We start from the raw sequence: 57,671 nt of genomic DNA on the forward strand, positions 1-57,671 counted from the left end.
CTTCAGCGGCTGCGCGGCGCCGAACTCCTCGCGCAGCGCCATGAGTCCGGGCATCTCGTTCTCGGCGAGGCGGAGCTGGTGGCGACCCGCCTCGGCGAGCGCGAGGTCGGCGACCTCGAACTCGAGGACGGTGGCGGATGCGGGGGCGACGGCGGCTTCGGTCGGCATCCCGCCATTGTCCCACCCGCCCGCCGCGCGCGGGGAATCGAGCGCGTCAGACCCGGAGGGTCTCATGGCGCACGACCACCCAGCCGCGCGGCACCGACAGTCGATCGGTGTGGATCGCGCACAGGTCGTGGGCGTGGGGATCGCCCTCGCGGCCGAGCGGGCCGAGAGCGGCCATCTGGTCGCCATAGTCGTACGTGAGGGTCGACACCGCCTCGCGGGCGCACCCGACCTTGGAGCAGAGTCTCTCGCGCATCGCCCCCACCGTACCGATGCCGGAACGCCGATCCGGGATGCCGCGCCGCGGCGCGTCCCGCCATGTCCGGCATCGCCCTCGGCGCACGCGCCTAGGATGGTGCGCATGGCGTGGCGCAAGACCAGGAGCACCGATCGGGGACGGGCGCCACGACGACCGGCGCGGCACGGCCGCCACGGCAGAGAAGGCCGCAGCCCCGTGGTGCGGCCCCCGCTGCCGCCGCTGGAGACCCGCATGGAGCGCTTCGACATCGCCGTGGGGACGACCGCCGAGTTCCTGCGGTCGGCGTGGCCCGAGCTGCGCGAGGTGAGCTTCGAGATCGCCGAGATGCCCGGAGCCGCCGATGCCGACGGCATCCCCCGGTGGAGCGTGCACGCCGACGCGAAGCGGATCGTGCTGTACCGCATGCCCATCGAGCGGCTCAGCCACCTGCACCGCAACGACGACTTCCACCGCCGCATGATGATCGAGAGCTGCGTGTTCCGTGCGGCCGCCGAATACCTGGACCGCGACCCATGGGACCTCGGCCCCGAGCGCTTCCGGTTCTTCTGAGGCCGCCCCGTCGCATCCCGGCCGCGACCGCACGGCGCGCGGGCCGCCCCTACGGATAGACCGTGATGGGGGGCGCCGCCGCATCGACCGGCCACACCGGGAATCCCGACAGTGCGCCGTCCGCGGCGAGCGACACCGATGCGCGCACGCCCTCGCCGGAGGGCTGGAGGCGGTACACCGTGCGCGGCGACAGCCGCGCCGTCGTGGTGCCGCCGGCAGCCACCGTCAGCTCGGTCGAGAAGGCACCCGACTCGATCGAGAGGGCGACGGTCTGCACCTCGTCGGTCGGATTGACCAGCGACAGGGTGGCTGACGGCCCCACCGGCACCGCGAACAGCGCGGCGCGCTCGATGAGCGGGGCCGGGGCGTACCAGGCGAAGTCGTCGCCCTTCTCGAAGCCGGTGGTGTGCCATACGCCCGCCACGACCGGATCCTCGCCGCTCACCTCGACCGTGTAGGTGCCCGCGGAGAGATCTCCCACCGACACCTCGGTGGGAACCCCCGCCGACAGTGGCACGGTGATCGGGTCGGGCTGCGTGCCGCCGCGGCCGACCGAGCGGACCACGATCGTCGCGGTGGTGTCGGCATCGGGAGCCAGCACGCGCACCCGCGTGGCCGCGCCCGCGGAGCCTTCCCGGGGCGAGCGCAGCACGGTGATGCCCGTGATCACCTGCCGGGTCTCGGGCCCGACCGCCGGCCCCACCTGATCGGCGCCGATCGGCGTGAGCACCTGCGTCGCGCTCGTCTGCAGCGAGGCCTGCACCGGCGCGCCGACGGCGCTCACCCGCACGACCGGGCTCTCCTCTCCGAGCACCAGGCCCGCCAGCGGTACCGCCAGCTGCTCCCCCGCACGCACGATGACGTCTCCTCCGCCCGGGGGTACGAGCCCGCCATCGGCGCTGTAGACGGTGAGCTGGACGGTCGCCGCGACCTGACCCGGGTTCGAGATGAGCACGAGGTCGGCGGCGCCCGTGGATGCCGACCCGCCCACCAGCCAGGACTCCAGCAGCGGCGGGCGGCAGGCGGAGGCCGAGTAGCCCGAGATGTCGTCCGCGGTGATCGTCGAGGATCCGGATGCGGCCAGATCGACGCGCTGGCGGCCGGTGGGGGGTGCGGTGAAGACGGCCGCACCCTCGTCGGCGTCCTCGGCCGGCGAGACGAGCCGGGTCTCGACCGGCTCGGGCGCGCCGGCCTCGGTCCCCATGGTCACCACCTGGCGGGTGGCCGAGATCGGCACCTGCGCGTCCTCGACGTCGCGCCCGATCACCATCAGGCCCCCCGTGCAGGCGAGCACCGTGGCCGCCGGGGCCGGAACGGCCGACACCGCGACCGGATCGCGCGAGACCGTCGGCCACGGGATCGAGACGCCCGTGACCACGCCCACCACAGCGACGGTGGCCACGACAGTGCCCGCCATCATGCGCGTGCCGTTGGTCGCCCACCGGAAGGTGCGCTCCGGTCTGCTCATCGGCCCTCCTCCCAGTGCGGGCCCACCACGCGCGGGCTTCGGCGCGCGGCGCGGCGGGCCGCCGCGGTGGGGATGGCCAGCAGCAGCGCGACCCCCACCACGATCAGCTGGGTCAGCGCGATGACCTGCGCGGTGCGCTCCACCTCCGCCGAGGCGGCGGGGCGCGGCGCGGGGGCCCGCGCCACGCGCCACAGCGATCCCTTGGCGGTATCGCCCACGGCATCCAGCCCCTCCCGCTGGTCCAGGGCGGTCGAGGCGCTCAGGCGCAGGGCGCGCGCCGCGGAGGTCTCCTCGCCCGGCGCCGGGGCCAGCACGACGAAGCCGATGCCGTACGCGCGGAGGTCGGCGACGACGTCGTCGGCGGCCAGGGTGATGAGGTCGGCCGCGAGCACCGCCACCCGACGATCGTCGGCGTCGGCCGAGGTGCGCGTGGAGACGATGGTCGCCTGCGAACCCAGCGTCTCGCTTCCGCCCCAGACCACCCGGGCGGCGACGCCGCCGGTCGGCTGCGGGGTGAGCACGATCGTGCCGATGTCGGGATCGTCTCGGCCCTCGGCGGCGATGTAGGCCGGCAGCGTGCTCGCGGGCCCGTTGGTGAGGAAGCTCGTCCCCCGCGCCATCGAGGTGAACGCCGGCACCGCCAAGGTCGCGACCGCGGCGCACACCAGCACCGCCGCGAGGCCCCGCAGGGCGCCCACGCGAGGGGCGAGGCCGGCATCGAGCGAGACCAGCGCGCCCGACACGAGCCCGAGCCAGGCGAGGCTGAGGCCGGCCCCCGGCCACAGGGCGACGGAGGTCGACTCGACGAACGACACCGAGACGCCGGCCGCGAAGAAGGCGGTCGCCACCCCGAGCACCGTCAGGCCGAGCATCGTGATGCCGGCGGCCCAGCGCTGCGTGATGGGAGCGGCCAGGGCGAGCAGGAACAGGGGCGCGGTCAGCAGCGGCACCCACCAGGTCGGGCCCTCCGGCAGGAGCTCGGCCCAGCCCGCGAAGTCGGGAGTCGGGATGCCGGCGGCGAGCAGCGAGCGCCCGGCGGCGTCTGCGGCCACCTGCGGTCCCGCCCACACGACGCCCGGATCGGCGACGAGACTCCACGGATCGGCGCCGGCGAGCGCATGCCACACCAGCGGCGCGCCGAGGACGGCGGCCGGCACGAGCATCCAGACGACGCGCGCGAGCCCGCGGCCCGCCCGAAGCGAGAGCGTGAGCACGATCGCGGTCGCGACGAGCACCACCAGGGCGGGCGCGAGGGAGGGCGTGCAGGCGACCACGGCGGCCAGCAGGAGCGAGGCGCTCCCCGCCGCGACCCAGGAGCGATGCGCGACGACGCCGGCGTAGAACAGCCACGGCAGCAGCAGGTGGGTGAGCACCGCCGTGGGGCGCCCGTCGGTGAGGGCCGTGAGGAACGTCGGCGACAGCGCCCACAGCGTGCCCCCGACGAGGCGGAGCACGGCGCGATCGGTGACGCGGGTGCTCACGACCCAGCCTCCGAGGGCTGCCAGCGGCAGGGCGAGCACCCAGAGCACGACGAGGGCAAGCGAGGGCGCGAGGGGCGACAGCGATCCGACCGCGGCGACCACCGCCGCGAACGGATCGGCGGGGCCTACCGTGTCGAGGCCCAGGGCGCGCACACCGTACGCCGCATCGGCCCACAGCTGCGCGACCGTCGCGCGCATGGGCGCAAGGGCGCCGCCGCCGAGCACCGGCCAGGCCAGCAGCGCCGGGAAGGCGATGACCGAGAGCACGAGCATGCCCAGCACCAGCCACGCGCCGCCACCCGAGAAGAAGTTCAGCTCGCTGCGCCGGTAGGCGCCGGCCGGGCTGTCGTCGGGCTCGTCCTCGCGCCGCTCGCGCACGAGCGCCCAGCTCACGCGCAGCGGGGCGAGCTGACCCCACGAGGCTTCGCGATGGGTCGCGATGCGCCGGCGCGCCCGGGCGACCGCGAACGGCCGGACGGCCACCACCGCCGCCGCGCCCCACTCCGGCAGGATCGCCCCCGGCTCCTTCGCGAGCAGCTGCAGCACGGTGCGCCACAGCGCGAGAGGAAGCAGCGACAGCCAGTGCAGCACGACCACCGGCAGCGGCGCGTAGACCAGACGCCGATGCAGCTGCGCCACCCGCCCCGCGAACACGAGACGACGGCGGCGCTCGGGGCTCACCGGGGCGGCGGGACCGGCGACGCCGTCGCCGGCCACCGCGACCAGCGCCGTGGGCACCAGCCCGACCCGCTTGCCCGCAAGGCGTGCGCGCACGCCCAGGTCGAGCCCCTCGTCGGCGCCGGCCAGCGCGGGATCGAGCCCGCGCAGCGTGCTCCATGCGTCGGCGCGCACCAGGATGCCGCGCACGTCGGCGCCGAGCACGTCCTCCGCGGCGTCGTGCTGCCCCTGGTCGAACTCCCCGGCGGCGAGTTCGACAGCGGCGCCGAAGCGGGTCATGCCGACGCCGAGGGACACGATCTGGCTGCGATCGTCCCAGCGCACGAGCTTGGGCGCAGCGAAAGCCAGCGACGGGGAGAGCTCCAGCGCACCGGCCAGGCGGGCCAGCGCATCGGGCTCGGGCGCCGTGTCCTGCGAGAGGAGCCACACGGTGTCCCCTGCCAACCGCGGCGTGGCCAGCGACAGCGCGGCGGCGAAGCGCGTCGTGGCGGGGGCGGCGATGACCGCCTCGGCCGGGGCGGCCGCCGCGAGCTCTTCGGCAGCCGGGTGCTCCCCGCAGAAGACGATCGTCAGGTCGTCGACCGGGCGGGTCTGCGCCGCGACGGCGGCGAGGGTGCGGCGCAGGTGGAAGGCGACGGGTGCGCGACCGTCTGGGCGGACGACGAGCAGAGCGTGGACACGGGCGGGCATGACGTGGTCAGCCTAAGCGGTCGGCACGGACGACTCCGCCGCACGCGCCGCGCGCGGTGGATCACCGCGCGGACGCGACGGGGCGGATCAGCCCGCGCGCCGCTTCAGCTTGCGGCGCTCGCGCTCGCTGAGGCCTCCCCAGATCCCGAAGCGCTCGTCGTTCTGCAGCGCGTACTCGAGGCACTCCCCGCGCACGTCGCACGAACTGCAGATGCGCTTCGCGTCGCGCGTGGAGCCGCCCTTCTCTGGGAAGAACGCCTCCGGATCGGTTTGCGCGCACAGCGCGTCGGTCTGCCATGCCAGCGCGTTGTCCTCGACAGCTTCGCTGACCCGACGGACCCCCGGCACTCCGAGATGAACCGGGTCGACGAACCAGTCCTCGGGAACGCCGGAACGGTACTCTGCTCCCGCCATTTCGTAACCCCCCGTGCTACTCACGCCGGTTCGCGTGTACGGATAATTACACCGGTGTAGTTCCCCAGGGTCAAGTCGCAGATCGTAAATGCTCAACCGGGCGTTTAACCTTCACGACGCGCCGACGGCGTGTCGCACTGTGATAACAGTCCGGCGTCGCTCAGCCCGGGAGGGCGATGTAGACCCGTCCCTCGCCCCCCACGGCAACGGTCTGCTCGTCCGCCGTGACCAGCGCCGCCTGGCCCGGTACGAGGGAGATCGACTCGGCGCCGGCCGACACTGTGGGCGCGCCGGCCGTGGCCACGACGATCGCGGGGCCGCCGAGCCAGACCGGTGCAGGGAACGGGCCCGGCGCCACCGTGAGCATCGCGAAGTCCGTCACCGGCACCGGGAACCGCCCGACGCCGGGGCCGATCGCCTCGGCGCGCACCACCGCCGGCTCGCCCGGCACCGGGTCGAGCACGGTGAGCAGCTCGGCCACATCGATGTGCTTGGGGGTGAGTCCCCCGCGCAGCACGTTGTCGCTGGCTGCCATCAGCTCGACGCCGAGGCCCTCCAGATACGCATGGAGCACACCCGCCGGCACGAACAGGCCCTCACCGCGCCGCAGGACGACGAGGTTCATGAGCAGGGCGACGACGATGCCCGGGTCGCCCGGGTAGGCCGCCTCGAGCTCCCGCACCAGCGACAGCTCGCTCGCGAACTCCGCGGACTGCACCGCCAGTGCCGCGCCGATGATCGCGTGCACGTCGGGCCCGGCATCCTCCGACAGCACCCAGCCGACGACCTCACCCAGATCGGCGTCGCCCTCGAGCCGCCGCGCGAGCGGCGCGGCGGCCGACCCGAGCGCTGCCACGAGGGCGCGCGTGCGCTCGAGCGGCCGCAGGCCCGCGAGCGCACGGAACGTGTCGCTGACCGCCACGATCAGCTCGGGCTTGTGGTTCTCGTCACGGTAGGTGCGCTCGCCCGCGTCGCGGGGGATGCCGGCCGCCTCCTCGCGGGCGAAGCCCTCCTGCGCCTGCGCGATAGAGGGGTGCGCCTGGATCGACAGCGGCGAGCCGGCCGCGAGCACCTTGAGCAGGTAGGGCAGTCGGGTGGTGCCGCCGTGGGCGCGCCCCTCCTCGGCGAGCCACACGTCGAGGGTGCGACCGTCGGGAGTGATCGCCGGCGCCCCGGCGTGATCGCCGTACCAGACCTCGGCCTCGGGCGATCCCGAAGGCGCGCGCCCCTCCAGTTCGGCGAGAAGGGTCGTGGAGCCCCACGCGTAGTCGCGCGGCGTGTTGGTCAACGGCAGCAGCATGCGCTCAGCCTATGCGGGGCCAGCGGGACGGTACCCTTTCAGACGATGGCCGTCCACACCCAGCACCCGGTCGCGGGGCCCCCGCTCCCCCGGTCCGCGAGAAGACGGGGCACCTCATGCTGCGCGGGTGGTGCATCTTCGTGATCTTCTCGGCGCTGGCCGGCACCGCCTGGGTGAACGCTCTCGGCACTCTCGGCGCCGCCGCGGTGGCGATCGGCGGCGGGCTCGTGACCGTCATCGTCTGGGCGCTGGTGCGCCCACCGCTGCAGGTGAGTCGTCTGCCCTGGTATGCGCTGGGCTATGTGGCGTGGGCGCTGGCGTCGCTGGCGTGGTCGGCGTGGCCGCAGACGAGCGCCCTCACCCTGCTGCTGCTGGTCATCACCACGATCCAGGCGCTGTTCGTCGCGGTGTCGCTCACGTGGCGTGAACTGGTCCGCTCGATCGCCTCGGCGCTGAAGTGGGCACTGAGCCTTTCGCTCGTGTTCGAGCTGTGGGTCTCGATCTTCGTGCAGGCACCGGTGCTCCCGGGCTTCGTCGTCGGCACCGCCGACGACCCCATCGAGTACTGGTCGCGCGACAACCTCTTCGACGGCGGGCGCATCCAGGGCATCTGGGGAAACGCCAACCTCCTCGCGCCGGTCGCCCTGCTCGCGATCATCGTGTTCGCGATCCGGTTCGCCGCGCGGTCGCCGCGCCGACCGGTTCTGGTGGCATGGATGGTGCTCGCGGCGTACCTGTTCGTGCGGGCGTCGTCGGCCACGGCCTACATCGCCGCGGCGGGGGTGGCGATCGTGCTGGTGACGGTGCTGCTCATGCGCACCGCGCGCCGACCCGGCGAACGCACCCGGTACTACGTCGGGTACGCCGTCGTGGGACTCGGCGGCGCGCTGGCCCTGTGGCTTCTGCGCGACACCGTGTTCACCGCGCTCGGCCGCGGCGCCGACCTCACCGGTCGGGAGGGCATCTGGGAGGACGTGCTCGCGCGCGCGAACGAGCGCCCGTGGGCGGGCTGGGGCTTCGCGACACCCTGGGCGCCCTGGGATCCGGCGTTCGACGGCTGGATCATCGACCACGGACAGACGGTGCTCCAGGCCCACAGCATGTGGATCGACGTCTACCTTCAGCTGGGCATCGTGGGCCTGGTGCTGATCAGCCTGACCTTCCTCGCGTTCGTCTGGCGCGCCTGGTTCTTCGCCGTCGATCGGCCCCGCTGGGATCTGCGCGACGACCGCCCCTACTCCCCCCTGACGCTGCTGCCCACCCTCGTCGGAGCGATCCTGCTCGTGCAGGGCCTCGCCGAGTCGTCGCCGCTGCTGCTGTGGGGGTGGATGTTCCTGGTCATGCTCGGGGCCAAGATCAAGCAGTCCCCCCACGTCGGCGTCGGGCCCGCCGAGCAGCGCGTGGCGATCGAGCGCGGCGAGAATCTGAAGCGGCTGCCGTGACCGGCTCCGCCCACGACCACGACCATCGGCGTGGGGGCGCGGTCCCGGCCCTGCTGGGCTCCGCCGCCTTCGCACGCGCCTACACGCTCACCGTGCTGGGCGCGGTGTTCTCGTCGTTCCTCATCGAGCGCACCGCGGGGCTGGTGACCTACGCGACCGTGATCGCGGGGTTGTGCGTGCTGGGCGCGGCGATGCTCGTGGTCCGCCGCCGGGAGATCTCCCTGGTGCGGCTCGTCCCGATGACGCTGGTCGTCTACCTCGTGTGGCTGCTGTCCAGCGTCGTCTGGAGCACCGACCAGGCCATGTCGATGGCGAGCTGGGTCTCCACCGCGGCGATCGCGTTCCTCGCCGTGACGATCGGCCACGTGCGCGACACGCTCCAGACCGTCCGCGCCCTCGGCGACGTGCTGCGAGTTCTGCTGAGCGTGTCTCTGGCGGTCGAGGTGCTCTCCGGCATCCTGCTGGACACGCCGTTCGGATTCCTGGCCGTTCAAGGGCGCCTGGCGGAGCTCGGCCCGATCCAGGGCATCTTCGGCTCGCGGAACCTGCTCGGCTTCGTCGCGGTGCTCGCGCTCATCACCTTCCTCATCGAATACCGCACGCAGTCCGTGGGCCCCGGCGTCTCGTTCGCGTCCGTCGTGCTCGCGGGCGGGCTCGCCGCGCTCAGCGACTCCCCCACCGTGCTCGTGCTCGCCGTCGCGGTGGGGCTCGCCGTGGGCGCCCTCGCCCTCGTGCGGCACACCCGCCCCGAGCGCCGCACGGCCCTGCAATGGACCCTCGGCGTGATCGTGATCCTCGGCGTGATCGTGGGCTACGTGGCGCGGCACCCCATCATCCGCCTCCTCGACGCCGGCACCGACTTCTCGATGCGGGTCGACCTGTGGAACATCATGGTCGACTACATGCGCGGTCGCCCCGTGCAGGGATGGGGCTGGTTCGGGCCGTGGTCGCCCGGCGACCTGCCCTTCAACGCGATCAACTTCCAACTGGATGCCGCGCACGCGACCGGTCTGAACGCCTACTTCGACGTGCTGATGCAGACGGGGCTCGTCGGCCTCGCCCTGTTCCTCGGATTCGTGGGGATCGCCATGGTGCGCGCCTGGCTGGCCGCCAGCGAGCGTCGGTCGGTGATCTACGCGTGGACGCCGCTGATGCTGGTGGCGCTGCTGGTCGACTCGATGTTCGAGAGCTTCACGCTCTCGGGCCTGGGCTGGCTGATGCTCGTGGTGTGCGCGGTCCGCGCCGGCCAGTCCCGATCGTGGCGCGAGCGCATCGACCGCGTCCCCGACCTGCCCCATGAGGGCGAGACCATCCCGCCCGTTCGGTGATGTCAGAGGAGACGCCCGCCCGCGCAGGGTAGGCTTCTCACTTGGCTCACGCCTCGGTTGCCCTATCTCCTGGGAGATCCCACGTGCCCCACCTGCTCCACAAGGTCGTATTCCCCCTCGATCGAGACCCCGACCTCCTGCCGCTTTACGTCGACCCCGAGACCTGGTCGGTGATCGACGAGGAGCCGGTGCGGGTGTCCAGCCGCGGCCAGCTCGGCAACGTGCTCGACCGCACGCGCGCACGCATCAACGCCGGGCGCCGCGTGTCGTTCGGCACCTACTTCAACGCGTTCCCCGCTTCGTACTGGCAGCACTGGACCGCGGTGCGCGATGTCACCCTGACGGTGCGCACCAACGGACCGGCGACGATCCTGCTGTACCGCTCCAACGGCTCCGGGGTGAAGCAGCGGATCGAGACGCGCGAGGTCGACGGCACCGCCGTGTCGCAGTTCGACGTCGTGCTCGATCAGTACAGCGACGGCGGGTTCATCTGGTTCGACATCGTCGCCGACGAGAAGAACGCGACCTTCGAGGGCGCGGAGTGGACGACCGAGCAGGAGCCCGCCCGCGCCGGCAAGGCCTCGCTCGGGATCACGACCTACAACAAACCCGACTACTGCGTCTGGACGCTGCTGAGCCTCGCCGATGCGCCCGAGGTGCTCGAGGTCGTCGACCGCATCTTCCTCATCGATCAGGGCGATCGCCGCGTCGACGCGCAGCCGGAGTACGGCGAGGTCGCCGAGCGGCTGGGCGAGACGCTGCAGGTGATCACCCAGCCGAACCTGGGCGGCTCGGGCGGCTTCGCGCGCGCCATGGCCGAGACGCTCGCGCGGCCCGACAGTGACTTCGTGCAGCTTCTCGATGACGATGTGCGCATCGAGCCCGAGTCGGTGCGGCGCTCCATCGTGTTCGGACGGTACGCGACGGTGCCGACCATCGTCGGGGCCCACATGTTCGACCTGCTGGACCGACCCAAGCTCCACGCCTGGGCGGAGGTCGTCGACGATGCCCCGTTCATGTGGCGCGCGCTGTACCAGGAGAAGCTCCCCCACGACTTCAGCGTGGCCAATCTCCGGCAGTCGCCGATGCTGCACATGCGGCTCGATGCCGACTACAACGGCTGGTGGATGTGCCTGATCCCCGTCGAGGTGATCCGCGAGGTCGGGTTGGCCCTGCCGGCCTTCATCAAGTGGGATGACGCGGAGTTCTGCCTGCGCGCCCGCGAGAGCGGGTACCCGACGGTGTCGGTGCCCGGCGTCGCCCTGTGGCACGTGTCGTGGGTCGGCAAAGACGACTCCATCGACTGGCAGGCCTACTTCCACGCCCGCAACCGGATCGTCTCCGGTCTGATCCACTCGCCCGTCCCCGCCGGCGGCACGCTGCTGAGGCACAGCCGGCGCATGGACCTCAAGCACCTCATGATGATGCAGTACTACCCGGTGGCGCTGCGGCACCGGGCCATCCGGGACATCCTCTCCGGCCCCGCGCACATGCGCGCGAACCTCGCCACCGCGATGCCCGAGGCCCGGGCGCTGGCGGCATCGTTCCCGGAGACGACCGTGCACCGCGACTCCGGGGTGCCGCTGCGGGCGCGCCGCGGGCGGGCCGTGTTCACGAAGCTCAAGCTGAATGAGTTCGACTCCCCCACCGGCCTGCGCCTGCGCTGGTTCACCCTTTCAACGCTCGTGTCGCACTGGCTGCACGCGCCGCGGCCCGAGAACGTCCAGCAGCCGGAGATCGAGTTCGGCAAGGGCGACGCGCACTGGTGGCGCCTGCCCCTGTACGACAGCGCGCTGGTCAGTGCCGCCGACGGCTCGGGCAAGAACATCTACACCCGCGACCGCGGAAAGTTCCGTCGGATGCTGGTGGACAGCGTGCGCCTGCACCGGCGCCTGCGCCGCGAGTGGCCGCGACTGTCCAAGCAGTACCGCGACGCAGCCCCCGAGCTGACCTCGCTCGAGTCCTGGAAGAAGACCTTCGGAGACGACGCATGACCGCCCCTGCCCCGAAGGCCCCGTTCGATCCCGCGTCGGCGACGATCGCCATCGTGACCTACAACCGGTCCGGACTGCTCACGCGGCTGCTCACCAGCATCGCCGGCATGGAGCCGAAGCCCGGACACGTCGTCGTCGTGGACAACGCCTCGGCCGACGACACGACGCAGGTCGTCGAGTCGTTCCGCGATCGCCTCGGCACCGAACTGGTCTACCTCCGCCTCGACACCAACACCGGCGGCTCGGGCGGATTCAGCGAGGGCATGCGCGTGGCGTACGAGCTGGGCTCGGAGTGGATCTGGCTCATGGATGACGACGTCGAGGTGATCCCCGACGGCCTCGCCAAGATGGGCGCGTGGGCGCCCCGGTTCAAGAGCATCCAGGGCCGGCGCTACGACTACGACGGCAGCGAGTTCTACTGGCAGTACCGCGTGGCCGAGCCGCTCGGCATCCCGATCCCGTTCGCCCCGGCGGGCTTCGACGCGTCGAACTACAAGGAGATGAACTCGGGCTGCTTCGAGGGCATGTTCATCCATCGCGACATCGTCGGACAGATCGGGCTGCCCGACCCGCGGTTCTTCATCTACTGGGACGACCAGGTGTACGGGTGGCTCGCCTCGCGGCTGACCACGTCGGTGATCGTGAACGAGTTCGTGCTGCGGCGCACCCGCGAGATCAAGCAGTGGGACATGGGCGTGCGCCACATGAACGCCTCGAGCAACGCGTACCGGTACTACATCATGCGCAATCGCGCATACATCAAGCACTACTACCGCTCGCTCGGCGTCTACCGCCGCATCCCGTTCGCCGCCGGCACCGCGCTCACCTTCGTCAAGGAGCTGATCCGCCTGGTGTTCGTCGAGCGCACGGTGCGCGGCACGAGCAACCTCTTCCGCGGCCTCCGCGACGGCGGACGGATCGCGCGCGACGCATCGTGGCGGCCGATGCCGCCGCTGGCGACCTCGGACGCGCCTCAGACCGCGTAATCGGCGTTGTACCGGTCGACGACCTCGGCGATCGGCCCGTCCATCACGAGGCGGCCCTTGTCGAGGTAGATGCCCCGGGTGCAGAACCGCAGCAGATCGCGCTCGCTGTGGCTGACGAAGAAGAGCGTGCGCCCGTCGGCGAGGAGCTCGTCGATGCGCGTGTAGCACTTCTCGCGGAACGCCTTGTCCCCCACGGCGAGCACCTCGTCGACCAGCAGGACGGGCTCTTCGAGCTGCGACACGACGGCGAACGCGAGGCGCACCTTCATGCCGTTCGACAGGTGCTTGTAGGGGGTGTCCTGGAAGTCCTCGAGCTCGGCGAAAGCGATGATCCCGTCGTACCGGGAGGCGACCTCGGCGCGCGACATCCCGTGCAGGCCCGCCGTGAGGCGTACATTCTCGCGGACCGTCAGATCTCCGACGAACCCGCCCGTGATCTCGATGAGGGGGGCGACGCCGCCGTTGACCCGCACCTCGCCCTCGTCGGGGATCAGCACGCCGGCGACGAGCTTGAGCAGCGTCGACTTGCCCTGGCCGTTGCGACCCACGACGCCGATGGACTCGCCCGGCTGCACGTCGAAGCTCACCTCGCGCAGCGCCCAGAATTCGCCGGGCTTGGAGCGGCGGGACGAGTCCGAGAAGAGGTCCTTGATGCTGCGCCGGCCCCGCCGATTGCGGCGGAAGCGCACGCCGAGTCCGTCGACCTGGATGGCAAGACCCGATGCCGTCATCACAGCTCCTTCAGCATCGGTCGCTCCAGACGCCGGAAGGCCAGCATCCCGATCCCCAGGAAGGCGAAGCTCATGACGGCGCCGATCGCGACCACCCACGGATCCCACTCGCTCGGGAAGAACCCCATGCGGTAGAGCGCGAAGATGCCGGCGAGAGGGTTGAAGGCCGCGAGGGTCTCGAACACTCCGGGGAGGTCGGAGACCCCGTAGATCACCGGCGACGCATAGAACAGTGCGCGCAGGATGAGCTTGGTGGTGCGCTCCAGGTCGCTCCACAGCACGCACAGCGGCGCGACCAGCAGCCCGAGTCCGACCAGCAGCACGGTCTGCAGCAGCACTGCCACGGGCAGCAGCAGCAGTCCCCAGCCGACCTGCGCGGGCGTGTCGGTGAACCAGGAGGCGACGACGAAGATGGCGAGCACGGGCAGGGAGAAGAGGAACTCGACGCCCTTGGAGAGCACGATGCGATTCACCCAGATCGAACGCGGGATCGCCGTCGAGCGGACGAGCCGCGCGTCCTTGCTGAAAGCGCGCGTGAAATCGCCCACCGAGGCGTTGAACCACACCCAGGGCAGGAGCGCCGTGATGAGGAAGACGATGTACGGGTCGTGTCCCACCGACCGCTCGAAGATCTGCGTGAACACGAACCAGTAGATCGCGCTCATCACGAGCGGGTCGAGGACCGACCAGAGGTACCCGAGGGCGCTGGTCGAGTACCTCACTTTGAGGTCGCGCGCCGACAGCAGCCACAGCGAGTGCAGATAGCGCTGCGGCGAGCCGGGAGCGCCGACGGCGGCGATGGTCACGATGCGAGTCTAGGGTCGCCGGCTCAGGCGAGCTGGTTGTGCCACATCGACAGCGCCGCGCCGATCGCCATGTGCATGTCGAGGTACTGATAGGTGCCCAGGCGCCCGCCGAACAGCACGTCCTTCTCGCCCTTGGCCAGCTCGCGGTAGGCCAGCAGCCGGGCGCGGTCGTCGGGCGTGTTCACCGGATAGTACGGCTCGTCCTCGTGCGAGGCGAAGCGCGAGAACTCGCGCATGATGACCGTCTTGTCGGTCGGGTAGCGATCGGCCCGCTCGGGGTGGAAGTGCTTGAACTCGTGGATGCGGGTGTACGGCACATCGGCGTCGGCGTAGTTCATCACGCTCGTGCCCTGGAAGTCGCCGACCTCGAGCACCTCCTCCTCGAAGTCGAGGGTGCGCCAGGAGAGGGATCCTTCGGCGTCGTCGAAGTAGCGGTCGACGGGCCCGGTGTAGACGACGGGCACCTGGCCCACCGTCGCCTGCTTGTGCAGCGGCTGGGTCGTGTCGAAGAAGTCGGTGTCGAGCGCGACCTCGATGTTCGGGTGGTCGGCCATTCGCTCGAGCCACGCCGTGTAGCCGTCGGTCGGCAGACCCTCCCAGGTGTCGTTGAAGTACCGGTTGTCGTACGTGTAGCGCACGGGGAGACGGCTGATGACCTCGGCAGGCAGATCCTTCGGATCGGTCTGCCACTGCTTGGCGGTGTAGTCGCGGATGAAGGCCTCGTACAGGGGGCGGCCGATCAGGGCGATGCCCTTCTCCTCGAGGTTCGCCGCCTCCTTGGCGTCGAACTCCCCGGCGAGTTCGTGCACGAGCGCCCTCGCCTGGTCGGGCGTGTAGGCGGCCTGGAAGAACTGGTTGATCGTGCCCAGGTTGATCGGCAGGGGGAAGACGACGCCCTTGTGGTTCGTGTATACCCGGTGCACGTAGTCGGTGAACGTCGTGAAGCGGTTCGCGTACTCCCACACCGTCGCGTTCGAGGTGTGGAACAGGTGCGCGCCGTAGCGGTGCACTTCGATGCCGGTGGTCGGCTCGTTCTCGCTGTAGGCGTTGCCGCCGATGTGGTGGCGGCGATCGATGACCGTGACCTTGCGACCGGATGCCGCGGCGCGCTCCGCGATCGTGAGGCCGAAGAACCCGGAGCCGACGACGAGCAGATCCATAGAGTGCAGTGCTTTCCTGAGGCGGTCACCGCGATCACGGTGACGCGGCGGGCAGATGCGCCGCCGCGGCTTCCGATCCTACCGGCCGGGTCGCCCCGAGCACGTCGAACCCCCGCCTATCCGGACGACGCGGCCGATCTGAGGACGGTCACCTCGAAGAGCCTGTCACCCGCGTCGACGGGGGCGATCGCGACGAGGTGGCCCGCCCACACCTGCAGCTCCCCTGCGGGGGACGTGGACCAGGATTCCGCGCCCGTGTCGAGGTCGTAGGCGCTCAGCCTGCCGTCGCCGGGATCGAGGACGAGCACCCGGTCGTCGTCATAGGCGAACAGCCGGCGGCCGTCGAGGGCGATGTCGACCGTCTCCTCGCCCGCGAGGGCGTGGATGCGGGCCAGCGAGGTGTCGGCGGTGAACTCGAGGAGACGTCCCGCCACCACGTCGTAGAACAGCTCGGGGTCGACCGTGCCGGCCGTGGCGACCTGCTCCCCCGCGGCGTCGTAGCGGCGCACGATGTCGTCGTCGGAGATCTGCAGCCAGCCGCCGTCGACGGTGACCGCGTACCTCAACGGCTGCGGTTCGCCGCACGCCGACCCGGTCGCGGGGTCCACCCGCACGATCGTGGAGCCGTCGCCCGTGTCGACGAGGAAGCCGCCCACCTGCAGGAGCCCTCCCGCCTCTTCGCGCGGCACGGACCCTTCCCAGCCGAGCGGGGTGCCGTCGCCGCGGGCGAGCGCCCGGCCGTCGGCGAGCACGATGTCGGCCAAGGCGACCGCCGAGCCGAAGGACGCGTTCTCGGTCTGCCACAGCGGCGTCTCCAGTCGCCTGGGATCGAGGGCCCAGGTGGATCCGATCCCGCCGAGCACGATCACCCCGTCGCGCCCGGTCGCCGTGAACGACTGCGAGAAGCTGCCGTTGTAGGTCGCGATCCGGCGGCCGACGGGCAGCGCAGCGTCATCGACCTCGACCGAGGAGACGATCGAGCCGTCGTCGAGCGCGTAGGAGGTGAGCGTCGTGACGGGCAGATCGGTCGCGTTCTGGCCCTGCCAGGCGATGACGATCTCGCCGCCGCCGGTGTCGTGGGGTGTCCCCACCACGACCGGCTGGGTCGGCGATGCCGGAGGCCCCGGCAGGGCGATCTCCCACCGCACCTCAGCGGAGGGCATCTCGACGAGCATCAGTCGCTCCGGGCCGCTGCCCGGGCTGACGAAGTCCTGATGCACCAGCACGAGGCCGTCGTCGACGGTCGTGCCGGTGACGACGTAGTCGGCGGGATCCGCCGTCGCGGGCCCGGCCAGGGTCAGTCGCGCGCCGCTCGGCTCCGGCGCGGTCGGAACGGCCACGAGCGTGTGCGCGGCATCCTGCCAGGAGACCGCGAGCGGCTGCACGCAGCCTGGTGGGGCGCCGGCGGCCGTCGGGGTCGAGGCCGACGCAGACGCAGACGCCGAGGGCTGGGGCGCACGATCTGTGCCGGGCGTCGTGGCGATGACGACGCCCGCGATCAGCGCCGCGCCGGCCATGCCACCGGCGATCGCCCACGGAATCCACCGCCGTCGGGGTGCCGAGGCCGCCGGGGCCGAGGACTGGTCGGACATGCGCTCCTCCTCGACCTCACGCTATCCGCCCGGCCCGGTGGGTCCCGGCCGCGCCGGAGCCCACCGTTGCCGAAGCGTTACGGAACCAGGTACTGCGCGAGGATCTCGCGCACCGACTCAGGCGGTGCCGACGACGATGCGGGGCGTGCCCGCCCACGTCGCAGCGTCGGTGGCGTTGCGGCCGTCGACGATGAGACGGATGCCGGGGAGCTGCCCGGGGGAGAGCTCGCGGTAGTCGGCGTGATCGGTCTGCAGGATCGCGAGGTCGGTCTCGTCGCCCAGGGCGAACGGCTCGAAGCCGAGCGAGCGCAGCTCGTCGTCGGAGTAGAGCGGGTCGTGCACCCGCACCTGCGCGCCGCGGCTCTTGAGCGCCTCGACGGTCGGGAAGACCCCCGAGAACGCGGTCTCCTTCACCCCGCCGCGGTACGCGGCGCCGAGCACGACGGCCCGGGTGCCCTCCAGCGAGCCGAGCAGGCCCTCCGCCTGAGCGACGAGCCGCTCGGGCATCGAGGCGTTCAGCAGGCGCGCGGTGCGCACGATGTCGGCGTCGGGATCGGTGGACAGGTACAGGCGGGGGTAGACCGGGATGCAGTGCCCGCCGACGGCGATGCCGGGACGGTGGATGTGGCTGTAGGGCTGCGAGTTGCAGGCCTCGATCACCTGGTAGACGTCGATGCCGTTGTCGGCCGCGAAGAGGGCGAACTGGTTGGCGAGCCCGATGTTGACGTCGCGATAGGTCGTCTCGGCGAGCTTGGCCATCTCCGCGGCCTCGGCCGTGCCGAGGTCCCACACGCCGTTCGGGCGGGCGAGGTCGGCGCGCTCATCGAACTGGAGCACGGCCTCGTAGAACTCGCGGGCGCGCTGGGCGCCGGCTTCCGAGAGCCCGCCGATGAGCTTCGGGTACTTGCGCAGGTCGGCGAACACCCGGCCGGTGAGCACGCGCTCGGGAGAGAACACGAGGTGGAAGTCGGTGCCTTCGACCAGGCCCGAGCCCTCCTCCAGCATGGGCTTCCAGCGGCCGCGCGTGGTGCCGACCGGCAGGGTCGTCTCGTAGGAGACCAGAGTGCCGGGGGTCAGATGCTCCGCGAGCGAGCGGGTCGCGGCATCCATCCAGGCGAAGTCGGGCTCCCAGGTGGCGTCGTTGACGAACAGCGGGACGACGAGCACGACAGCGTCGGCGCCGGGGATGGCCTCGGCGTAGTCGGTGGTGGCGCGCAGGCGGCCCGCGGGCACCAGGTCGGAGAGCTTCTCCTGCAGGTGCGCCTCGCCGGGGAAGGGCTCGATGCCCGCGTTGATCGACTCGACCGTCTTCGGGTTGACGTCGACGCCGATCACCTCGTGACCGGAATCTGCGAACTGGACGGCGAGGGGAAGGCCGATCTTTCCGAGGGCCACGACGGCGATGCGCATGGGTTCCAGTCTAGGCGGCGGCGTCTGGCACCGACGTCGGCGACCGCCTATGCTGGCGGGCACCGACCAACGCGCGGAGGTGACATGCGCCGCTTTCGGCGAGGTGTGCTCGCAACTCTCACGGCGACCGCGATGACCGTTGCAGCGCTCCCCGCGCTGGCTGCCGAGCGCCCGGCCACTTCGTTCGCGTCGATCTCCGAGCCGGCGAACGTGGAACGACTAGCAGGGGCGGATCGATACCAGACGAGCCTCGAGGTGTCGCGCCGGTTCCCGCCGCAGGTCAGCGCCGTGTTCGTCGCGACCGGGCTCGACTTCCCGGACGGGCTCGCGGCCTCGGCAGCGGCGGCCACCCTGGGCGGCCCGCTCATCCTGACGCGCCCGGGCTCCCTCCCCCCGGGTGTTGCGGACGAGATCGCACGACTCCAGCCGGAGCACATCTACGTGCTCGGCGGCCCGAGCGTCATATCCGAAGCCGTCCGCACGGCGCTCGGGAGGATCGCGCCCACCGAACGACTCGCGGGCGTGGACCGCTACGCCACGGCGGAGCGCATCATCGATGTGACATTCGTCAGGGCACCGCGCATCCTGCTCGCCACCGGCAGGCTCTTCCCCGATGCCCTCGCCGCCGGTGCGGCAGCGGGCAATATCGGATCACCGCTCCTGCTCGTCGATGGAACCCGGGCGACGTTGCCCTCCGCCACGCTCGCCGCGCTGCGCCGCTGGGGCGTGTCGGAGGTGATGATCGCGGGTGGCCATGGCGCGGTCGATCTGCGCATCGAACAGCAGTTGCGGGCCAACGGATACACCGTGGCACGTGCTTCAGGGATCTCCCGCTACGAGACCGCTGTCGCGATTGCGGACACGGTTGGGCTCGTCGGGACCGAGAACGTGCTTCTCGCAACCGGAAGCGACTTCCCCGATGCCCTGTCGGGGGCGGCCCTTGCCGGCGAACGCGGCGCGCCGTTGCTTCTCACGCGGCCCACATGCACGCCGTGGAAGGTGCACGATACGATTCTGCGCAGCGGGGCGACGACCCGCACGATCCTCGGCGGCACCGGCGTCGTGTCGGAGAGCGCGGCAGCCAATACCGCGTGCAGTCCCGCGCCGCAGCGCGAGGCCGACTTCGCGACGACCGGCTGGGAACTGCGATCAGGCGTACCCGTCCCGTACTCGGATCGGGCTCCGGTCGACGTGCGGGACCCCTCGATCGCGATCGACTCGAGCGGACTCCGGGTGTATCTCCGTCGGGATACCGGCCAGAGAGCGGACCATCCGGTGGCGTATGCCCAGTACGGCATCTCGGCGCTGATGGAGTGGCAGCGCACCGGAGAGCGAGTGTGGCTCGACCGCGCTGTGCGACATGCGCAACGGCTCTCGGAGATCCGCACGGAGCGGGACGGCGCCTGGTGGTTTCCCTATCTGTTCCCGTGGACCTACTACGAGCGGACGATGACCGTTCCGTGGTGGTCGGGAATGGCGCAAGGGCAGGCGTTGTCGCTGTTCGTGAGGCTTCACGCCGCCACGGCCGATCAACGGTGGGCGGACGCAGCCCACTCGACGTGGCGGAGCTTCCTCCAGCCGCGTGAGGACGGCATCCCCTGGTCGACGTTCGTCGAGGACGGGTTGCTCTTCTTCGAGGAGTACGCCGGGAATCAGCCCCCGCTCAAGGTCCTCAACGGACAGATCTTCGCCGCATTCGGCGCGTACGATTACTGGCGGTCGACCGACGATCCCGAGGCCCGCCGGTACGTGGACGGCGCTGCGACGACCGTTCTCGCGATCATGCCGGCTGTCAGGGTGCCGGGAGGGATCTCGTACTACTGCGTCCAGCGTGGGTACTGTCAGAGCCCGCTGTGGCAGAACGCTACATACCACTCCATCCATTCCTGGCAGCTCGACACTCTGGCCCGCCTGACGGGCGATACGCAGTTCGCCTCGTGGGCCGGCCTGCTCCGATCCGACTGGGTCCCGATGGCCCGTCTCGGGACTCCCCCGGAGGTGCTCGGCTGGCCGGACGGACCGCCGCAGTGACCCTCCGGTGGGTCCCGCGAGAGGCTGAGCACCGCGGTCGGCTGATGCCCGGTCAGTAGGTGGGGGCGGCGGGCTGCCCCAGGTACTCCTCGAGGGTCGCGAACCCGCCCGACCGGTAGTCCCACGAGAGCGTCGTGCCGACGTAGCGCAGATGCCACGGCTCGCTCAGGTAGCCGGTGATCGCCGTCATGCCGTCCCGGTAGCGCACGATGAAGCCGTATCGGTGGGCGTTCTGGGCGACCCACCTCCCCTGCGCGGTGGCCGCGAACCCGTCGAGGCTGCCGCACCCGCTACCGCACGCCACGACGTCGACGGCCCAGCCGGTCTGGTGCTCGCTGTAGCCCGGTCGTGCGGAGGCCTGCAGGGCCCGCTCCAGCCCGAGGTCGCGGATCAGGCGCTCGTGCGTGGCCTTCTGCGTCGCGTAGGAGCGGTACGCGCTGGCGTTGCCGATGACGCCCGCGCCGGCTGCCGCCGAGGCGGCAGCGAGCTGCTCGAGGGCGGCGGCGGCCTGCGCCCGCAGGGGCCCGCCTCCCGCCCCGCGGATGTTCGGCGTGCGCAGATCGGCGGGCGCGTAGGTGAGCGGCGAGATCGGGTTGCGCTTGTTGACCAGCACCCACGGACTCGTCGCTGCCGTGATGCTCTGGCACGGCGTCGCCGATCCCACCAGCCCGCGCAGCACACGCGGGCCGCCCAGAAGCACGCGGGACGTGACCGCGGCGCGCGTCAGCATCGCCCGTGTGGATGCCGGCGCGCAGAGCGCGGGCGACAGCAGCACGGGCGCGCGATCGCGTGCGGCCAGCGGCACCACGGCGGTCGCATCGGCGAAGCCCGCGCCGGTCGACACGTACACCCGCGTCGGCGAGCCGAACTCCTTGGCGATCTGGACCGCGGTGTCGTAGCGGTCGGTGCCCGCGATGCGCCGCCAGGTGGCGCCGGATGCGGCGGCGACCTGACGAGCCACCGCATCGCGGACGACTGCGGCGCCGCCCAGCACGATGGCCTCGCCGGCCCCGAGCACGCGCACCGCCTCGGTGGTGGGGACGTCGATCCCGGCGGCGGTCCCGTCCACCAGCACGAGGGGGGCCTGGCGGACGGCCGCCAGCGCGGAACCCGCGAGGGCGTCGGGGTAGTCGCGCCCCGTCGCCACGACGACCCGCGCCGCGCCGTCGGGGAATCCGTAGGCGGCGATCAGACGCGAGGTCTCGTAGCGGTCTGCGCCGGCGATCCGCTCGACGACGGGTGCGAAGTCGCGCAGCGCGGTCGCCACCTGCGTGCTGATGGCTCCCGTACCGCCCACGACGACGATCTTCTGGGGGGCGAGGCGACGCAGCTCCTCCCGAGCGGACGCCGGGAGCGAGGCGGTGGCGCTCAGCAGGACGGGCCCGCCGAGGCGCGCCGCGACGGGCCCGACCGACAGGCTGTCCGCGTAGACGGTGCCGCTCGCGACGAACGCGACCGGCACGCCCGCCTGCGGGAAGGCGGTGCGCGAGATCAGGGCGGCGGTCGCGTACCGGTCGTCCCCGAAGATGCGGCTGACGGCGACGGCCGCCGAGGCGGCTGGGGCGACGAACACGGCCCCCGCGACGACCGTCGTGACGGCGAGGGCGACCGCCAGGGAGCGACGGAGACCGCGCGCCGACCGCATCGTCAGGCCCCGGCGAGGAGTGCGTCGATGACGCGGCGCGCGGCGAAGCCGTCGCCGTACGGAGCCGCATCGGTGTCGGCGGGCCGAGGACGGGTGACGCCCGCGGCGATCTCCTCCGCCGTATTGGCGAGCACGTTCCAGCCGAGCTCGATCGTCTCCACCCATTCCGTCTCGGTGCGCACGGTCGTGCACGGCACGCGCAGCAGGAACGCCTCCTTCTGGAGGCCCCCGGAGTCGGTCACGACGCCCGCGCTCGACAGGGCGGCGGCGATGAGGTCGGGGTAGGCCAGCGGCGCGTGGGCGATGAGGGAGCCCTGGGTGAGAGAGATGCCGTGAGCCGCCGCCTTGGCGACCACCCGCGGATGGGCCAGGAGCACGACGGGCTTGTCGAGCCCCGCGAGTCCGGCCGCGACCTCGGCGAGGCGGGCGGGATCGTCGGTGTTCTCGGCCCGGTGGATCGTGGCGACGTAGTATCCGCCCGGCTCGAGGGAGAGCTCCTCCAGCAGCGCAGACGCGGTCTGGCCGACCTGGTCGCGCACCTCGAAGAGCACGTCGGTCATGACGTCGCCGACCAGCACGGTGCGCCCGGTCAGACCCTCGTGGGCCAGGTGGTCGACCGCCACCTGCGTCGGCGCGAGCAGGAGGTCGGCGGCGTGGTCGGTCATGACCCGATTGTGCTCCTCGGGCATGCGGCGGTTGAAGCTGCGAAGCCCCGCCTCCAGGTGCGCCACCGGCAGGTGCATCTTGACGGCGCTGAGGGCGGCGGCGACCGTCGAGTTGGTGTCGCCGTACACGAGCACCCAGTCGGGCCGGTGCTCGTCGAAGACGGCGTCCAGCGCCGCGAGCATGGCTCCGGTCTGCACGCCGTGCGAGCCGCTGCCCACCCCGAGGTGCACGTCGGGCTTGCCGATCCCGAGGTCGTCGAAGAACACATCGGACAGCATCGGATCGTAGTGCTGGCCGGTGTGCACGATGACGTGGTCGACCCCGGCCGCGCGGGCGGCCTTGGCGATGGGGGCGAGCTTGACGAACTGCGGGCGCGCGCCGACGACGCTGACGATCTTCACGACAGATCAGTCTAGGCGGCCCGGTCAGAACACCCGGCGGACGAACGGCACGCGGCGGGCGGCGATCGCGATCGCGAAGGAGATCACGACGACGAGGATCCACAGGAGGAGCGCGATCGGCAGCGACCGGTCGGCGGGGACGAAGGCCGGAATCAGGAGCCGCAGACCGACGAGAACGACGAAGTGCACGAGGAAGACGCCGAACGACGCGTCTGACAGAGTCACCAGCGCGCGCCGCACGGCCGGCTTCGGTCTCCATGCCGCCGCCAGCCCGACGACCGCGAGGAACAGGCAGACCGTGGCGATCATCGTCGGCAGCGAGGTGTAGCCGACCGGGAGGATCGCCCGCAATGCCGTGCCCGGCTCGGCGGCCCCGTACTCCCAGACGATGCCGGCGAGCACGATCGCCGCGACCGCCAGTGCGATCAGCGCCCGGGAGCGGCGGAGCACGATCCCGCTCAGGGCGAATCCCGCGACGAAGTAGCCGACGTACGGGAGCCACTGCGTGAACGCGCTGAGCTGAAGGGTGCGTGTCACGCCGCCCCATGTCAGGACCGCTGCGGTGGTGTACGCGAGCGCCGTGACCAGCAGCAGCACGCCGGCGAGGGCCAGGCCGCGACGCCGGTCGCCATCGCGCAGGAAGGGCCAGATCACGGGCGCGACCGCGTAGAGCCCGACGATGAGCCAGAGGAAGTAGAGGTGCGTGTACGGTGTGCCGTCCGCGAGCAGCTGCACCACGGTGCCGAGCGGGAGCTCCTGCCCGCTCATGCCCGCACGCACCACCCAGAGGTAGAAGACCTGCCAGAACACGAACGCCGGTCCGAGCCGGAGCAGGCGCTTGCGGTAGAAGTGACCGGGTCCGCTGTCCTGGGCGCGTGACGTGAGCAGCAGGGCACCGCTGACGAGCACGAACATCGGGACCACCCAGACGAATCCGAGGTCGATCGCGACGGCCGCCCACCACGTCGCGCTCCCCCGGACATCGGGGTTCCCCACGATCGCGCCGAACACGTGGATCGCGATCACCCCGATAATCGCGATCACGCGCAGGAGGTCGAGTGCCGGCTGCCGTTCCACGATGTCCGAGTCTATGGTCGCCGTCCGCCACCGCCGACCCCGGTTGATAGCGTGTGCTGGTGCGCATCCTCATCGTCACACCGTGGTTCCCCACGGCCGGAGCGCCGCAGACGGGCCTGTTCGTGGCGCGGGAGGCGGAGGCCCTCGCCGAGGCGCACGACGTGCGCGTGCTGCACCTCGACTGGACGGGACCGGCCGGATCGCCGTCGGCACCGGCTCCCACGCCGTACACGGTGGAACGCGTCCGGCTGCGCCGCTTCTCGCCGCTGGACGACCGGCGCGCGCGGCACCTCGTGCGCACTGCCGCGCGCGACGCCGACGTCGTCCACACGCACGCGCTCACGCTGCTGCTCCCCTGGCTCGCGACGGGCCGCCCGGCCGACCTGCCCTGGATCCACTCCGAGCACTGGTCCGCTCTCACGGCGCCGGAGACGGTGCGCGGCGCGCTCGCGGTCGCGCTGCGCCTGCTGCGGCCGATGCTGCGCCGACCCGACGTCGTCGTCGCCGAGAGCAGCCGGCTGGCCGCTGCCGTCGACGCGATCCGCACCGGACCCACCGCGATCGTGCCGTGCGTCGTGCCCGAGGTCCCGGTGCTCGAGCCTCCCGGCGGGGAGCCGGTGCGCCTCATCGGCATCGGCGGGCTCATCCCGCGCAAGGGACCGCTGCTGGCGGTGCGCACCCTCCGTGAACTCGTCGCGGACGGCATGCCCGCGGAGCTCGTGTGGGTCGGCGACGGCCCGGAGCGGGCGGCCGTGATCGCCGAGGCCGCGCGGCTCGGTCTCGCCGATCGGGTCGATCTCACCGGCGTGCTCGACAGCGCCGGCGTCGGCGCGCAGCTCGACGCGGCCCATGCGCTGCTGCTGCCGACGCAGGGCGACAACTTCTGCGTGGTCGCCGCCGAGGCGCTCGTCCACGGCCGGCCGATCGTCAGCGGGTCCGCGACCGGTGCCGTGGACTACGCGCAGCCGCGCGTGAGCCGGTTCGTATCGGACCAGCGGCCGGCGGCGTATGCCGCAGCGGTCCGCGAGCTGCTCGCCGACACGGCCGCGCTGTCGGCGGCGGATGTCGCCGCGACGGTCGCCGATCGCTTCACGCCCCGCGCCGTTCGCACCGCGCTCGAGGACGTCTATCGTCGGGCGGGCACGTCGTGAGCGCGCAGGTCGACGTCGTCGTCGCGGTGCACGACCCCGCGCGCCCGGTCGACCGGGCCGTGCGGTCCGCGCTGTCAGCCGCGGCTCCCGGCGTCGTGCGTGCGATCGTCGTCGCGCACAACACCGACCCCGCAGGCATCGGCGAGCGCCTCGGCGTCCTCGCGCGGCATCCCGATGTGCGACTCCTCGACCTGCAGGACGGCATCCGCAGCCCGGCGGGACCCTTCAACGCCGGGCTGGATGCCGTCACCGCACGGTTCTCGTCGGTGCTCGGCTCGGATGACGAGCTGGCGCCCGGGGCCGTCGCCTCGTGGCTGCGACGCGCGGACTGCACCGGTGCGGACGCGGTGATGACACGTCTCCGGCACGCGGGCGGCGCGGTCGTGCCGACGCCGCCGGTCCGGGCACTGCGGATCGGTGCGCTGGATCCGGTGCGCGATCGGCTGAGCTACCGCTCGGCGCCCCTCGGCCTCGTCTCGACGGCGCGCTTCGGCGACCTGCGGTTCGCGACCGGCCTCCCGGTCGGCGAAGACGTGCCCTACGTCACGCGCCTGTGGTTCTCGGGCGCCCGCATCGCATACGACCGCCGCGGCCCCGCGTACCTGATCCACACCGACGTCGGCGGCCGGACGACGGTGGCGCCGCGCCCGATCGCCGACGAGCTCGCATACGTTCCGGTCGTGCTCGACGACCCCTGGTTCACCTCGCTCGCCGCGGACGCGCGTGCGGCCATCGCCGTGAAGCTCGTGCGCATCCACGTGTTCGGCGCGGTGACCAATCGACCCGACCCGGCCGCGTGGAGCACCGCTGACCGCGAGGCGCTGCGCGAGCGGGCCGCGCGCATCCTCGCGTCCGGCGCCGGCATCGAGCGAGTGCTCTCGCGACGAGATCGGGCGGTGCTGGATGCCGCGCTCGATCCGTCGACCGACACGGCGATCCTCATCGAGCGCGCGCGGCTGCGGCGGCAGCGCGCGCACCCCGATGCACTGCTGCCGCGCGACCTGCGTCACACGCTGCATCGCGAAGCGCCGCTGCGGCTCAGCGCCGCTTCCGCGCTCCAGCTGCTCTGAGGGCGGGGCGCGTCATCCGGCGAGCGCGTCGATCGCGCGCTTCCACACGAGCACCTGCGACTCGCTCGACAGCTCGCGCGCGTGCGCGTGCGACGCGGCCTTGAAGCCGTCGACAGCCGCCGCATCGATGCCGTCGATCGTCGCGGTGAGCGCGCCCGCGGTGAAGTCGGCCGTCACGGCGCCGACCCCGAACCCGGTGACGTACTCGGCCATCTCGGGCGACGGTCCCACGATCACGCCCAGGCGCGCCTGCACGTAGTCGAAGATCTTGTTCGGCAGCGCCCAGCGGTTGTTGAAGTTGACCGGGGGCAGGATGTGGATGCCGGCGTCGTACGCGCTGAGGGTCTCGGCGAGCTCGGCGTACGGCACCGGATCGTGCACCGTCACCCGGCCGGCCGACGCGGCCGCGCGCTCCTTCAGCTCGGCGAGGTACGCGGCGTCGTTCGGCGTCAGGTACAGGTCGAGCGTCGCGCCGCCGGCCGAGGAGGCGACGCCCTCGACGATGGTCTCGAGGTGGCGGTTGCGCAGGGCCGCGCCCGAGTGCACGTAGCGCGTCGGCGTGTGGGCAGGGGTCGGGGCGAGCTCGCGGTACGGCGCGGCGTTGGTCACCACGGCGGGCGCGAAGCCGAACACGCGCTCGTACTCGCGGGCGAGCCCCCGGCTGACGGTCGACCACGACGCGGCCCGGGCGACGTGTGTGCGGCACATCCACTCGATGAAGGGCTTCACGAACAGCCGGAACCGCAGCATCTCCTCGTGCTGGCGCGGCGAATACTCGTGGAGGTCGGCGTGCACGCCGCGCGCCGGATCCAGCGAGAGCGCGAGGGGCACGGCATCCACATCGTCGGCGAGCACGATGTCGAACGTGCGCGCGGCGAGCCCGTCGCGCGCTGCCGCGACTGCGGCGTTCGACCAGTAGGCGCGGCGATACCGGCGGAGCACGACGTCGAGGCGTGGATAGCGCCAGATCGGGTGCTCGTCGGGCACCCGCACGTGCGCGGCGACCCCGTCGGGAGCCGGCCCGTAGCCGCACGTGGTCACCTCGTACTCGTCGCGCAGGAGCGCGACCTGCTTGAGGACGCGCGCGTCGGAGGCGATGGGCGAGAACGACAGGATCAGCAGGCGGGTCTTCGTCATGACGGCAGGAGTCCTCTCACGAGCTCGGCGGCGCGGCGGCCGGTGATCCGGACGTCGTATCGCTGCGCCCAGACGCGGCGCGGGTCGAAGGCGTCATCGGGGTCATCGAGCACGCGGCGTACCGCCGCCGCGATCTGCCCGGGGGTCGCGTCGGGCGCCACGAGCACGCCCGAGCCGAGGTCCTCCCCCACGATCTCCGGCGTGCCGCCGACGGCGGTCGCGACCACGGGGACGCCGTGCGCGATCGCCTCCATGATGCTCACCGGAACACCCTCGCTGCTGCTCGCGTTGACGAAGACGTCCACGCGGTGCGAGGCGTAGAACCCGGTGACCTCGTCGTGCGCGGTGTGGCCGCGCAGCTCGATCCGCAGCCCGGCGGGTGCCGTGGCCGCGGCCGTGCACAGTGCGTCCAGACCGGGGCCCCCGCCGAAGTGCACCCACCGCACGGGGCTCCCGTCCGGCGATTCCGCGAGTTCGCGGACGGCATCGAGGACGAGGTCGACGCGCTTGACCGCCGTGACGGCCGAGCACGACACGATGACGCGCTCGGCTCCCCGCGGCGCGCGCGCGATCGAGACCGGACCGGGAACCCCGAGGCGGCTCACGACCGTCTTCGCGTCGAGGCGCGGATCGCGGTACGCGTCGTGCAGGTGCTGTGCGGTTCGGTCGGCGATCGCGAGCACCCGGTCGGCGCGGGAGAACAGGAACGGCCGGAACGGCAGGTATCCGCTCGGCTGCTCCGCCTCGATCAGGTCGTAGCGGTGCAGGCGCACCGCGCGCGCCGTGACGCCCGTCAGCCACGGCAGGCCGAGGCCGCCGCCCATGCCCCAGAACGCGTACGCCACCGTCCGGGGCGCCTGTGCGATCGCCTCGCGGACGGCAGGATGCTCAGCCTGCAGGATGCCCGCGCGAGCGCCCATCAGGAAGAGCCGCAGATGGCCGCGCAGGCGTCCGGCTCGCGACTCGGCACGCACCGCGGCGGCCAGCAGCCGCAGCACGCGCGGCTTCAGGGGTGCCGTGAAGCGCCACAGTCCGCCACCCGTGCGCAGACGCCCGCCGAGCACGACGTTGCCGGGCATCGGCACCGGCGCGGCCGACCCGTCGCGCGCATCGGTGAAGACGATCACCTCGTCGAAGGCCGCCGAGAGATCCTCGATCTCGTTGCGCACGAACGACGTGTCGCCGCCCGGGAACGGGTAGCTGTTCGTGAACAGGAGGAGGCGGGTCACCGCTTCCTCTTCGCCATCAGGCGCGTGATGATCGCCTCCCACACCTCGACCTGACGCTCGCCGGCGAGCTCCTCGGCGTGACGGTCGGCGTTGCTCTTGAAGCGGGCCACCGACTCCACGGTGAGCCGATCGAGGGCGGCCGTGGTCGCCTCGACCGTGAAGTCGTCGGCGATCTCGCCCACGTCGTAGGTCTCGACGTAGAACGCCATCTCCTCAGACGGGCCGATGAGCACGCCGAGGCGGGCCTGGATGTAGTCGAACAGCTTGTTCGGGAGGGCGAGCTTGTTGTTGAAGTTGATCGGCGGGAGCACGTGGATGCCGACATCGTACGCGGGGAGGGTCGCGGCCAGCTGCGCGTACGGCACGGGATCGTGCACGGTCACGCGCGAGGACGCGGCGGCGAACTCCTTGAGCTCTTCCAGGTACGGCGGATCGTTGGGGGTCAGGTAGAAGTCGAGGGTGACGTCGGCGGCTGCCGCCTCCACCGCCTCGGCCATCACGTGCAGTCGGCGGTTGCGCAGGCAGGCACCGCTGTGGACGAGGCGGATCGGCGCGGAGACGTCGCTCGGTGCGGCTTCCGAGAACGGCGCCGCGTTCGTGACCAGCTCCGCGCGGAATCCGAAGTTCTTCTCGTACTCGTCGACGATGCCGCGGCTGACCGTGGTCCAGGCATCCGCTCGGGTGACGTAGCGGGCGACCACCCATTCGAACCACGGCGTGATGCGCTGGAACCACAGCGCGTTGTCGTCGTGGAGGCGCGGGCTGTACTCGTGCAGATCGGCGAGCACGCCGTGCCGCGGGCGGAGCTTGACGGCCACCGGGACCGCCTCGACGTCGTTGGCGATCGCGACATCGAACCGGCGACCGCGCAGCGCCTGCCGCGACCACTTCACAGCCGACAGGCGCCAGTACGCCGTGCGGTACCGCTTCAGCGTGATGAGCTTTCCGTCGAGGTCGTTGTACCGCTGGTCGTCGGGGATCGAGATGTGCTCGACGACGCCCTCGGGCGCCGGCCCGTAGCCGCAGGTCGTGACGTCGAAGTCCCGCGTGAACCGGGCCACCTGCTTGAGCACGCGGGCGTCGCGGGCGATCGGCGAATAGCTCAGGATGAGCATCGTCGGGCGGGAAGTCATGGACGCGTGGCCTTTCGTTCGCGTTTGAGGACGTACAGCACGTAGCGGCGCAGCATCGTCTCGCGCCCGAAGCTGCGCAGCGGGTTGCGGGTGAGCCAGCGCTCCCGACGCCCCGCGCGGGCCGCCCGCGCCGCGTCGGCGGTCGCGCGCGCCACCGTCGGCTCGGCGGCGAGACCGTCGAGGATGTGGCGGTCCTGCAGGTTGAACGGAGCGAGCACATCGGGGGCCAGAGCGATGAGGCGTCCGAGGATGCCGGCCAGGTAGGAGACCTCGTCGTCACCGCGCCACTGCGACGCCTGCGGTCGCGACCGCACGGCACCCACGACGCTGATGCGCACGAGCTTGATCGCAAGGGCGCGCCGGTGCCGCGGAGACAGCTCGGCGGGCAGGCCGGCATCCAGCAGCAGCTCGATCGGCTCGAACGCCGTCTCCAGGCTCATCGGAGCGTGCGTGGTGCGCTCCCGCGCGTCGGTGCCGATCACGTAGCAGGGCGCCGACCCGAGGAAATCGATGCGGTCGGCGAGGCCGAACAGCCGGATGCCGAACGCGAAGTCCTCCCCCACCCGCACGTTCTCGGTCATGGTCAGCCCCAGCCGGCGCATCGTGTCGGTGCGGATGAGTCCGAGCGGGGCGGTGCGGTAGAACAGGCGGTCCTTCGCGGCATCCATGCGATGACGGCGGCCGAGCCGGGTGAGCGGGTTGGGCATGATCGGCTGGCCGTCGATGCGGATGCGCGCGATGGCGAAGTCGGGCCGGGATGCCTCGACCTCGCCGATCCACGCGGCCATCGCGCCGGGCTCGAGGAAGTCATCGGAGCCCATGACCGCGCAGTACTCCGCCTCGACCAGGCCGAGCCCGTGATTGAACGGACCGGCGGGGCTAGGGATCCCGTCGGCGAACTCCACGACGCGCCACATGCCGGGGATCGGCGCGAGCCGCTCCTCGAACGGGCCGGCCGGCTGACCGTGCGCGACCACCGTGACACGCACGCGCTCGCGGGCGACCGCATCGCGCAGCACCGAGGAGACGGCGCGCTCGATCGGCCGCGACGGATCGTGGCAGGCGATCACCACGTCGACGAACGGCACGCTCACGCCAGGCCCGCCAGCTGCGCCTGCTCGGCGAAGTTCGGCACGGCCTCCACGAGTTCCTCGAACGTGCCGCGGGCGGCGATCGTGCCGTCCTGCAGGAAGCAGATGAGGTCGCTGTCGCGGATCGTCGAGAGCCGGTGGGCGACCGAGACGATGGTCACCTCGCCCTTGAGCCCGCGGATCGCGGCCGTCACCAGAGACTCGGTCTTCGTGTCGAGGGCGCTGGTGGCCTCGTCGAGCACGAGGATGAGCGGATCGCTGTACAGGGCGCGGGCGATGCCGAGGCGCTGCCGCTGCCCGCCCGAGAGGGCCAGTCCGCGCTCGCCGATGCGGCCCTGCACGCCCCCCTCGCGCTTGGCGACCGTCTCCCACAGCTGCGCGCGCACGAGCGATTCCTGCACCTTGTCGAAGTCGATGTCCTCGTCGTCCCACGCGAGCGCGACGTTCTGCGCGATCGTGCCGTCGAACAGTGCGACGTCCTGCGGCACGTATCCGACGCGCGAGCGCCACGCGGCGAGGATGTCCTCCAGGTTCTGGCTGTCGAGCATGATCGTGCCCTGCTGCGGCACGAGCAGACCCAGCAGGACGTCGACCAGCGTCGACTTGCCGGCGCCGGAGCTGCCCACGAGTGCCAGCGAGCTGCCGATCGGGATGTCCAGGTCGATGCCGTGGAGGGCGGGGGTGTCCTCATGGCCGGGGTAGCCGAAAGACACCCCCGACATGCGGAGCACCTTCGGGTGCCCGACGATCGGATCCTTGCCCAGCTTCTCGGCCGTCTCGATGTGCACCTGCGACGCCTTGATGTCAAAGATCACGCCCTGCACGTGCGGGACGTTGGCGGTGGTCGTGGTGACGATGCTCTGGAAGCCCGTCAGCGACGGGATCAGCCGGAAGCCGGCGACGGCGAACAGCGCCACCGACCCGATCGCCGCCTGCATCCCGCCCGTGACGTACCCCATCCCGCCCACGAGCACGAAGCCGCCCACGAGGGCCGCATTCAGCACGAACACCGGGACCGAGCCGAGGAAGGTCATGTTCGCGCGCGCCCGCGTGCTGAAGGAGCGGTTGTACTGCACGACGTCGGCGATCTCGGCGATCTTGTTGCGCAGCGTGATCTCCTTGAGCGCCTGGACCATCTCGGTCATGAGCGCGGAGACCTTCAGCGAGTAGTCGCGGGAGACCCGTCCCGCCTGCACCGACTTGCCCGACACGACCCAGTACAGCAGCGCCATGATCCCGCCCAGGTACACCACCGTGATGAGTGCCGTCAGCGGCTGCGCGATGATGAGCACCCCGAGGATCAGCACGAAGCTGACCACCAGCGCCGGCAGCTGGATGATCGGCATGAGGAAGCCGGCCGTCGCGTTGGCGATGCCGACGTCGGCGATGCGCACGATCTGCGCGGTGTTGCGGGCCAGCCGGTGGGTCCAGGGCGCCTTGATGTACGAATCGAACAGCCGACGGCCGATCTCCAGCTCGAACGACGCGAAGCGCCGGGTGGCGAACCACTGCTGCAGCAGCGACAGCGTCGACTTGAGCAGGATCAGCAGCGCGACCGATCCGAAGACCCAGATGAACATGTCCGGTCCGACCGTGCCGATGATCGGGAGATTGATCGACGTCCCCGAGATCATGGGTGCCAGGCTCAGCGCCAGCAGCATGATCGCGGCGATGTCGAGCACGGCGAGGATGCAGGAGACGAGGATGTAGCGGCGCAGGTATGCGCGCGCATCGGCGGGGAGCCACACGATCAGCTCGCGATAGGTGCTCGCGACGAGCTTCATCGGCGGCACGCTCCGTCGGGGTGGGGAATCGGCATCCGGCTATTGTCCCATCCCGGGGCGTCGCGCCCCCTGTGAGGCGCCGCCGAGGAAGCCCCGCAGCGCGTCGGCAGCCATCGCGCCGTCGTGGACCGCCGCGGCGTACGACGGCCCTTCCGCCGCGAGCGCCGCGTGCTCGGCGCGGGCGGCGACCGCCCTGCGCAGCACCGCTTCCAGATCGTCGGCGCGCGCCTCGAGGATCGGCAGTCGGCGGCCGGTGCGCTCGTGGGCGTTCCGGCGGGTCGTGTCGCCGACGTGGCTGATCACCAGCCGTCCGGCGGCCATCGCCTCGGCCGCCGCGACGCCGTAGATGCCGAGGGAGAACTGATCCAGCACGATGTCGGCGCCACCGTAGACGCCCGGCATGTCGGCGGCGGGCACGCCGCGCACCTCGCGGTAGTCGACGAGTCCCTCCTCGTGCAGTCGCCGCATGGTGTCGGCGATCAGCTCGCTCCCCTTCAATCCGGCGTTGCTCGGCGCGTGCACGACGATCGGCCGCTCGCGCTCCAGCGGGGGTGCGGCGCCGGCGTCCCGCCACGCGTCGACGTCGATGACCACGGGCAGCCACGTGGCGTGCGGGACGTCGTCGAGCAGATCGAGCGTCGAGACGAACACGGGCGCGGCAGTGGCGGCGATGAGGGCGTGATTGCGGGTCGCGATCTCCTCGAGGCGATCGGTCTCGGGGTAGCGCGCGTCGATGAAGGGCGAGCGCGGCTCCCGCTCGGCGTGGCGGCTGGGCATGCGGATGTCGCTGCCGTGGAACAGCAGCGCCACCTCGACGCCGGCCTCGCGCAGCATCCCGACCTGCTCGACGGTCCCCGGAGACGGACCGAGGATCGGCCGCCCCGATTCGATGACGACGTGCGTGAAGCGGCGCAGCACCGCGCGCCGCTGGGCGCGCTGCCACGTGCGGTTGCGCACGAAGACCCCGGTGGGGGTGCGGTGGTCGGCGGGGAAGCCGAAGACATCGCCCGGGTCGCGGTAGGCGTAGTTCGCGGCCGCGACAGCGGGGATCGTCTCGGCGGCGCGCGCCCACGCGTACCCCTGACCGGCGGAGTTCACCGGGGCGATCAGCAGGCGCCGCGGTGCGGCGCCCACCCGCGTGGTGCCCTCCCGCCAGCGTTCCGGCACGTCCCGCAGGAGCCCGTGGACCGCGCGGCCCGCCGGCGAGTGCGCGAGGGCGGAGCGGAGCCGTCCGATCACGCGCGCTCCCCGTCAGAGCCGACGGCGATCACAGCGCGACCGAGCCGCCCGACCGCGCCGAGTCGAGCGCCGCCTCGACGACGGCGAGCGTGCGCAGGCCCTGCTCCATCGTGACGACGTCGCTGGGCTTGCCCAGCACGGCGTCGCGGAAGGCCTCGTGCTCGACGCGCAGCGGCTCGCGCTTGGCGAACGCGTATCGGGTCACATCCCCCTCGGAGACCCCGCGGAACGACGACACCGACTCCCACTCCAGCGGGATCGTGCCGTTCGCGAAGAACGTGAGGTCGCCCGTCGCCGTGTCGGCCACGAACGCTCCCTTCTCGCCGGTGACGACCGTCATGCGCTCCTTCATCGGGCTCAGCCAGTTGACGAGGTGGTTGACGATCACGCCCGAGCCCAGGCGCCCGGTGATCGCGATCATGTCCTCGTGCTCGCGTCCGCTCTTGAAGGTGGTCTGCGCGAAGACGTTGACGTACTCGCTCTGGGCGACCCAGGCGGTGAGGTCGACGTCGTGGGAAGCCAGGTCCTTGGCGACGCCCACATCGGCGATGCGCGACGGGAACGGGCCCTGCCGGCGCGTCATGATCTGGTAGACGCTGCCGAGCTCTCCCGCCTCCAGCCGTCGGCGCAGCTGCTGCAGGGCCGGGTTGAACCGCTCGATGTGCCCGACGGCGCCCACGAGCCCGGCGGCCGCGAACGCGTCGGCCATGCGGCGGCCGGCCGCCACGGTGTCGGCGATCGGCTTCTCGACGAGCGTGTGCACGCCGGCGGCCGCGAGCTTGAGTGCGGCGTCCTCGTGGTAGCGCGTCGGCACCGCGACGACGGCGATGTCGATGCCGGCCTCGATGAGCGCGTCGATGTCGGGGAGCACGGCGAGTTCGCCGGCGACGCCGTGGGGATCTCCACCGGGGTCGGCGATCGCGACCAGGTCGACGCCGTCGATCTCGCGCAGCACGCGGGCGTGATGACGCCCCATCATGCCGACGCCGAGCAGTCCGGCCCGCAGGGCGGCCATCAGGCGCCCGCCCCCGCGACGGCGTTCACGGCGGCGACGATCCGCTCGAGGTCGTCCTGCGACAGCGAGGGGTGCACCGGTAGCGAGACGACTTCGCTCGCGGCCTTCTCGGTCTGAGGCAGCTCGAGCCCGGGCGCGTACGGGGCCAGGGACGGCAGACGGTGGTTCGGGATCGGGTAGTAGACCCCGCTGCCGACCGCGTGCTCCTCCTTGAGTGCCCGCACGAAGCCGTCGCGGTCGTCTTCGACGCGGATCGTGTACTGGTGGTAGACGTGCACTGCCCCGTCGACGACCGGCGGCACGACGACACCGCGCAAGTTCGCGTCGAGGAACGCCGCGTTCTGGCGGCGCTGGGCAGTCCAGGCATCCACCTTCGTCAGCTGCACGCGGCCGATGGCGGCGTGGATGTCGGTCATGCGCGCGTTGAAGCCGACGACCTCGTTGTCGTACTGGCGCTCCATGCCCTGGTTGCGCAGCAGGCGCGCACGGCGCGCGATCTGCTCGTCGGCGGCGGAGATCATGCCGCCCTCGCCGCTGGTCATGTTCTTGGTCGGGTAGAGCGAGAACATCGCGAACGCGCCGAACGTGCCGACCGGGCGGCCGTCGAGCGCGGCGCCGTGGGCCTGCGCGGCGTCTTCGTAGAGGTCGAGGCCGTGCTTGGCTGCGATCGCCTCGAGCTCGCGCATCCGTGCCGGGTGACCGTACAGGTGCACGGGCATGATGCCCGTGGTCTTGTCGGTGATGGATGCCTCCACCGCCGCCGGATCGAGGGTGAACGTGTCGGGCTCGATGTCGGCGAACACCGGCGTCGCTCCGGTGAGGGCGACCGAGTTGCCGGTCGCGGCGAACGTGAAGGAGGGGACGATGACCTCGTCGCCCGCTCCGACGCCCGCGGCGAGCAGACCGAGGTGCAGTCCGGCGGTGCCCGAGTTCACGGCGACGACCGGGCGCCCGTCGACGAAGTGGTCGGCGAACTCGCGCTCGAAGGCGGCCACCTCGGGCCCCTGAGCGACCATGCCGCTGCGCAGCACGCGGTCGACCGCTTCGCGTTCCTCGTCGCCGATGATGGGCTTTGCCGGGGGAATGAACTCGCTCACGCGGTCTCCTTCTTCAGTGCTCCGTCGGCCTCGACGTACCGGTCCCCGGTCGTCGGGCAGACCCAGATGCCGTCCGCGTCCTGTGCCAGCGGCACGCCCGCGGTGCCCACCCAGCCGATCCGGCGGGCCGGCACGCCGGCGACGAGCGCGTGCGCCGGCACGTCCTTGACGACAACGGCGCCGGCGGCGACCGTCGCCCATTCGCCGATCGTCACCGGTGCCACGCAGGTCGCGCGCGCGCCGATCGAGGCGCCGCGCTCGATGGTGACGCCCACCGGCTCCCAGTCGTGCGCGCTCTTGAGCGAGCCGTCGGGGTTGATGGCGCGGGGGTAGGTGTCGTTGGTGAGGACGACGGCCGGTCCGATGAAGACGCCGTCGCCCAGGCGTGCGGGCTCGTACACGAGCGCGTAGTTCTGCACCTTGCAGTGGTCGCCCATGACCACGCCGGTGCCGATGTACGCGCCGCGGCCGACGATGCACCCGGCGCCGAGCACGGCCTTCTCGCGCACCTGAGCGAGATGCCAGACGGATGAGCCCTCGCCGATGACGGCGTCGGGCGAGACATCTGCCGAGTCGACGATGCGCACGGCGGAGGAATGGGTCACGATGAGGGCTCCTGAAGGGGGTGGACGAAGACCCGCGGATGCGGTTTCGATTCTAGTGGGCGGCCGGGGACGCTCCCGGCTCCGAGGTTCCGAGCGCCGAGAGGACCGCGGCGGCGGCCCGTTCGCCGACGGCGTCGAGCGAGACCGTCTCGCGCGCCCACGCGGCACGCTCGGCACGGCGCCGCTCGGTTTCGCCGGCACGCTGCTGGGCCAGGAGGTCGTGCATGGCAGCGGCCACCGCCGCTGTCTCGAACGCCACGGCCTCCCCCAGCTCGTTATCGCGCACGAGCGCGCCACCCGTGTGCGCGCCCGCGTAGAGGACGGGCGTTCCGCAGGCGGCCGCGGCGTACGACTTGGTGGGGCGCGCGAAGTCGTACCCGATGCCGGGAACGATGGAGACGAGGGATGCCACCGCGCCGCGGATCCACCGGGCCGATTCGGCGGGGCTCACGACGCCCCCGAACTCGACGCGCCCCGGCACGAGCTCTGCGGCGAGCCGCTGGAGCCGCTCCTGCACAGCGCCCTGGCCGAAGAAGCGCAGGCGCACCTCCGGATGGTCCCCGGCGATCTGCGCGAAGGCGCGGACGAACACGTCCGGCTGCTGCCACTCCGACATGGTGCCGGTGTAGACGAAGTACCGCTCCCCCGGGGCGGCCGGCTCCGCATCGGGCGTGAACACGCCGGTGTCGATGCCGTTGCCGATCGTCGCGATGCGTGTGCGGTCGGCCCCGAGCAGCACCAGGCGCTCGGTGACCTCGTCGGAGACCGACAGCGTGACCGCCGCGCTGCGGAGGACGGCGGTCTCCATCGCGCGCATCAGCGAGACGACCGGACGGGCGGCGCCCATGGAGATCACGCCATCGGTCCACACGTCCGCGGCGTAGTACGCGAACGGCCGGCGTCGGACGGCGGCCGCCAGGGCCACGACCAGGCCGGTGGTCGGCGGCGACTCGGCCACCGCCACACGCCACGGGCGGAACAGGATGCGCAGCAGCAGCGGCGCGTCGAAGCTCAGGTACTGGACGTACCCCCGCACATTGCCGCCGCGGTCGCGCAGCACCGGCCAGCGACGCACCCGCACGCCGGGGGGATCGTCGGCGGCGGGAGCATGCCGCGGCGGGATCGTCGTGACGACCTCCGCGGCCGCGCCGGCGGAGACCAGGCCGCGGGCGAGCGCTCCCAGCCGGAACGCCCCGGCGCTCACCTCGGGCACGAACAGGCGCGATGCGATGACGACCGTCGCGCGGTCGGCGGATGCGCCGCTCACCGCTGCTCGCCCGCCTCGTCGTGGCCCGTCTCGTCGCCCGCGCGCTCCGAGGACCGCGCCTCCTCGACGGCCTCGACGCGCCGCTCCAGGAACGCGGTGCGCTCCGCGAGCGTGCGCAGCTTGTCCTCCACGCGCGTGAGCTCGGCGCCGTACTGCAGGCTCACCAGGAAGAGCAGCCCGATGGCGATGAAGAAGACGAGGTTCGCCGGCACGGCGACGCCCAGCAGCGCCGCCGCCCACGTGAGCGTCTGCGGGAAGATCGCGATCAGCAGCGCGAGCACGCCGCCGACGAGCCACCACACCGCGTGGCGTTCGCGCAGCGTGGTGCGGCGCATCAGCTCGATGATCGCGAGCAGCGCGAGCACCGCCGCGACGATCCCGAACGCGTAGGCCACCGGGTTCATCGCACCGCCTCCGCGGGAACGGGCACGCGCGGTCGCAGCAGCGCCAGCAGGAACGCCACGCACGCGCGCAGCAGATAGACGGTGGCCTTCAGCGGCTGATGCGACGGGGAGCCCGCCTGACGGGGACGCATCGCGACCGGCACCTGGCGGATGCGCAGGCCCGATCGCGCCGCGATGACCAGCGCCTCCACGGTGTCGCCCAGGTACTCGGCCGGGTAGGTGTGGGCGAACAGCCGCACCGCCGCAGGTCCGGTCGCCTTGAAGCCGCTGGTGACGTCGCTCAGCCGCCGTCCGGCGACACCGCTAACCGCCCACGCGAGCACGCGCATCGCCCAGCGGCGGGGTCCGCGCGCGCCGTAGTCGCCGATGCCGGCGAATCGGGCGCCGATCACGATGTCGGCCTCGTCGAGACCGGCGAGGAGCTCGGCGATGTAGGCCGGGTCGTGCTGCCCGTCGGCATCGACCTGCACGACGATCTCGTGGCCGTGATCGCGCGCATAGCGGAAGCCGGCGCGCATCGCGCCGCCCACGCCCAGGTTGTACGGGAGGCGGAGCACGATCGCTCCCGCCGCCCGCGCGACCTCGGCGGTGGCGTCGGATGAGCCGTCGTCGATCACGACGACCTCGGCCTGCGGGACCGCGGCGCGGATGCCCTCGACCACGGTCGCGACGGACTCCTGCTCGTTCAGCGCCGGAACGACGACGAGGAGATTGTTCGCTGGACCGGGCATGTCACGCAATCCTAACGTCGCCTCCTGCGCGATCACGGAGCGCACGCGGTGATCCTCCACAGCGAGGCCTCGCCTTCGCTGTCGACCAGTTCGAAGCCCGGCTGGCCCGCGAAGTCGGCCATGCCCGCGTAGACGTAGCGTCCCGGCCCGGGCTCGCCCTCGCCGAAGTCCAGGACGTACTCCGGGTCGCCGTAGACCGCGAGCGCGTCGCACACCTCGGGGTCGGTGCCCGCGTCGCGCAGCCGCTCGCCCAGCACCGTCCAGTCGGAGGTGAGGGGCGTCGCCCACGTGCGCGGCGACACGTCCTCGCCCGACAGCATGTACCCGAATCCCATGCCCGTTGCGGGGTTGCCGATGACGGTCGCGTCGTCCGCGATCGTCTCGTCGAGGCGCTCGATGAGCGTCCGCTCGTCGGGCGAGAGGTAGTCCTCGGTCACGAAGCGGGATTCGGCGTCCCTGCTGTTCTCGGTGACCGCGGGCATCTGGATGACCGGGGCCAGCACGAGGGCGAGGGTGCCGAACGCGCCCACAGCGGCGACCGACCAGCCGGTCGCGACGCGCTCCGCGGAATCCGCCTCGCGCTTCGAGATCCGCGCGACCGCCCACGTGGCGACGGCCGACAGGCCGATCGCCGCCAGCGGCAGCACGACCAGGGGCAGCATGGCCGCCAGGCGGTAGGGGTCGGCGTACCAGGCGCCGAGGGCGTAACGGCGCACGAGCGGATTGCCGACCGCGGCGCACAGCGCGTAGAGCCCGGCGAAGGCGAGCCAGACGACGGCGAGCCAGCGCAGCGGCGGGCGGCGGACGGCGACGACGAGGCCGATGACCATGAGGATGCTGACGCCGAGGGCGGGCGGCAGCAGCACCGGGGCGTTGAGGAGCACATCGGCCAGCACGGCGACCTTGCCGCGGAAGGGCGGCCAGTGCGAACCCGACGTGCTCCTGCTGAGCACGATCCACAGCACCGCGACGCCGACCAGCACGGCCGCCAGCGCGGTGATGAGCACCGTCCGCTCCCGCCGCGCGGCATCCCGCAGCCGGCGACCGGCCCACCAGGCGAACCACGTCGCGCACAGGAGCGCCCACGCCAGCAGCACGGCCGGCTGGGACAGCGCGATCGCGCCGAGGCCGGCGAGGACCATCGCCGCCAGGAGCACCGCAGACCGCGCACGACCGGTGACCGGGCCCTCGCCCGACAGCCAGGCCGGCGCGCCGATCACGAGCGCCGCGACGGCCGGCAGAAGCGCGAGGGAGAGCGAGTAGGAATAGAGGATGCCCCACTGGAACATCAGCATCGGGAAGGCGTGCAGCGAACCCGCCAGCGCCGCGGCGATGGCCGTCGGGCCCACCCGCCCGCCGACGACCGTGCGCGTGAACCACGCCAGTCCGACCGGCCAGATCGCCGCCGCGACGACGAGCGACATCATGTTCGCAGCCACGGGGATCTCGGCGCCCGTCAGCAGCATGGTCGCCGACGTGAGGGCGTGCCAGGCCGCGGGATAGAACCCGGACCCGCCGATCACACCGCTGACGGTGAGCGACGACGCCGAGCCGGTCTCGAGGATCCAGCGCAGCGCGTTGAGATGGAACACGGCGTCGTTGGTCTGCGAGATCGCATCCGGCTCGTTCACGTACACGACGAGCCGCGCGGCGCACAGGAGCACGCCCACGGCGAGACCCGCCAGCACGAGCGTGCGTCCGCGTGGGTCCGCAGCGGGACGGCGGGCGGGCGCCCCCAGCACCAGCCGGAACGCCCACGCGACCGCGGCCGCCCCCGCGAGGCCGATGAGGATCGACAGCGACGTCCAGGGGATGCCCACCGCCTCGTAGCCGAGCGCGAGCAGCGCGATCACGGCGGTGCTCGCCACCGGGGCCAGCGCCCACAGCGCCAGGCCGCGAAGGCGCAGGCCGGCGCCGATCAGCAGGCCCGGTCCGAAGACGACCGCCAGGGCGACCAGCAGCACCGGCGCCTGGACCACCCAGTCGCCGATCACGCCGAGGCCCCGATCACTTGTCCACCAGGGCGACGGCGCCGGCGATCGGGCCGTCGTAGATGATCTCGCCCTTGCTCAGCACCACGCCGCGGGTGCACAGCTCGGCGACCATGTCGAGGTCGTGGCTGACGACGAGGAGGGTCTTGCGTGCCGCGATGAGCTCCTCGAACTTCAGCCGGCACTTCTCGCGGAACGGCGCGTCGCCCACCGAGAGGATCTCGTCGACCAGCAGCACGTCGACTTCGACGTGGATGGCCACCGAGAACGCCAGGCGCATGAACATCCCCGAGGAGTAGTGCTTGACCTCCTGATCGATGAACTGCTCGATCTCGCTGAATGCCACGATGTCGTCGTAGCGCTCCTCGATCTCCCTGCGGCTCATTCCCAGGATCGCGGCGTTGAGGAAGATGTTCTCGCGACCCGACAGTTCGGGGTGGAACCCGGCGCCCACCTCGATCAGTCCCGCCACGCGACCGCGCGTGAGGACCTCTCCGTCGTCGGGGCTCATGACGCCCGACATGAGCTTGAGCAGCGTCGACTTCCCGGAGCCGTTGAGGCCGAGGATCGCGACGGACTCGCCCTCGTCGACGACGAGGTCGATGCCCTTGAGCGCCTCGAACTGCGTCGACAGCTTGCGCCGCCGGATCCACGCGACCACGGTGTCCTTCAACGACAGCGCGTGGTTCAGGGTGAACCGCTTGCGCACACCGTCGACGATGATGCTCGGCCGCTGCGCGGCGATGGTCTCGCTCATAGGTCCTGCGCGAACTTTCCCTCGAGGCGGCGGAAGACGGCCTGGCCGACGACGATGCAGACGACGGTGATGAGGAACGTCCACAGCGTGTTGATCGCCAGGTCGGGCGGCAACGGGAGCCCCGCGAGCTGCTCGCCGAACGCGGGCTCGGTCACCGGGCGCCAGAAGGCGAAGTGGAACAGCTCGACGGCCTGCGTGATCGGGTTGAGCAGGTACACCCGCACGAGCCAGTCGGGCAGCACCTCGCTCACCATCGTCCAGTAATAGAGCACCGGCGAAGCCCACGTCGCCAGCAGCAGCAGCAGTTCGACGATGTTCTCGGCGTCGCGGAAGCGCACGTTGGCGGCGCCGAACAGCAGGCCGAGGCCGAAGGCGAAGAGCATGATGAGCGCCATCGCGGCCAGCGCCGCCAGCACGCTCCACACCGTGATGTTGACGATCCAGCCCATGAGCAGGCACACGATCAGCAGGAGCGTGACCTGCGGCAGGAAGTGCACGAAGGCGACGAAGACGGCCGAGACCGCGAACAGCTGCCTCGGCAGATAGACCTTCCGCACCAGCGGCGCGTTGTTGACGATCGAGGTCGTGGCGTTCTTGAACCCCTCGCTGAAGAGGTTGATGATGACGATCCCGGAGAACAGGTACACCGCGTAGTTCGGGATGCCGCGCTCGAGGTTCAGGAAGAGCCCCAGCACCACCCAGAACACGAGGAACTGCGCGGCGGGGCGCACGTAGGACCACGTCCAGCCGAGCACGCTGTTGCGGTAGCGGGTCGTCACGCCGGTGCGCACCAGCAGGCGCAGCAGATAGTGCCAGCGGAAGACGTCGAGAAGTCCGCCGCTGCGTCCGGGGACGTCGAAGTCGGCGCGCGGCACGGCCGCGAAGAGGTCGGGTCTGTTGTTCACGGGGGTTCAGATCTCACGGCGGAGGGATCGGCCCGCTCCGCAAACCATCACAGTCTAGGTGACCGGCGCGCCCCATCCCTGGGCACGCGCCGTCAGCAGCGCCGGAGGGCCGCCACATTCGGTCCGAGAACGCCCGCACCGCCCACGAGGGTGACCTGGGTCGTGCCGCGCGTGCGGATGAAATCGGCGGTCTGCCCCGACAGGCACGTGCCCAGCGAGACGAACATGGGGGCACCCGTGGATGCCGCGATGACCGAGCCCGAGAGAGCGTCGGGGAAGTCGTTCCACACCGAGACGTACACCACCGGGTTCGCGGCGCCGAACGATCCGGCGTTGAGGGCGGCGTTGGTCGCGAAGCGGTCGGCGCCGCCGTAGCGCGTCACGCTGAGACCGCGGTTGCGCAGTGCGGTCTCGATCCCGGCCGAGACCACGCCGGACGCGCCCACGATCACCGCGGTGCGAGCGCCCATCGCCCGCAGGGCCTCGGTGGTGGCCGCATCGATCGTGCTCGCCGTGCCGTCGACGAGCAGCACCGGGGCGCCCGCGCCCCCGGCGACGGCGGCCGCGCCGAGCGCATCGGGGAACAGGCGCCCGGTGGCGACATAGACGGTGGGGCGGGTCTGGCCGTTCTGCGCGAGCAGGCGCGAGGTCTCGTACCGATCCGCCCCGAACACGCGCGAGATCTGCGCCTGGGCGCCGAGGGCCGCGCGCACCCGCTGCTCGGTGCCGGCGTCGAGCACCCCCGGCCCGCCGATGAGCACGACTCGGGTAGGCGCGAGGCGCCTCAACTCCGTCGCCACCGCCGCCGGCATCGCGTTCGGCGGGGTGAGCAGCAGCGCCGCCCCCTCCGCAGCCGCCCGCGGCGCCGCGGACAGCGCATCGGCGTAGTCGAGGCCGGTCGCGAGGTACACCGTGCCCACCGTCGCGGCGTGCTGACGCTTCGACACCGCGACCGCGGTGTCGTATCGCGACGCCCCCGCGATGCGGGCGACCGCGAAGCCGGTCGCGCCCAGCGTCGCAGACGTGCGGGTGGTGGTGAGGTAGTTGGTGCGCCTCGCGACGACGCGCACGCTGAGGGTGGCGCCGGCGTCGGCGTTGGTGACCGAGTAGCTCGCGGCGGTCGCACCGCTGACCGCCGCGCCGTTGCGCAGCCACTGGTAGGTCAGGCTGCTCGGCGCCGGCGACCACGTGCCCGCCGTCGCCCGGAGCACCTGTCCCGCCACCGCGGACCCGCTGACGGTCGGGGTCGGCGCGGCGGTGAAGGACGAATACTGCGTGGACCCGAACCAATCGGTGAAGTAGGCGTAGAAGTTGCGGTTGCCGTAGCTCGCGCACGTGTTCGGCGAGGCGTTGTACCCCGCCGCGAGCGAGGCCGCGTTGGGCTGATACGGGGTGTAGTAGTAGAGGTTGGCGGTGGCCTGGTTCTGGATCGTCACGGGCGAGGTGCCGCAGGCCGTGTTGGGGTGGTAGAGGATGTTCCACGTTCTGCCCGGGGCGTACCAGGTGAAGTACCGGCTGGTGCCGGGTGGATTGGCGTACCGCTTGAACTGCCACGCGGCACCGTAGACCTGGTTGAAGAAGCCGTAGTAGCGCGTGTCGCAGGCGGCGGTGTCGGGGCACCCCTGCCCCATCGCGATGCGGTAGTGCGTCGCCGTGGGGGCGGTGCGCGTGACCAGGCTCTGCTCCTTCTGGAGGGTGACGAGGATCACCTGCGGGTTGATCCCGCACGCCTGCGCCACTCGCCAGATGATGCGCGAGGCGCGCTCGCGCACGCCGCCGTTGTACGCCCCGCACATGGCGTCGGCGGCGACGACCCGCGAGGTGTCGTAGTAGTCCTTGAGGCACGTGTAGCCGGTGGCGCACGCGGGCACCCTGGCCTGAAGGAAGGCCTGGATCTGCGACTCGGTCATCGAGCTGCGGTTGAAGAAGACCGCGTCGCCGATGATGTTCCCGGGGGTGAACCGGGTGAGGTCCGCGGCCTTCGCGATCCCCGTCTCCGCCTGGCCGGTGACCGTCGCCGCGGGGCTCGCCGCCGCCGGCGCGACACCGCCGAGCGAGACGGCGAGAACGATCGCCGCCCACACCGCCACGAGCCGTTTCATCGGCATCCGGTGCAATGGATCGGGGCGGCCGCCATGCGACAAGTGTGTCCCACCGTGCGCACGCGCACCACCCGCCACGCGCCGGTGCGCCGGATGTCACGCAGAAACCCCTGATCAGAGGGCGCGGAAACCCCCGATCAGAGGTCGGCGTGCAGCTGCCACACCCGCTCGGCAGCCTCGAACCAGGAGAACGCCCGGCCGCGGTCGGCCGCGAGCACCGCCAGCCGATCGGCCGCGGCCGTCGTCGACAGGCCCTGCACGAGCGCAGCCGCGAGCTGATCGGCGAGCTCCGAGGCGCCGCCGCCCGCCACGAGGAGCCCGCCGTCCACGAGCACCTCGGCGTGCACCCGGGAGTCGGCGGCGAAGACGGGCACGCCGAGGGCGAGCGCCTCGACCGCGCGCCAGGGGAAAGCCGCCCGCCGAGAGGGGGCCACGTACGCGACAGCCCCGCCGAACACGGCAGCCCGGTCCGCCTGCTCCAGGGGTCCGCGCACGTGCACGCGGCGCGCGGGCAGCCCCGACGCCTCCGCGAGTTCCACGACGGCGTGCTCCAGGCCCGGGGGCACGTCGATCACGGCCACGGGCAGATCGAGGCCCGAGCGCGCGACCGCCGTCAGCGCGGCATCCAGTCCATCGGAGGGCAGCGGACCGCCCGAGGTCAGGATCACTCCCTCGGGCACCTCCAGCGCACGACGGCGCCCCACCTCGTCGGTGGGAACCGCGAAGCCGAGCGGGGGCGCGCCGGCGATGACGCGCACTCGGTCGCCGAGCTTCGCGATCTCGCCGAGCCGGGCGCCGATCTCATGCGTGGGCGCGATGACGGCGTCGGCGTGCTTGACGGCGCGCTTGAGCATCGCCCGCTGCCACGCCGCGGTCGCCTTCGGGAGCTCGCCGGGCGCCTCCCACGGCCGCAGGTCCCACACGGTGACCACCGTCTGGTCGTTGTCGTGCACGCGGTCGTGGCGCACGAGCGGCGCGAACAGCGACGGCGAGTGGATCATGCCGCCGCCGATCCCGGTCGCAAGGCCCAGCTGCAGCGCCGTCGACAGCTCGCGGCGCGCGAGCGCGGTGCGCCGCACGTCCGCCAGGCCCGGGACCGCGCCGAGATCGCCCCCGCCGGCCGGGATGATCGCCTCGACCTCGCAGCCCGTCGGGGCGTGGGCGACGAGTGCACGGGCGAGATCGCGCGAGGCGGTGGCGAGATCGGCATCGACCGGCGCGGTCACCTGGTCGAGCATCACGCGCAGGGTGGCGGTCACGACGACGAGCCTTCCACCGGCGGGTGCAGCGTCGCGTCGACCGTCTCATGGATGTACGCCCAGTCCGGATCCTCCGGCTCGACGCCGATGCCGCCCGGCGAGGGTGTGAGCTCGAGGGTCTGCACGGGCAGGTCGCGGGCCTTGAGCGCGAGCTCCGACAGCGCCGGCAGCAGCGACTGCGGCAGATCGGTCTGCACGATGTCGGAGCCCGCCGCCGCGACGTCCTGGAACCGCGCGAGCACGTTCTGCGGCGTGAACTGCGCGAGGATCGCCTGCTGCAGCACGCGCTGACGCTGCATGCGGTCCCAGTCGCTGGTCGTATAGCGGGAGCGCGCGTACCACTGGGCGGTGTCGCCGTCCATGTGCTGGGGGCCGGCCTCGATCCAGCCCGTCGCCCACTCCTCGGCGGGCTGCCCGGTGTAGGAGGGGCCGCCGCCTTCGGGCAGACGCTGCTCGACGGTGATGTCCACGCCGCCGAGCGCATCGATGAGCGCGGCGAAGCCGTGCATGTCGACGAAGACGTAATAGGGGATCTCGATGCCGAGCACCCCTTCGGCGGCATCCTTGGTGGCCTCGATCCCCGGCTCCGATCCGCGTGCGGCCGCGTCGGGGTACAGGCCCGCGCCGCCGTCCTCGCGGCAGATCTCGGCGGCCCACCGCACGTGGTTCATGTGCCCGTCCCACCCGCAGGTGGCAGAGCCCTGACCGGTGAACCCGTCGGGGTAGAGGTCGTGCATGGGGCCGTCCGAGAACGGCACGCCCACCATGTCGCGAGGGATGCCGGTGATCGTGGCGGCACCCGTGTCGGCGTTCACCGACACCACCGAGATGCTGTCGAAGCGGAGCGAATCCCGGCCCTCGCCGCTGTCGGCGCCGAGGAGCAGGATGTTGTAGTACCCGTCCGAGGGCGGCACGACCGGCGCGCCGGCGCCGAAGATGCTGCCGAGCGTGTCGCGGGTGACCCCAGCCAGGTTGGCCGCATACGCCGCACCTCCGCCCGCGACCGCGAGCAGCACGACCGACAGGCCCGCGATGCCGACGCGCGCGAACGGCCCCGCCTTGATGAGCCGCACGAGCCGCAGGGTGTCGACGGTGAGCACGATCCACAGGATCGCGTAGGCGACCAGGGCGACCTGCGCCAGCAGCAGGAAGAACCAGTTGGTGGCGAGCACGAACAGCACCGACCGCCACAGGAGGGCGGTGAGGATGCCGAGCACCACCAGCGCCCACATCACCAGCGTCGCGCTCAGCCCGATGCGGCCGAGCCGCCGGTTCCCCGCCAGCACCTGCGCCGAGCCCGGCACGAGGAAGTTCCCCAGCACCAGCCACCAGCCGCGCCGCGACATCATCTCCGCTGAGCCGGTGTCGGGGTGGCGCAGCGGGCGCTCCTCGACGACGGCCCGGGTCGCGCCCGGTGCCGCGCGCCCGGTGCGCGGCGGGCTGGCGACGCTCACAGGGCGTCCTTGAGCCGCCGGTTCTTCTCCTCGACCTGGGCTTCGAGATCCCGCGCGTACTGCTCGACACGGTCGGCGATCTCGGCATCCGAGGCACCGAGGATGCGGGCTGCGAGCAGCCCGGCGTTCTTGGCGCCGTTGATCGACACCGTCGCGACCGGGATGCCGGCGGGCATCTGCACGATGCTCAGCAGCGAGTCCATCCCGTCGAGCGTGGCCAGCTGCACGGGCACACCGACGACCGGGACGGCCGTCACCGAGGCGAGCATGCCGGGCAGATGGGCCGCGCCCCCGGCGCCGGCGATGATGACCTGGATGCCGCGCCGGCGGGCCTCACGCCCGTAGCGCATCAGCTTGTCGGGCGTGCGGTGGGCGGAGACGACCTCCACCTCGTGCGGGATGCCGAAGTCGGTGAGTGCCTGCGACGCGTCGCTCATGACGCGCCAATCGGAGTCGGAGCCCATCACGACGCCGACGCGCGGCGAATCGGAGGAGTGCAGCGGCTGGGTCACTGCACCAGGCTAGGGGGCGATCCTGGAAGAGCCCCGCAATGGCGCGGCTCAGTCGTCGAAGTGGGCCGCCGCCGCGCGCGCCTGGTACACGGCGTCGTCGAGGTCGTCGCTGGTGACGTTCACGTGGCCGACCTTGCGCCCCGGGCGGGGAGCCTTGCCGTAGGTGTGCACCTTCGCCCCCGGGTGGGCGGTCATCGCCGCCGCGAACCGCTCGTCGAGTGCACCCTCGGCGGGTCCGCCGAGGATGTTCACCATCACCGACCAGGACTGGCGGGGCGCGGTCTGCCCGAGCGGCAGATCGAGCACGGCCCGCAGGTGCTGCTCGAACTGCCCGGTCACCGCACCGTCCTGGCTCCAGTGCCCGCTGTTGTGCGGCCGCATGGCGAGCTCGTTGACGAGCAGGCGCTCGTCGGTGGTCTCGAACAGCTCGACGGCGAGCATGCCCGTCACCCCGAGCCCCTCCGCGATGCCGATCCCGATGCGCTGGGCAACCTGCTCCAGTCGGCCCGACGAGTGCGGTGCGGGCGCCACGACCTCAGCGCACACACCGTCGCGCTGCACGGTCTCGACGACCGGATAGGCGGCCACCTCGCCCGACGGGCGGCGGGCGACCTGCTGGGCGAGCTCCCGGGTGAAGTCGACGAGCTCCTCGACCAGGAGCGCTCCGCCGGCGGCGTCTTCGGCGAGCGCGGAGAACCAGTCCTCCGCCTCGGCGGCCGTGGAGACCACCCGCACGCCCTTGCCGTCGTACCCGCCGCGCGGGGTCTTGACCACGGCGCGCCCGCCGTGGGCGTCGAGGAACTCCTCGAGCTGTGCGGCGTCGCTGACCGCCGCCCACTCCGGCTGCGGCATCCCGAGCTCCTCGAGCCTCGCGCGCATCCGCAGCTTGTCCTGGGCGAACTGCAGGGCGTCGGGGCCGGGGTGCACCGGCACTCCCGCGTCGACGAGGGCCCGCAGCACCGGCTGCGGCACGTGCTCGTGGTCGAAGGTGACGACGTCGACCTCGCGGGCGAAGGCCAGGACCGTGTCGGTGTCGCGGTAATCGCCGACGGCGGTGGCCGCCAGGGCCGCCGCCATGCCGTCGTCCTCGGCGAGGACGCGCAGCTCCACACCCAGTTCGACCGCCGGCGCGATCATCATGCGGGCCAGCTGCCCGCCTCCCACGACTCCCACACGCAGCGTCATGCCGCTCCTTCCGACCACCCCATCTTCGCGCAAGCCCCGGCATGCGCGAAGCCGGGTGGGAGGCGCCGGGACGAACCGGTCAGGACACGCCGGGCGGAATGGGGGTGGTGCCGGTCTGCGCCTCGCGGTGGGCGAGGATCTGATTCACCTCGACCTGATCGACCAGCGCCTCGTGCACGAGGTCGACGCTCGGCACGTTCACCAGGCGCAGCGGCGCGTCCACACCGTTGGAGAGCACGAGGGTCCCCGCTCCCCACATGCGCTGGATGAGACCGCGCCGCAGCTGGATCGAGTAGCCGCGCACGTGCGTGAGCTCCCGGCGCTTCACCGCGAACACGCCGCGACGCTCCATCACGCGCCGCGTGGTGATCGTGTATACGTGCGCCCACCACGCCAGGAAGGGCATCACCACCAGGAGCAGCACGATGATGGATGCCGCGGCCAGCAGCATCCAGTCCTCCCACGGCGAGGGCAGATTGCCGTACAGGTACCCGGTGGCCCCGGCGACGGCGACGAGCACCAGCGCCGACCAGAACAGCCGGCGCGCGTGACCCCGGAACCGCGCGACGCGCAGCTCGTGGGTGGGCGCCCCCGGAGCGGGCATCAGCGGCCGCCCCCCGTAGCTGGTCGGCTGGGTCATGACCCCATTGTCGCCTCACCGGCGCGCACGCGCCGCCGCGCGACACGCCGACCGCGGGCGTCGGCGGACTCAGCGCACGTGCACCACGTCTCCGGCCGCCACGACCGCCTCGGTGCCGAGGGGGCTCGCCACGACCAGGCGGCCGTCGACGTCCAGGCGGCGACCGCGCCCCTCCAGCACGGTGCCGTCGGGCAGGGAGACCACGATGTCGGCGCCGAGCGTGCCGCACAGCGCCTCGACCCCCTCCATCACCCCGGACGCCGCCGCATCCCCTCCTGCGGCGGCGAGCGCCGAGAGCTGCTCGTCGAGGGCGCGCAGGTAGTCGGCGAGGAGCCGATCGACGTCGGCGACCAGGCCGTGAGCGGCGAAGGAGGTGGCCGTCGGCACCGGGAACTGATCCATGGTCATCGCGGTGTTGACCCCCGCGCCGACGATCACCGTCTCGGGGTGGCCGAGCACGGCCTCGGCGAGGATGCCGCAGATCTTCGCGCCGTCGACGAGCACGTCGTTGGGCCACTTGAGCCGCACCGTCGTCGCGGCGGGAGCCACCTGCTCGGCGACCGCGCGCGTCATCGCCGCCCCGGCCGCCAGCGGGATCCAGCCGCGCGCCGACGGCGGCAGGGCGGATGCGTCGACCACGACCGAGACCGCGAGCGCAGCGCCCGCCGGCGCCACCCAGACTCGGTCGAGCCGGCCGCGCCCGGCCGTCTGATCGTCGGTGACGAGCACCGACAGGTGCGGCCAGTTCGCGGGGTCGTCGTGCACGTGGCGCACGAGATCGGCATTGGTCGAGCCGGTCGACTCGATCACCTGTACGCGCGGGCTCAGGGCCGCCGCGAGCGGAAGTCCTTCGGTGGGAAGCGTCATGGCCCCACCCTAGGACGCGTCGGCCGGCGGCGTCAGCGGTTGCGGAGCCCCGTGTAGTACACCCACAGGAGGCGGCCGCTATGGCGCACCTGGTACCAGAGCCGGTTCGCGTCGACCACCTCGATCGGCGTGCCGCCGGGCACGACGACGGTCACCGTGCCGCCCGGTGAGCTCCTCAGCCCCACCGGCTTCGTGGTCACCATCTGCTGCACCGGGTACGACGCGGCCGCGCCGAAGCTGCCGTGGAAGTGGGTGTACACGGCGCGCGAGATGGCGGCCAGCGCCGCACGGGGCGGCTGGTTCAGGCCGATGATCGACACCGTGTAGGTGACGCGCGGGCCGTTGACGATCGCCGTGTCGCCCTGCATCAGCCCGGAAGCGACCCACAGGGCGCCGGGCTTGCTCGCCTGCGGCACCCCCGGAGGCAGCCCCGACGCGATGCGGGAGCGCCAGATCTGGCTGCGCATGTGGTTGATGATGATGTCGCTGTAGCGCTTGCTGAGGATCGACGCGCTCGCGAGCTTCTGCATGAGCGAGGTGAGGTCGTTGGTGGTGGTGAGGTTGCCGGCGTACAGGATGCTCGTCCCCCTCGGCACCGAGCCGTACGAGGTGTTCGGGAATCCGGCGGCCCGGATCATGCGGTTGATCTCGGCGATGCCGATCCAATGGACGATGTCGGTGTGGCAGTAGTTGTCGGAGACGTGGATCATCACCCTGACGCACTCTCCGAGCGGCACTCCCGAGGGAAGACGCGTCGACAGGGTCGCGCGCCCCTGGTCGATGCGCGTGAAGGCGGCCCATGCGGCGAAGATCTTCATCATGCTCGCCGGCTCCCGCCGCGTGCCGCCGTTGACGTTCGTCGTCACCCCCAGACCGCCCAGCTGCCGCACCGTGACGGTGAAGGAGCCCTGATAGCCGCCCATCGCGTTTCGGATCGCCGTGTTCAGCGCCGATTGGCTGCGCGCCTTCACCGTCGTGCACGCGGTCCCCGCGAGCACGTTCGCCCCCAGCAGCGCCGCACCCCCGACCGCAGTGACCGGGGCTCCCGCCTCCGAGAGGTAACTCGCCGTGCCGTCGGGCACGCACTCCTGGATCGCGTAGAGGAGAGGCTGGCGTGAGACGGCGGCCAGCGCCGCGGCGACGGCGACGTCGGCCATCGACGACGAGTTCGCGAAGATCGCCCGTGCCACCGGCGCCGTGCGCTCGCGCGCCATGAGCACCGCCTGCGCGTTGCGGTCCGGGCCCACCCGGCGCTCCACGGCGAAGCCCGCGCCCGAAAGCGATGACTGGAAGGCGCTGGACACGGTGGCCAGGCCCCCGACGATCACGACCCGGGCGGCCCCGGCGGCGCGGAGCGCGTCGATCGTGGCGGCATCGGCGGCGCTGCGCCGCCCGTCGACCAGCAGCGCGCCCCGGTCGGTGGCCGCGGCGGCCGTGGAGGCCAGCGGCGGGTCGACGGTGGCCGAGCCGCCGGCGACGTACACGGTGTCGACCTGATCGCCGCGGCCGGCCAGCGCGGCCCGCGAGGTCTCGTAGCGATCCGCCCCTCCGAACCGGCGGACATCGGCGGCGAAGGCGCCGAGGGCCGTGAGCGTGCGGTCGGCGACCACGCCGGCTCCGCCGATCACGACGATCGCCTCGGGGGCCAGACGGCGGAGCTCTGTCTGCACCGCGGCGGGCACGGCGCCGGCCTGCACGTACAGGAGCGGGGCGCCGAGAGCAGCCGCCATGCCCGCCGCGATCACCCCGTCGACCGGCGCGAGGCCCGAGGTCACCAGCACGGTGCTCGCCCCGCCGGGGAAGCCGACCCGGGATGCCGCGACGCTGGTGGCGTAGCGGTCCGCCCCCGCCACGCGCGCCGTCGTCGGGGCGGGCACCGCCGGGGCGAGCCGGAGGACCGGCGGCTGCCCGTCGACCCCCGGATCCGGCGCCGGGGTGACGGCGGGAGTGGGCGTCGGTGTCGGCGACGGCTCCGCGGTGGGCGTGGGCGAGGGGGTCGGCGTCGCGGTCGGCTCCGGAACGGGGGCGGGACGACGGTGGGCTCCGGGCTCGGCGCGGCCGTCGGCTCCGGACTCGGCGCGGCCGTCGGCTCCGGGCTCGGCGTCGCGGTCGGCTCCGGGCTGGGTGCGGGTGTCGACGGCGGAGCGGGCGTCGCGCTCGGCGCGGGTGCGTCGACGGGATCCGCGGCGGCCGGCGCCGCCATCAGGCCCGTCACGATGAGCGCGACGGGCAGCGCGAGCGCCACCGCTCTCAGCGGCGCCGACCTGCGAAGACGGAGGGGAAGCGACACGGTGCCCCCGACCATACTCGCGCGGCGGCGCGAACGACATGAACGGCCGATGAGATTTCGCCTCCCCGCGGCACGACTCATTCGCGCCGTGCGACAGCGGAATGCCGAAGCGCTTGTGCGAACCCTCCAAGGTCCGCGCACGCGCCGCCGCTAGTGTGGAATCCGTGACCGATCAGCCCGACCTCTCCACGACCGCCGGCAAGATCGCCGACCTTCGCGCCCGCTATCAGGAGGCCGTCCTCGACGCCGAGGCCGTCGCCCAGCAGAAGCAGCACGCCAAGGGCAAGGGCACCGCCCGCGAGCGCATCGAGCTGCTCGTCGACCCCGGCAGCTTCGTCGAGCTCGACGAGTACGTCCGCCACCGCACGAGCGCGTTCGGCATGGACCGCTCCCGCCCCTACGGCGACTCCGTCGTCACCGGCATCGGCACCATCCACGGCCGCACCGTCGCCGTCTACGCGCAGGACTTCTCCACCTTCGGCGGGTCGCTGGGCGAGGTCGCAGGCGACAAGATCATCAAGGCGATGGAGTTCGCGCTGCGCAGCGGCATCCCGATCGTCGGCATGCTCGACTCCGGCGGTGCCCGCATCCAGGAGGGCGTCGTCGCCCTCGGCAAGTACGGCGAGATCTTCCGCCTGAACACCGCCGCGTCGGGTGTCATCCCGCAGATCTCGATCATCATGGGCCCGGCCGCCGGCGGCGCCGTGTACTCCCCCGCCCTCACCGACTTCGTCGTCATGGTCGACAAGACCAGCCAGATGTTCGTCACCGGCCCCGACGTGATCAAGACCGTGACCGGCGAGGACGTCGGGATGGAGGAGCTGGGCGGCGCGCACACGCACAACACCCGCTCGGGCGTCGCGCACTACCTCGCCGACGACGAGGACGACGCGATCGACTACGTGCGCACGCTCCTCGGCTTCCTCCCCGACAACAACATGTCGGAGAACCCCGTCTACGAGACGGAATTCGAGTTCGAGACGACCGATGCCGACCGCACCCTGAACGCGATCATCCCCGACTCGCCCAACCAGCCGTACGACATCCACGACGTGATCCGGCACATCGTCGACGCCGAGGACTTCCTCGAGGTGCAGCCGCTGTTCGCCCCGAACATCGTCATCGGGTTCGGACGCATCGAGGGGCGCTCGGTGGGCATCATCGCCAACCAGCCGTCGCAGATGGCGGGCACCCTCAACATCGAGGCCGGCGAGAAGGCGAGCCGCTTCGTGCGCTTCTGCGACGCCTTCTCGATCCCGATCGTCACCCTCGTCGATGTGCCGGGCTACCTCCCCGGCACCGATCAGGAGTGGACCGGCGTCATCCGCCGCGGCGCGAAGCTCCTCTACGCCTACGCCGAGGCCACCGTGCCGCTGGTGACCGTGATCCTGCGCAAGGCCTACGGCGGCGCGTACATCGTCATGGGCTCCAAGCAGCTGGGCGCCGACATCAACCTCGCCTGGCCGACGGCGGAGATCGCGGTGATGGGCGGCCAGGGCGCCGTCAACATCCTGTACCGCGGCGAGATCAAGCGCGCCGAAGAGGCCGGTGAAGACGTGGCGGCCGTGCGCACGCGCCTGGCCAACGAGTACACGTACAACGTGGCATCCCCGTTCCTGGCCGCCGAGCGCGGCGAGCTCGACGGCATCATCGAGCCGGCGCAGACGCGCGTCTCGATCGCCAAGGCACTGCGGGCGCTGCGCGGCAAGCGCGCGAGCCTGCCCCCCAAGAAGCACGGGAACATCCCGCTGTGAGCGGGCACGACGAGCCCGGGGTGGATGCCGCGGCCGACGGCATCCGCATCGACGTGCGTCGCGGGGCCCCGACCGACGACGAGCTCGCGGCGCTGATCGCCGTGGTCAGCGAGGCCTACGCGACCGAGGCGGCGACCGCCGTGGCCGACGATGAGCCGGCGCGCAGCGCCTGGCAGATCTCCGCCCGCGCCCTGCGCCAGCCCCTGCGTCGAGACCTCGGGTGGACGCGCGGCTGACCGATCCGGCCGTCTTGTCCCCCATTCGGGGGTCTTGTCCCCCGAATCGGCCCGATTTGTCCCCCAAAATACCTACATACGAATCCCTTGCGGCCCGGAATACTTGATCTTGCTGGAACGCATCTCGCGTTCGGCTGACCTGCACTCCGCTCAGCGGACAGCTCAGGTTCGGCCCCTGCGGACGGTTTTCGGGTAACCGGTCCGCCAGGCGAGGGGCGGGCGGCTTCGCCGCCCCTCGCCTTCTCCTTCTCCGCTCCCCGCCCCGGCTCCCCTCCCCCGCCGGGACGGGGAGCGCGTCTTCTCCCCCGCTGCGTGCGGGGCACGGAGCGGGCGCGAAACCGCAGCCGGTGCCGGCGCACCCGCAGCCCCTGTGGACCGGCGCGGGCGGGCCGTCTCAGGCGCCGCCGTGGGAGATCTCCTCCCACAGGTCGACGGCATCCTCGTCGGAGAGCCCCGGGCCGCTGGCGGAGCGGCCGACGACGGTCACGGCGACGCTCTCGTGCGGCGAGGTGCGGATGTACAGCCGGTCCGAGCGGGCGCTGCGCAGCGTCTCGGCCAGGCGCGCGCGGATCGCGTCGAGCTGCGCATCGGCGAGCCCGTCGAGCCCGCCCTCGTCGAGCACCGTGACGCTGGCGCCGCGGCGGCGGGCGCGGTCGAGTTCGCTGCGCACCTCGTCATCGAGCAGGCGCGGTCCCCTCAGCTCATCGCGCAGGCGCCCCTCGGCCAGGCGCGCCTCGAGCCGATCGTCGTCGTCGAGCGCACCGCCCGCGGCGATCGTGCGGGTGAGCACGGGGCCGGCCACCGCGAGCGCGCGCTGCACCTGGGCGCGGCGCTCGCGCTGGCGCACGACGTGCGAGGCCTGCCAGGCCGATGCGGCGCGCTGCAGCTGCGCGAGCCGCGAGGTGTCCCGGGCGGCACGATCGATGGACCCGAGCATGACCTGCGCGACAGCCACCCAGACCACCGATCCCACGAGGCCCAGCTGGAGCGCCGCGGCCACGCCCATCCAGAGCATCGCCGCCACCCCCAGCAGCAGCGTGCCCGTCCACGCCACCCACGGGCGGCGGCGCACCATCACGATGGTCATCAGCGCGCCGATGCCGCCGAGGTACCAGGTCGCGAAGGCGGCGGTGCGCACGTCGGGGGGCACCGAGAACGAGATGGCGCTGGGCACGAGCGCCGCGCACGCCAGTGCGAGCGCGGCCGCCGTGACCGGCAGGGGCGGCGACGGGCGGGGGCCGGTGCCCAGCGCCGATTCGCTCTCGGGCACCGCGCGCGGTCGAAGCCGCGCGGGCTGCCAGAAGATGCAGAGCCAGGTCGTGGCGAGATAGAGCACGAGGGCCGCCACGATCATCACCGGGCGATCGACCGGATCGGTCCACCACAGCCCTCGCGCGGCGAGATAGGCGGTGAAGGCCAGGCCGAGCCCGGCGATCACGTTGCGCACGCTGATCACGCGGGCCATCAGGACTCCCCCACCCGGTGCCACGACAGGCGCACGTCCGTGCCGCCGGGGCCCGACGTCACGCGGGCCGTACCGCCCACCGCCTCGACCCTGGCCACGATCGACGCGCGGATCCCGAGGCGGTCGGCGGGCACCGCATCCAGGTCGAACCCTTCACCTCCGTCGCGCACGGCGATGCGCACGCCGCCGCGCAGGCCGTCGACCTCGACGGCGAGTCCGATGGCGCCGGCGTGCTGCACCGCGTTGGCCAGCGCCTGGGTGGCCGCAAGGGTGAGCGCGCGCCCGACGTGCACCGGGATCTCGGCCGCGCCGGGGTCGCTGTGACGCGTCACCCGGAGCACCACCCCCATCTCACGGGCCGCCCTCTCGATCTCGGCGGCGATCGCCGCGGCATCGGTCGGGGTGCCGCCCTCCTCGTCGGCGTCCTGCTCGGTCGCGGCGAGGCGGTGCAGCGCGTCCTTGGCCATCGCGACGCAGAGCGTGCGCTCGCGGGGCGTCTCGGCGCGTTCGGCGGCGATGAGCGCCGCCAGCACGCTGTCGTGCATGAGCGCCGACACGGCGATGCGCTCCTGCTCCGCAGCATCCACCGCCGCCGCCCGCGCGTAGGAGTCGACGGCGCGCGCCCGGGCGTCATCGACGCCGGCGGCCACCGAGCGGAACAGCCAGCCGAGGGTGATCAGCACGCCGCCGAGGATCAGGGTGAACGAGACGTCCAGGGCGAGCGCGATGCCGACCTCGGGCTCGAACGTGCCGAGCTCGATCACGCGCACCAGCCCGAACAGCACCGGGGCGAGGATCGCCCACGCGATCTGCAGCGGCAGCGGGAAGGCGAGCACGGCGGCGAGCCCGGCGATGTTGACGAGGTACCAGATCCACGGCGGCTGGGTCGAGACCGGTGCCGAGCCGCCGATCTCGAACGGCCACAGCACCAGAGCGATCAGATACACGATCGCGAACGCCCCCGCGGCCGCACGCACCCCGCGCCCGACGAGACAGGCGACGACCATGAGCGTGAGGGTGCCGAGCAC

Annotated in this window: 49 protein-coding genes (2 of these 49 only partly in view); 10 read left to right on the forward strand and 39 right to left on the reverse strand. The window is 72.1% G+C overall.

All coding sequences use genetic code 11. The features are described from left to right. Together ahcY and HQM25_RS11985 are read right to left on the reverse strand one after the other, a co-directional pair. On the reverse strand, nucleotides 1-168 hold the start of the coding sequence (gene ahcY, locus HQM25_RS11980) for an adenosylhomocysteinase (RefSeq protein ID WP_172990438.1). Its footprint begins 1,311 nt before the window's first position; only the first 168 of its 1,479 coding nucleotides appear in the window; its start codon is at nucleotides 166-168; the stop codon falls past the left edge of the window. A gap of 46 nt (nucleotides 169-214) precedes the next feature. Beyond that, complete coding sequence (locus tag HQM25_RS11985) at nucleotides 215-421, reverse strand: DUF3499 family protein (RefSeq protein ID WP_172990439.1); 207 nt, start codon at nucleotides 419-421, stop codon at nucleotides 215-217. Nucleotides 422-619: 198 nt separating this feature from the next. Between HQM25_RS11985 and HQM25_RS11990 the strand changes: the two genes are divergently transcribed. Then, nucleotides 620-973 carry a metallopeptidase family protein gene (locus HQM25_RS11990; protein WP_254359311.1) on the forward strand — a complete coding sequence of 118 codons (354 nt, stop codon included), beginning with the start codon at nucleotides 620-622 and terminating at the stop codon, nucleotides 971-973. Nucleotides 974-1,022: 49 nt separating this feature from the next. Here HQM25_RS11990 and HQM25_RS11995 read toward each other — a convergent pair whose 3' ends face one another. The 4 genes from HQM25_RS11995 to manA all read right to left on the reverse strand — a co-directional run bounded on the left by HQM25_RS11995 (nucleotide 1,023) and on the right by manA (nucleotide 7,004). Continuing rightward, on the reverse strand, nucleotides 1,023-2,441 hold the full coding sequence (locus HQM25_RS11995; protein ID WP_172990441.1) for a DUF5719 family protein: 1,419 nt from the start codon (nucleotides 2,439-2,441) through the stop codon (nucleotides 1,023-1,025). Continuing rightward, nucleotides 2,438-5,290 carry a glycosyltransferase gene (locus tag HQM25_RS12000; protein ID WP_172990442.1) on the reverse strand — a complete coding sequence of 951 codons (2,853 nt, stop codon included), beginning with the start codon at nucleotides 5,288-5,290 and terminating at the stop codon, nucleotides 2,438-2,440. Before HQM25_RS12000 ends, HQM25_RS11995 begins: the two co-directional genes overlap by 4 nt. A gap of 87 nt (nucleotides 5,291-5,377) precedes the next feature. Beyond that, complete coding sequence (locus HQM25_RS12005) at nucleotides 5,378-5,704, reverse strand: WhiB family transcriptional regulator (RefSeq protein ID WP_172990443.1); 327 nt, start codon at nucleotides 5,702-5,704, stop codon at nucleotides 5,378-5,380. 160 nt (nucleotides 5,705-5,864) lie between these two features. Next, a complete protein-coding gene (manA, locus tag HQM25_RS12010) occupies nucleotides 5,865-7,004 on the reverse strand; it encodes a mannose-6-phosphate isomerase, class I (protein ID WP_172990444.1) in 1,140 nt (379 codons plus the stop codon). A gap of 116 nt (nucleotides 7,005-7,120) precedes the next feature. Here manA and HQM25_RS12015 point away from each other — a divergent pair, with 116 nt between their 5' ends. The 4 genes from HQM25_RS12015 to HQM25_RS12030 all read left to right on the forward strand — a co-directional run bounded on the left by HQM25_RS12015 (nucleotide 7,121) and on the right by HQM25_RS12030 (nucleotide 12,754). After that, nucleotides 7,121-8,446: an O-antigen ligase family protein gene (locus HQM25_RS12015; RefSeq protein WP_254359312.1), complete on the forward strand. Its 1,326-nt coding sequence runs from the start codon at nucleotides 7,121-7,123 to the stop codon at nucleotides 8,444-8,446. After that, the gene (locus tag HQM25_RS12020; protein ID WP_254359313.1) at nucleotides 8,443-9,774 is read left to right on the forward strand and encodes an O-antigen ligase family protein; all 1,332 of its coding nucleotides are present in this window, start codon (nucleotides 8,443-8,445) and stop codon (nucleotides 9,772-9,774) included. Before HQM25_RS12015 ends, HQM25_RS12020 begins: the two co-directional genes overlap by 4 nt. 83 nt (nucleotides 9,775-9,857) lie before the next feature. Next, nucleotides 9,858-11,768 (forward strand): glycosyltransferase, encoded by a 1,911-nt coding sequence (locus HQM25_RS12025; RefSeq protein WP_172990445.1) that lies wholly within the window; start codon nucleotides 9,858-9,860, stop codon nucleotides 11,766-11,768. Next, a complete protein-coding gene (locus HQM25_RS12030; RefSeq protein ID WP_172990446.1) occupies nucleotides 11,765-12,754 on the forward strand; it encodes a glycosyltransferase in 990 nt (329 codons plus the stop codon). The genes HQM25_RS12025 and HQM25_RS12030 overlap by 4 nt, the downstream gene beginning before the upstream one ends. On the opposite strand, the gene HQM25_RS12035 is transcribed toward HQM25_RS12030, so the two are convergent. The 5 genes from HQM25_RS12035 to HQM25_RS12055 form a co-directional block, all read right to left on the reverse strand. Then, entirely contained in the window at nucleotides 12,742-13,485 is a 744-nt protein-coding gene (locus tag HQM25_RS12035) for an ABC transporter ATP-binding protein (protein WP_172990447.1), read from the reverse strand. The two genes, HQM25_RS12030 and HQM25_RS12035, sit on opposite strands and share 13 nt — an antisense overlap. Next, nucleotides 13,485-14,291, reverse strand: a complete 807-nt coding sequence (locus HQM25_RS12040) for an ABC transporter permease (RefSeq protein WP_172990448.1) — start codon at nucleotides 14,289-14,291, stop codon at nucleotides 13,485-13,487. The genes HQM25_RS12035 and HQM25_RS12040 overlap by 1 nt, the downstream gene beginning before the upstream one ends. A gap of 23 nt (nucleotides 14,292-14,314) precedes the next feature. Next, nucleotides 14,315-15,451, reverse strand: a complete 1,137-nt coding sequence (gene glf, locus HQM25_RS12045) for a UDP-galactopyranose mutase (RefSeq protein ID WP_172990449.1) — start codon at nucleotides 15,449-15,451, stop codon at nucleotides 14,315-14,317. A 116-nt stretch (nucleotides 15,452-15,567) separates the two neighbouring features. Continuing rightward, nucleotides 15,568-17,043: a hypothetical protein gene (locus HQM25_RS12050; RefSeq protein WP_172990450.1), complete on the reverse strand. Its 1,476-nt coding sequence runs from the start codon at nucleotides 17,041-17,043 to the stop codon at nucleotides 15,568-15,570. Between the two features lie 117 nt (nucleotides 17,044-17,160). Then, a complete protein-coding gene (locus HQM25_RS12055) occupies nucleotides 17,161-18,453 on the reverse strand; it encodes a nucleotide sugar dehydrogenase (RefSeq protein WP_172990451.1) in 1,293 nt (430 codons plus the stop codon). Between the two features lie 132 nt (nucleotides 18,454-18,585). Here HQM25_RS12055 and HQM25_RS12060 point away from each other — a divergent pair, with 132 nt between their 5' ends. Then, nucleotides 18,586-20,484 carry a cell wall-binding repeat-containing protein gene (locus HQM25_RS12060; RefSeq protein WP_172990452.1) on the forward strand — a complete coding sequence of 633 codons (1,899 nt, stop codon included), beginning with the start codon at nucleotides 18,586-18,588 and terminating at the stop codon, nucleotides 20,482-20,484. A gap of 52 nt (nucleotides 20,485-20,536) precedes the next feature. Here the strand turns inward: HQM25_RS12060 and HQM25_RS12065 are convergent, their stop codons facing one another. Genes HQM25_RS12065 through HQM25_RS12075 form a run of 3 tightly spaced genes read right to left on the reverse strand, consistent with a single transcriptional unit; the run spans nucleotide 20,537 to nucleotide 24,273 of the window. Further along, on the reverse strand, nucleotides 20,537-22,129 hold the full coding sequence (locus HQM25_RS12065) for a cell wall-binding repeat-containing protein (protein ID WP_172990453.1): 1,593 nt from the start codon (nucleotides 22,127-22,129) through the stop codon (nucleotides 20,537-20,539). Between the two features lie 2 nt (nucleotides 22,130-22,131). Beyond that, complete coding sequence (gene wecB, locus HQM25_RS12070) at nucleotides 22,132-23,196, reverse strand: non-hydrolyzing UDP-N-acetylglucosamine 2-epimerase (RefSeq protein ID WP_172990454.1); 1,065 nt, start codon at nucleotides 23,194-23,196, stop codon at nucleotides 22,132-22,134. Between the two features lie 24 nt (nucleotides 23,197-23,220). After that, nucleotides 23,221-24,273, reverse strand: a complete 1,053-nt coding sequence (locus HQM25_RS12075; protein ID WP_172990455.1) for an acyltransferase — start codon at nucleotides 24,271-24,273, stop codon at nucleotides 23,221-23,223. A gap of 59 nt (nucleotides 24,274-24,332) precedes the next feature. Here HQM25_RS12075 and HQM25_RS12080 point away from each other — a divergent pair, with 59 nt between their 5' ends. Next, complete coding sequence (locus tag HQM25_RS12080) at nucleotides 24,333-25,424, forward strand: glycosyltransferase family 4 protein (RefSeq protein WP_172990456.1); 1,092 nt, start codon at nucleotides 24,333-24,335, stop codon at nucleotides 25,422-25,424. After that, a complete protein-coding gene (locus tag HQM25_RS12085) occupies nucleotides 25,421-26,494 on the forward strand; it encodes a glycosyltransferase family 2 protein (protein ID WP_172990457.1) in 1,074 nt (357 codons plus the stop codon). Before HQM25_RS12080 ends, HQM25_RS12085 begins: the two co-directional genes overlap by 4 nt. 12 nt (nucleotides 26,495-26,506) lie before the next feature. Here HQM25_RS12085 and HQM25_RS12090 read toward each other — a convergent pair whose 3' ends face one another. The 23 genes from HQM25_RS12090 to HQM25_RS12200 form a co-directional block, all read right to left on the reverse strand. Continuing rightward, on the reverse strand, nucleotides 26,507-27,631 hold the full coding sequence (locus HQM25_RS12090) for a glycosyltransferase family 1 protein (RefSeq protein ID WP_217275145.1): 1,125 nt from the start codon (nucleotides 27,629-27,631) through the stop codon (nucleotides 26,507-26,509). Further along, nucleotides 27,628-28,860 carry a glycosyltransferase gene (locus HQM25_RS12095; RefSeq protein WP_172990458.1) on the reverse strand — a complete coding sequence of 411 codons (1,233 nt, stop codon included), beginning with the start codon at nucleotides 28,858-28,860 and terminating at the stop codon, nucleotides 27,628-27,630. Before HQM25_RS12095 ends, HQM25_RS12090 begins: the two co-directional genes overlap by 4 nt. Further along, a complete protein-coding gene (locus HQM25_RS12100) occupies nucleotides 28,857-29,993 on the reverse strand; it encodes a glycosyltransferase (RefSeq protein WP_172990459.1) in 1,137 nt (378 codons plus the stop codon). Before HQM25_RS12100 ends, HQM25_RS12095 begins: the two co-directional genes overlap by 4 nt. After that, nucleotides 29,990-31,087 (reverse strand): hypothetical protein, encoded by a 1,098-nt coding sequence (locus tag HQM25_RS12105; protein ID WP_172990460.1) that lies wholly within the window; start codon nucleotides 31,085-31,087, stop codon nucleotides 29,990-29,992. The genes HQM25_RS12100 and HQM25_RS12105 overlap by 4 nt, the downstream gene beginning before the upstream one ends. After that, a complete protein-coding gene (locus tag HQM25_RS12110; RefSeq protein ID WP_172990461.1) occupies nucleotides 31,084-32,868 on the reverse strand; it encodes an ABC transporter ATP-binding protein in 1,785 nt (594 codons plus the stop codon). Before HQM25_RS12110 ends, HQM25_RS12105 begins: the two co-directional genes overlap by 4 nt. A gap of 39 nt (nucleotides 32,869-32,907) precedes the next feature. Beyond that, nucleotides 32,908-34,107 carry a hypothetical protein gene (locus HQM25_RS12115; RefSeq protein ID WP_172990462.1) on the reverse strand — a complete coding sequence of 400 codons (1,200 nt, stop codon included), beginning with the start codon at nucleotides 34,105-34,107 and terminating at the stop codon, nucleotides 32,908-32,910. Nucleotides 34,108-34,135: 28 nt separating this feature from the next. Next, nucleotides 34,136-35,122: a Gfo/Idh/MocA family protein gene (locus HQM25_RS12120; RefSeq protein ID WP_172990463.1), complete on the reverse strand. Its 987-nt coding sequence runs from the start codon at nucleotides 35,120-35,122 to the stop codon at nucleotides 34,136-34,138. Beyond that, nucleotides 35,122-36,219, reverse strand: a complete 1,098-nt coding sequence (locus HQM25_RS12125) for a DegT/DnrJ/EryC1/StrS family aminotransferase (protein WP_172990464.1) — start codon at nucleotides 36,217-36,219, stop codon at nucleotides 35,122-35,124. Before HQM25_RS12125 ends, HQM25_RS12120 begins: the two co-directional genes overlap by 1 nt. Then, entirely contained in the window at nucleotides 36,216-36,824 is a 609-nt protein-coding gene (locus HQM25_RS12130) for an acyltransferase (protein ID WP_254359315.1), read from the reverse strand. The genes HQM25_RS12125 and HQM25_RS12130 overlap by 4 nt, the downstream gene beginning before the upstream one ends. 52 nt (nucleotides 36,825-36,876) lie before the next feature. Further along, a complete protein-coding gene (locus HQM25_RS12135) occupies nucleotides 36,877-38,091 on the reverse strand; it encodes a glycosyltransferase (protein ID WP_172990465.1) in 1,215 nt (404 codons plus the stop codon). Continuing rightward, nucleotides 38,088-38,495: a DUF2304 domain-containing protein gene (locus HQM25_RS12140; RefSeq protein WP_172990466.1), complete on the reverse strand. Its 408-nt coding sequence runs from the start codon at nucleotides 38,493-38,495 to the stop codon at nucleotides 38,088-38,090. Before HQM25_RS12140 ends, HQM25_RS12135 begins: the two co-directional genes overlap by 4 nt. Continuing rightward, entirely contained in the window at nucleotides 38,492-39,226 is a 735-nt protein-coding gene (locus HQM25_RS12145) for a glycosyltransferase family 2 protein (protein WP_172990467.1), read from the reverse strand. The genes HQM25_RS12140 and HQM25_RS12145 overlap by 4 nt, the downstream gene beginning before the upstream one ends. A 32-nt stretch (nucleotides 39,227-39,258) precedes the next feature. Then, a complete protein-coding gene (locus HQM25_RS12150) occupies nucleotides 39,259-41,220 on the reverse strand; it encodes a DUF6541 family protein (protein WP_172990468.1) in 1,962 nt (653 codons plus the stop codon). Between the two features lie 13 nt (nucleotides 41,221-41,233). Continuing rightward, nucleotides 41,234-41,974, reverse strand: a complete 741-nt coding sequence (locus HQM25_RS12155) for an ABC transporter ATP-binding protein (RefSeq protein ID WP_172990469.1) — start codon at nucleotides 41,972-41,974, stop codon at nucleotides 41,234-41,236. Continuing rightward, entirely contained in the window at nucleotides 41,971-42,879 is a 909-nt protein-coding gene (locus tag HQM25_RS12160; protein WP_254359317.1) for an ABC transporter permease, read from the reverse strand. Before HQM25_RS12160 ends, HQM25_RS12155 begins: the two co-directional genes overlap by 4 nt. 92 nt (nucleotides 42,880-42,971) lie before the next feature. Further along, complete coding sequence (locus HQM25_RS12165) at nucleotides 42,972-44,987, reverse strand: cell wall-binding repeat-containing protein (protein ID WP_172990470.1); 2,016 nt, start codon at nucleotides 44,985-44,987, stop codon at nucleotides 42,972-42,974. A 131-nt stretch (nucleotides 44,988-45,118) separates the two neighbouring features. Continuing rightward, entirely contained in the window at nucleotides 45,119-46,240 is a 1,122-nt protein-coding gene (locus tag HQM25_RS12170; RefSeq protein ID WP_172990471.1) for a glycosyltransferase, read from the reverse strand. Beyond that, a complete protein-coding gene (locus HQM25_RS12175; protein WP_172990472.1) occupies nucleotides 46,237-47,694 on the reverse strand; it encodes an LCP family protein in 1,458 nt (485 codons plus the stop codon). The genes HQM25_RS12170 and HQM25_RS12175 overlap by 4 nt, the downstream gene beginning before the upstream one ends. Continuing rightward, the gene (gene purE, locus HQM25_RS12180; RefSeq protein WP_302182813.1) at nucleotides 47,691-48,206 is read right to left on the reverse strand and encodes a 5-(carboxyamino)imidazole ribonucleotide mutase; all 516 of its coding nucleotides are present in this window, start codon (nucleotides 48,204-48,206) and stop codon (nucleotides 47,691-47,693) included. Before purE ends, HQM25_RS12175 begins: the two co-directional genes overlap by 4 nt. Nucleotides 48,207-48,254: 48 nt before the next feature. After that, complete coding sequence (locus HQM25_RS12185) at nucleotides 48,255-49,391, reverse strand: 5-(carboxyamino)imidazole ribonucleotide synthase (RefSeq protein ID WP_172990473.1); 1,137 nt, start codon at nucleotides 49,389-49,391, stop codon at nucleotides 48,255-48,257. A gap of 79 nt (nucleotides 49,392-49,470) precedes the next feature. Further along, complete coding sequence (locus tag HQM25_RS12190; RefSeq protein WP_172990474.1) at nucleotides 49,471-50,031, reverse strand: PH domain-containing protein; 561 nt, start codon at nucleotides 50,029-50,031, stop codon at nucleotides 49,471-49,473. 69 nt (nucleotides 50,032-50,100) lie between these two features. Continuing rightward, on the reverse strand, nucleotides 50,101-50,898 hold the full coding sequence (locus HQM25_RS12195) for a biotin--[acetyl-CoA-carboxylase] ligase (protein ID WP_172990475.1): 798 nt from the start codon (nucleotides 50,896-50,898) through the stop codon (nucleotides 50,101-50,103). A gap of 32 nt (nucleotides 50,899-50,930) precedes the next feature. Continuing rightward, nucleotides 50,931-53,228 carry a serine hydrolase gene (locus HQM25_RS12200; protein ID WP_172990476.1) on the reverse strand — a complete coding sequence of 766 codons (2,298 nt, stop codon included), beginning with the start codon at nucleotides 53,226-53,228 and terminating at the stop codon, nucleotides 50,931-50,933. Between the two features lie 124 nt (nucleotides 53,229-53,352). Here HQM25_RS12200 and HQM25_RS12205 point away from each other — a divergent pair, with 124 nt between their 5' ends. Further along, nucleotides 53,353-54,942, forward strand: coding sequence for an acyl-CoA carboxylase subunit beta (locus tag HQM25_RS12205; RefSeq protein WP_254359319.1), 1,590 nt, complete (start codon nucleotides 53,353-53,355; stop codon nucleotides 54,940-54,942). Beyond that, nucleotides 54,939-55,178: an acyl-CoA carboxylase subunit epsilon gene (locus HQM25_RS12210; protein WP_254359320.1), complete on the forward strand. Its 240-nt coding sequence runs from the start codon at nucleotides 54,939-54,941 to the stop codon at nucleotides 55,176-55,178. Before HQM25_RS12205 ends, HQM25_RS12210 begins: the two co-directional genes overlap by 4 nt. A 394-nt stretch (nucleotides 55,179-55,572) precedes the next feature. Here HQM25_RS12210 and HQM25_RS12215 read toward each other — a convergent pair whose 3' ends face one another. After that, entirely contained in the window at nucleotides 55,573-56,643 is a 1,071-nt protein-coding gene (locus HQM25_RS12215; RefSeq protein ID WP_172990478.1) for a hypothetical protein, read from the reverse strand. Further along, nucleotides 56,643-57,671 carry the 3' portion of a sensor histidine kinase gene (locus HQM25_RS12220; RefSeq protein WP_172990479.1) on the reverse strand. It continues 222 nt past the right edge of the window, so only the last 1,029 of its 1,251 coding nucleotides appear in the window; the start codon falls outside the window, past its right edge; the stop codon is at nucleotides 56,643-56,645. Before HQM25_RS12220 ends, HQM25_RS12215 begins: the two co-directional genes overlap by 1 nt.

The sequence above is a fragment of the Microbacterium hominis genome, from assembly GCF_013282805.1.
GTDB classification, from domain to species: Bacteria; Actinomycetota; Actinomycetes; order Actinomycetales; family Microbacteriaceae; genus Microbacterium; species Microbacterium hominis_B.

Excerpts from the sequence above, each read along its gene's own strand:
- HQM25_RS11985 (WP_172990439.1), bottom strand. The coding sequence starts at position 421 with ATGCGCGAGAGACTCTGCTCCAAGGTCGGGTGCGCCCGCGAGGCGGTG.
- HQM25_RS11995 (WP_172990441.1), bottom strand. The coding sequence starts at position 2,441 with ATGAGCAGACCGGAGCGCACCTTCCGGTGGGCGACCAACGGCACGCGC.
- HQM25_RS12000 (WP_172990442.1), bottom strand. The coding sequence starts at position 5,290 with ATGCCCGCCCGTGTCCACGCTCTGCTCGTCGTCCGCCCAGACGGTCGC.
- HQM25_RS12005 (WP_172990443.1), bottom strand. The coding sequence starts at position 5,704 with ATGGCGGGAGCAGAGTACCGTTCCGGCGTTCCCGAGGACTGGTTCGTC.
- manA (WP_172990444.1), bottom strand. The coding sequence starts at position 7,004 with ATGCTGCTGCCGTTGACCAACACGCCGCGCGACTACGCGTGGGGCTCC.
- HQM25_RS12015 (WP_254359312.1), top strand. The coding sequence starts at position 7,121 with ATGCTGCGCGGGTGGTGCATCTTCGTGATCTTCTCGGCGCTGGCCGGC.
- HQM25_RS12030 (WP_172990446.1), top strand. The coding sequence starts at position 11,765 with ATGACCGCCCCTGCCCCGAAGGCCCCGTTCGATCCCGCGTCGGCGACG.
- HQM25_RS12035 (WP_172990447.1), bottom strand. The coding sequence starts at position 13,485 with ATGACGGCATCGGGTCTTGCCATCCAGGTCGACGGACTCGGCGTGCGC.
- glf (WP_172990449.1), bottom strand. The coding sequence starts at position 15,451 with ATGGATCTGCTCGTCGTCGGCTCCGGGTTCTTCGGCCTCACGATCGCG.
- HQM25_RS12050 (WP_172990450.1), bottom strand. The coding sequence starts at position 17,043 with ATGTCCGACCAGTCCTCGGCCCCGGCGGCCTCGGCACCCCGACGGCGG.
- HQM25_RS12055 (WP_172990451.1), bottom strand. The coding sequence starts at position 18,453 with ATGCGCATCGCCGTCGTGGCCCTCGGAAAGATCGGCCTTCCCCTCGCC.
- HQM25_RS12060 (WP_172990452.1), top strand. The coding sequence starts at position 18,586 with ATGACCGTTGCAGCGCTCCCCGCGCTGGCTGCCGAGCGCCCGGCCACT.
- HQM25_RS12065 (WP_172990453.1), bottom strand. The coding sequence starts at position 22,129 with ATGCGGTCGGCGCGCGGTCTCCGTCGCTCCCTGGCGGTCGCCCTCGCC.
- HQM25_RS12090 (WP_217275145.1), bottom strand. The coding sequence starts at position 27,631 with ATGACGAAGACCCGCCTGCTGATCCTGTCGTTCTCGCCCATCGCCTCC.
- HQM25_RS12100 (WP_172990459.1), bottom strand. The coding sequence starts at position 29,993 with ATGACTTCCCGCCCGACGATGCTCATCCTGAGCTATTCGCCGATCGCC.
- HQM25_RS12110 (WP_172990461.1), bottom strand. The coding sequence starts at position 32,868 with ATGAAGCTCGTCGCGAGCACCTATCGCGAGCTGATCGTGTGGCTCCCC.
- HQM25_RS12120 (WP_172990463.1), bottom strand. The coding sequence starts at position 35,122 with ATGGCCGCCCTGCGGGCCGGACTGCTCGGCGTCGGCATGATGGGGCGT.
- HQM25_RS12140 (WP_172990466.1), bottom strand. The coding sequence starts at position 38,495 with ATGAACCCGGTGGCCTACGCGTTCGGGATCGTCGCGGCGGTGCTCGCG.
- HQM25_RS12145 (WP_172990467.1), bottom strand. The coding sequence starts at position 39,226 with ATGCCCGGTCCAGCGAACAATCTCCTCGTCGTCGTTCCGGCGCTGAAC.
- HQM25_RS12155 (WP_172990469.1), bottom strand. The coding sequence starts at position 41,974 with ATGAGCGAGACCATCGCCGCGCAGCGGCCGAGCATCATCGTCGACGGT.
- HQM25_RS12165 (WP_172990470.1), bottom strand. The coding sequence starts at position 44,987 with ATGCCGATGAAACGGCTCGTGGCGGTGTGGGCGGCGATCGTTCTCGCC.
- HQM25_RS12185 (WP_172990473.1), bottom strand. The coding sequence starts at position 49,391 with ATGACGCTGCGTGTGGGAGTCGTGGGAGGCGGGCAGCTGGCCCGCATG.
- HQM25_RS12190 (WP_172990474.1), bottom strand. The coding sequence starts at position 50,031 with ATGACCCAGCCGACCAGCTACGGGGGGCGGCCGCTGATGCCCGCTCCG.
- HQM25_RS12195 (WP_172990475.1), bottom strand. The coding sequence starts at position 50,898 with ATGACGCTTCCCACCGAAGGACTTCCGCTCGCGGCGGCCCTGAGCCCG.
- HQM25_RS12200 (WP_172990476.1), bottom strand. The coding sequence starts at position 53,228 with ATGTCGTTCGCGCCGCCGCGCGAGTATGGTCGGGGGCACCGTGTCGCT.
- HQM25_RS12215 (WP_172990478.1), bottom strand. The coding sequence starts at position 56,643 with ATGGCCCGCGTGATCAGCGTGCGCAACGTGATCGCCGGGCTCGGCCTG.